Below are 57,671 nucleotides of genomic sequence, written 5' to 3'. Positions count from 1 at the left end.
TCCATCGTATTCCATTACGGTTTGATTTGTAGTTTGAATGCCTCCTTTTAATTCGAAATTCAGATTTTCAAAAGTTACATTTTGAATGTTATGTCCTTTTATACCTGTAATAATAGAAGGATATTGCTGAGTGAAATCTGTTCCGTTTATATTTTTGAAACTAATGTTTGAAATAGCACCGATGCGAGTTTTTCTATCAGGAACAGTTCTTCTTCTGTCCGCTAAAAGAATAAAAATAGCCTGACCGCAATTTGTAATTTGGCAATCGCGGAAATTCAAATTATCAATTACAGCTCCATCCATGGATTCAATACAGAAAGCGGAATTTTGATACGCATTTTTCAGGATTAACTCAGAAACATCAAAATTCATAAAACTGCCCAAGCCATCAGTGCCTAATTTGAAGCAATTACCGGCTTTTACATTTAGTTTGTCCAAAATACATCTTCTTACAATAATATCTTTACAGCCATATTCACTGCCACTTTTAAAGCAAATTCCATCGTCTTCCGATTCAATGTAACTATCTTCTATAAGTACATTATGACAATCCACAATATCAATACCGTCGCGATTAGGCGTAAGTTGTCCTGTGTTTACTTTTATTTTTTGGATATTAATATTTTCCGATTCAATATAAACTTGCGTCCAACAAGCAGGTTTAATAAGTGTCAGATTAGATACCGTAATGTTGTTACTGCCCACAAATGCCAGTATAGAAGGGCGGTCTTTCTCGGTACCTATTTCTTTTACATGCATCCAGGGTTCGTAATCGCCTTGTCCATTGATGATTCCGCCGCCGGTTATGGTTACATTTCTAACTTTATTTCCGTAAATTAATCTTCTTTGACAATCTTCCAGCATTCGATTAGGATATTTTGTGTCAATAAGATGATGTGGATAGTCTTTTTCATCATCAGATTTAATTCCTAAAAGAGTGGCAGAAGGCTCAATTTGTAAAGTTAGATTGTTTACCAAAACTATTTGTCCAGTTAAAAAAGTTCCTTTTTCGAGAACAACTGTCCCTCCTTTTTCTTTGCAGGCATCAATCGCCTTTTGAATGGCTGTCTGATCATTTGTTGTTCCATCTCCTTTTGCGCCAAAATCATAAACATTATAAACTGTTTTGTTGCTTTGTGCATGGATGCATAAAAAGGAAAATAATACTAAAAGTGTAAGGCTGGCTTTTTTCATGGTTTTAAGTGAAATAGATAGGTTGTAATTTTTGGAAATAAAATAAGATTTGAAGATGAAATTTAGATGCTGCTATTTAGGACCATCATAATTATAGTGGAAATAATTAAATGCAGCTTCTCCACCATCGGTTACTTCATTATAACTAAATAATGCTAGTCGAGTTCCTTTCCAATATCCGAATGCAGTGCTGAAATCTGGACCAATACCTTTGAAATTTTTATTGTCAAAACTATAGTAGAAATGATTTTTTTGATGGATGAGATCGAGTGTTAACTTAAAATAAATGATTTTTTTAGAAATTAAAATTTCTTCATAGGTTTTGTCTTTTCCTTCAAAATAAACATATAATTTTCCGTTATCATTTTTAACGCCAATCGAATTGTACATTTTAGACATACTACTTAATCCTGCTTTTTGCCCAGAAACCATATGAGTAGCATCCATTTGAACCATAACTTCTCCGGTATTTCCCATTACTTTTTGGGTTAGAGTATTGTAAGCTTCCATGATATTTGCTGCTTTTTTTGCTTTTAAAACAAACCATCCTTTCTTTTTACTTAAAGACCAATTAGCATTTATGGGGTTATGATTCCATTGCCATTGAAGCCCTAATTCGGCGGAATTAAATTCGTCATCTGATTGCGGGGCAACAATAGGGAAATTACCAGCTATATCAGGTTTTTTCCATACCGCTACAGGTTCTCCAATTCCGTTTCTGTCAATATCAATTCCAATAACTGGCCAGTCGTCATGCCAAAACATAGGTTGTAAGTGCAATACGCGACCCAAAGCATCCGCTGATTGGAAATGATAAAACCACCATTCTCCATTTGGCGTGTCAACAATTGCTAATTTCAGTACTTCCTTTTTCTAAAACTACTTTTTTTTCATAAGGACCATAAATGTTTTTGGAGCGTAAAACAGTTTGCCAGCCTTCAGAAACACCGCCTTCCGGAATGCTGATGTAATAATAATTATTTCGCTTGTAAATTTTTGTTCCTTCGGCTACAGGACCTGTATATACTGTCTTGCCCTCATCGAGCAGTTTTGTTCCGTCAGCACTCATTTTATGGATAATAATAGGACCTGCACCGTGAACGCTGTGTCCCAGATAAGCCTGTCCGTCATCATCCCAAAACGGACAGGGATCTTCCCATTTTTCTACCTCTTTTACCAGTAGGAGTGGAGACCACGGACCTTCTGGTGTACTGGAACTGGTCATAAACAAACCTTCATTAATCGTACAAAAGTAAACCCAAAATTTATTGTCATGAAAACGTATTGCCGGAGCCCAGCTGCCTCCGGCATATCTTTTAAAAGTATCATAGGCAGGAAAATCCAATCGATCGTAAATCCGGCTAACGATTTTCCAGTTTACCATATCATCTGATTCCTGAATGGTCATTCCCATGTAATGAAATTCAGAACAAATCATATAGTATTTTTTTCCAACTCTGATAACATCCGGATCGGAGTAATCTGCATTTAATAGGGGATTGATATACGTGCCATTTCCCTGATCTCCCCAGGAACCTTTTTTTTGACTATAGGCTAAAGATGAAATCAGTACGAGGAGACAGAGAACCAGTAGTTTTTCTTTCATGTTAAGAAACTTATTTTCCTCTTTTAGGCATTGGAGTTATATCAGTTAAATCTTTGATTTTAATTGGATTTCCTGTTTCAATACTGTTTCGGGCAGCAATACCAATTAATACTGACATAGCACCATCCCGGCTTCCGGCTGATCTTTCAAATGGATCAGCAGTATTTGGAGTTTTGAATATTTTATCGTGTAATCGTTGATCGCCTCCGCCGTGGCCGCCTTTTTCGGTAGGAACCGTTACTTTTTCAAAATCTTTCCAAAGTTTATGGACAATTATTGTTTCGTGTTTCGCTTCTTCTAATGCAGATTGTTCCATCTCTTTGGCATGCATTTCAGCCTGATCCACAGTCGTTTTTTTATCATATGGAATATCTAAAGAGGCTTCAATACGGCCTTCGGTACCATTAAAAGCTAATCTCCAGCCTTCAAAAGGAGAATAGGTAGTGAGAGAATAGTTGACAATAGCATTGTTGGCATATTTTATTTGAGCCGACATTTTATCATAAATATCAATCTCTTCTCTAAAAAGACAGTTGTCTCTAATGTAACCATCGTATTTTTCATTGGCCACATACAAGTTCATCGATTGCTGGTCTTTAGTGATGTCATAATAATAATCACAAGTTGTTTTATGGTCGCAGCTTCTGCAATTTTTACCTCTGAAAGGATTGTTTTTTCCATAATGTTCTAAATCTCCCAAAGCAAAAACGTCAGTTGGATCTGAATCCAGCCACCAATTGAGTAAATCAAAATGATGAGTGGCTTTGTGAACCCAGAGTGAACCTCCGCTTTCTTTTTGTCCGTGCCACCGTCTGAAATAGGAAGCCCCGTGATAGGTATTTAGATACCAATGAAAATCTACCGATGTGATTTTTCCAATCGTATTATTGGCTAAAAGTTCTTTAATTTTAGTGCTGTAAGGACTCCATCTGTAATTAAAACCAACGATTAAATTTTTGCCTGATTTTCTTTCGGCATTTAGGATTTGCTGACATTTATTTTCGTCTGTGGTTAATGGTTTTTCGGTAAGTACATCATAGCCGGAATTCAAACCTTTAATGATAAATTCATGATGGGTGGCGTCTTTTGTGGTAACGATGATTAAATCCGGTTTAGTCTTGTTTATCATTTCGTCAAAATTCACAAAACTAGGGCAGTTGACTCCGATAAATTTTTTAGCATATTCTAATCTGCCGGGATTTATATCAGATAGCCCCACAAATTCCAGAATATCCGAATATTCCTGAACTAGTCTTTTTCCCCAGAAACTGATGCCTCTGATTCCGGTACCCACGAGTACAATTCGGAGTTTTTTAGTAGTATTAAAATCAAAAGAACTAAGAGGGAATGCGGAATAAGCTGCAAGCATACTTACAGATGTCAAAAATTTTCTTCTTGTAACTTCCATAAAATTTGGTTTTAATTTTGGTTAATTAATAAATTTAATAAGTGGTTTTTTGGTTTTTTAAATGTAATTAATTTATTTATTTAGAATTTGTTATGGGGTATTTGAAGTTATTTGATAAAAAAATCCTCCGTCAAATAATGACAGAGGATTAAAATTTAACTTTATAAATAGTTATTATTCTGATGCGTGACCATATCCTTGGGTAATGTTACCGTTAGATTGAGAAAGCGTTTGGTAGGAGAAAGCTCTTATATAACGTGGTGGATAACCAGCTGTATAATAATTATCCTGGTAACCTTTAAAAATATCTGAGGTATATTGACTTTCATTGTTTACGATGTTAATTCCCCATTTGGTTTTTACATATCCTGCATTTTGAAGATCTGTTGCTTCCTGGCTATTTGGATCGATATATCTATACAATCCTTTGATGGCTATATTTCTGTTTCCAGAATCAGCTGTAAATCCGTTTCCTGAGTTATAAGTGGTTCCGGTCCATTTATCGCAGTTTCCTCTCCAACCTGGTGTTAAAACTGGATAATTTGGATTCGATTCGTCCACATTAGCATTTCCTGTTAACATAGTTGATATTCCAAAAGAAGTCATGTTTACTGCTTTTGTCCAAATATAATTAGAAATAGTTAAACCTGTTTCAGGGAAAGTATAATATCCGTTTGTTTTCAAACCATTAACCATTGCAATTTGTCTGTCACGAAGTTTTTTGATTCTTTCTGGCATTTTTCCAGATAAAATCATGTCCCAACGAGTATGTCCTTCTCCAGCTAATTCTAGTTTTCGTTCTTCTAAAATACCGTCAATTAAAGATTCACCAGATAATGCATTGACATAGTTTGTTACTTTTGTTGTCTGATCAGCAGAAGAAAAAGCGCGACTACGAACTTTTGTTAAATATAATTTTGCATTTGGTTCATCGTCTAAAAGAGCATAAGCATAGGATAAATTTAAGATTACATCTCCTAAACGCATTTGCACCCAGTTACAACCTGAAGATCGTTGAGCTGCAGTATAAGGGTCTTTCATGCGGCTTTCATCTAGTTTGTTATTGGCTAAACCGCCTTTTTCTCTACTTCCTGGAGAGAAATCAATTAGTTTTTCAGAGCAGGCTCCTGAATTAGCTGTAACTGCTACTGTTACATCTCTACGCATATCTTTTGGGTCAAATTCACCATAATAAAAAGAAGCATAAATACGGCTTTGTCCATAGGACTTACACGGAAAAGCATTAGAGCCACCACCTCCGGATGGACGACCAAAGGCATATGGAAATTCAGAAGTTCCCACAGCTCTTGTTGTTCCTGTTTCAAAAATGGATTCAGGGCTTACTGTTAAATCCATTACGTATTGGAAATGACGTTGAAAAGGATTGTTGAAATTTCCAGTCCTTTCGTCTGCGGTAATTAAATGTGCCGTTCCCGAATTGTCTACAAGTTTTTGAAGGTATTCTTTTGCAATAGCAATATAGGTTTTGTAATCAGTGCGTCTTACATATTTAGCGTTCCAAAATACGGTTCCTTTTTGTTCAAAAGTAACCGATCCGTAATCAAAATCGGTACGTCTGGTTTGCCATCCACCGGCAGCAAGAGCCATTTTTCCAATCAATCCCTGAGCAAAAGAGCGGGTAAAACGTTCGGCTGTTAAACCTCCTTCTCCGATACGATTCATAAGTGGTTCCACTTTTTTAAGAGCTTCAATTTCTTTATCGTAAATTTCATCTCTTGATGTTAATCCGGTTGTTTCTAATTGCTCTAAATTTCTTACTGGAACATCAAAATAAGGGACATCTCCAAAATATTTAATTAGGTATTGATACATATTGGCACGAAAAACAACTGCTTCTCCATATAATTGTGTCCATTCAGTTGTTTTGTTAGCTGCAACTGCATCTTGATATTCTTTTTTAGCGCCAATTGCTTCAATCATAATATTGGAACGACTAATTATTTTATAGGCATTAGCAAAAAAACTTTTTGGATTTGTTTCATTAATACTTAATTCGGTTGCAAAAAGTCCTTCAGGAATATGTCGGGTCTGAGCACTGTAAGCTTCAGGGTGGCACTCTGAGTCAGAACCTACTATTTCAGTATCGTAAAACATAGGGGAGTCAGCAAGTCTCCAGATATCATAGTTTCCTACCATAGCTTTGTAAGCTTCGCTTGGTGATGAGAATACGAAGTCTTCATCTACCTGAGAAGGAGATTGTACTTCTAAAAAATCTTTGTTACATGCTGTATTTAATAAAATAGAAATACAAAGTATAAAATATAATAGCTTTTTCATGATTCAATAAGTTTAAAATTAAAATGCAACATTAACTCCCAATGTAAAGGAACGTGGGCGTGGATAAGAACCATAATCAAGTCCCGGTGTTGGGTAGTCTCCGTTTCTTGATGAATCAGGATTAACTTCAGGGTCTAAACCATTATAACCTGTAATTGTAAATGCGTTATAGATGGTTCCATAAACTCTCAAATTGCTGAATCCCATTTTTGTTAAAACATTTTCAGGTAAAGAATAACCCAAAGTAAAAGTGTTAAGTCTCAAGAAAGAACCGTCTTCTATTGCATAAGTAGAGGTCATTGTTTTTTCAGCGAATGGAATGAAAGTAGTTGCGTTGGCATTTAAAGCGTCTAAATCAGCTGGTGCTACTACAGGAGTAATTTGTCCGTTGATAACATCATAGATTTTATAAGCTCCTGCTAATTCTTGTAGTCTGTTCCTAAATAAACCAGATTCTTTATTTCCCTGATAAGCATTCAAGTGATTGGCATTATAGATGTCATTCCCATAACTCCAGTTGAAATCAAATCCAAAATCAAAGTTTCTATAATTTCCACTAAGGTTGAAACCACCTGTATGTTTAGGATTCATATTTCCAATTACAGTTAAATCATTATCATTGATGATACCATCATTGTTGAGGTCTTTGTATTTTGGTACTCCCGGATACGCAGTTTGTGAACCTGGTTTGTGCTCTGTTGTTCCGTAAACAGTAGAAAGATACCCACTTGCAATATCAGGTACTCCTGATTTTAAGGTATAGGTTCCGGCTCCTGCAGCATTGTAGTCGAAATCGCTTGTAGTGTACCAGCCATCGTAAATCCAACCTCGAACTAAACCTACAGGTTTTCCAACTTCAAAAATATAGTCTCCTGAAGCTGGTGAGTTGTTGATTCCTCCCCAAGCAGAGCTGTAAGTAGGATTAACTCCTTCGCCTAATTTATCAACATTTCCTTTATTAACATTGATGTTAATGCTTCCGTGTAAATTAAAATCTTTTGTTTTTATTAAATCTCCGTTCAATGAGACTTCAATTCCTTTATTGCTGGTAGTTCCTAAATTATCATACATAGCTGAAAAACCACTTATTTCAGCAATTGGTCTCAGTAATAAAAGGTCTTTTACTGTGTTTTTATATACATCAATGGTACCTTTCAATTTGTTATTGAATAAGGCAAAATCAAGTCCAATATTTCTAGTGATGGTCGTTTCCCATTTTAAGTTAGGGTTATTAAGTGTTGAAGCTGGTACATAAGATAATTGCTGTACCTCATTTAAAGAATATCCCGTTAGTCCTCCTGATTCCCAGTTCATTTTCCATAATCCGGCATTAATACCGTCATTACCTACCGTTCCGTAGGACGCACGTAATTTAAGGCTACTTATCCAGTTCACGTTTTTCATGAAATTTTCATCAGAAATACGCCAAGCAGCTGCACCGGCAGGGAAGTAGGCCCAACGATTAGTAGGTGCAAATCGGGAAGAACCGTCTGCTCTAAAGGTGGCCGTAAATAAATATTTATCTAGAAAGGAATAGTTAAGACGGCTAAAATAGGAATTAGAGCGGTTAGGTGTCCCGATGTTTGAGCTGAAACCTCCGTATTTTGTATCAGAGTGGTCGTAAGAATCCATGTTAGCAAAAGCACGTTCATCGTCAAACGAAATCGGGTATCGTCTTCCAAAAACATAAGTGCTTTCAGAATGAGAGTCAGCAACCTCCATTCCTCCAAGTATAGTTAAAGAATGCTTATCACCTAATCCTTGTACTTCATAATTAAGGGTGTTGAACCAACGATAATTCCATCCTTCTGAAGCATTAATGGAAGCATCTCCTGCGAAAGTTTTATTACCTTGCGAATCTACATAGCGTTGATAAATAGCTCCCTGCCATATTTTTCTTCTGTCCCAGTTAGTCGTTAATCCTAAACTTGTTTTTGCAGTAAGTCCTTTTGTAATTTCCCAACTAAATGCCGTATTGGCTACTAACTTTCTTGAGATATTGGTGTCCGTGTAATCATTGATTCTTTTTACAGGACTGTAAACGTCATTTAATAGTGTCTCGTAATCTCCTAATTGCGTATTTATAGTAACATCTGATTCTCCTAAAATATCATTAGTGGCTATCGGACGAAACCAATAAGCGGAAGTTAAAAGAGAACCTCCTCCAGAACTTGTTCCTTCATTTCCGATTGTTTGTTCCTGACTGTATCTGGTGTTAAACGAAAATGTTATTTTTTCACCTAATTTTTGATCTAGTTTGAAGTTAACATTGGATCTTTTATAAGATGAGTTTATTTTCATTCCTTCCTGATCAATGTGATTTACAGAAAAGATATATTTTGTTTTATCATTTCCGCTGGTAATATTGAAATCATGGTTGTGTGTAAATGAGCTTTTGTAAACCTGTTTGCTAAAATCTGCGCTCTTTACAGTTTTGTAGTGGTCAATTCCCGCAGTATTACTTCCGTTAAACTCATTACCAATTAACCATAATTTTTCCCAAGCATTGGCATAACCGTCTCCAATGGCTTGAGCATAAGCCCAGTTGTATTTGATATAGTCATAACCATTCATTACAGGTAAGTAGCCAGTTGGAGTATTGAATTGTGTATAGCCATCATAGGTTACTTTTGTTTTACCTTCTTTTCCACTTTTAGTAGTTACTAAAATTACCCCGTTTGCTCCTTGAGCTCCATAAATAGCTGTAGCAGAAGCATCTTTCAGTACGTCGATACGTTCAATTTGACTTCCCGGTATACTACTGATGGAACCAACCTGAAAACCATCAACAATGTAAAGTGGTTCATTGCTTTGGGAAATAGAACCTCCACCACGTACACGTATTGATATACTGGCACCTGGTCTACCATCCTGAGCGACCACATTCACACCTGGAAGTTTACCTTGCAAGGCCTGAGCTACATTAGCTACTGGTGCTCTTGTGACATCTTCACTGGTAATAGAAGCAATGGATCCTGTTAAATCTTTTCTTTTAGCAGTTCCGTAACCTATTACAACAATTTCTTCTAGTTCATTGTTTTCTTCGTTCAGGCTGGTATTGATTGTGTTATTCCCATTTACAGGGATTTCCACTGTTTTATAGCCGATATAGCTAAATTGTAGAATTGATTTAGCATCAGTTTTAATGGTGTAATTACCATCAAAATCAGTTGAAGTACCCTTTGTAGTACTTTTGATAAGTACTGAAACACCCGGTAGAGGTATTCCTGTTTTGGTGTCTTTAATCACACCTTTTACAGTAATTTGTTGTCCAATTGCAGGCAGATAAAATAGAAAACCTAACAGAATTATATAGTATTTTTTATTAATGTTTGTATTCATATTTTTTTTGGTTTGTTGGTTGAAAATATTAGTTTGTTTATTGAATAAATTGGTATTAACTGCTGTCATGTAGATTCATACTTTTTAAGATGTTAGATTAATAAATAAATGTTAAAAAAAAATAGTTTAATAAATTGATAATTGCTGTTTTAGTAAAATTGTAATCGATTAACTTACTGTTTAATTTTTTACTAAGATAGTGAAAAAATATTGTAATCGATTACAATATGTAAATTTTGCAAAAAAATAAATAAATTAAAGTTGTATGTGTTTTTTTTGTGTTGTTTTTTTAAATATTCTGTTTTTACTTAATGTAATGTTAAATATGTGCTATTAGTAGTTGTGAAATAGGAAGTGAAAATGTAGGATAAATTTAGGAGAATGATATATTAGCTTTGTCGAATGGGGTGTTAATGCTCAGGAACATAAAAAAAAATCACCCAGGAATATTATAAATACCTAGGTGATTTTTTTTTTTTTAGGAGATCCTAAAGCCAGAATGGTTTTATTCTTTTTCTTCAACATTTTCTGCTTTTTTCCTCCAATAATTTGCCAATAAGGAACCGGAAACATTCATCCAAGGACTGAACACAGCCGATGCTAAACCTACTGTGGCTAGTTTTCCCATGGATCCTGCAAGACCAGATGCCATTCCACCGTTTTGTAAACCTACTTCGAAAGCGATAGTACGGCTGCTGTTTTTATCTAATCCACAGATGCGACTCAGGTAATAACCAAAGAAATAACCGGCTCCATTGTGAAGTATAGCGACTAAGAAAAGTAAAAATCCTATCTGGATTAAATTATCTCTTCCGGCTGCTGTGGTTACGAGTGTGAAGTAAATAATACCGAACATTGAAAAATAAGGCATCAGACTGTCAATTTTAGGGTAAGCTTTATAAGCTAAATGGTATAGTTTCCCAACAATAAAAGCTCCTGCAATAAAAGCACTTATTTCTACTAAATGTGCTATTGTACTATCATTTTCGTAAGTGAAAGAAGGACTAAAGAAAAGTAATATTCCCAGCCATACCGCAGATAAAATACTTAAAATATCAATTCGTTTTCGTGCGGTTGCACCGTAATTTTTTAATATATCATGAATCATAGCTGCCGCTAAGGGAACCAGCACAATCTTAATAATTTCCATCATCATATTAAAAAAATGAACTTCGACCATAGTTCCGGCAAAAAATTTCATCAGAAACGGGGTCATGATAGGTGCAGCCAAAGTAGAAATTGCAGTAACCGTAACCGATAAAACCAAATTCCCTTTGGCAATATAAGTCATTACATTCGATGCCAGACCACTGCTGCAGGAACCAATTAAGATGATTCCGGCTGCAATTTCCGGTTCGAAATTAAAAGTTTTTGCCAGAATAAAACCTGTTATGGGCATAATGGTAAAATGCCCCAATAGACCAATGAGAACTCCTTTTCCCGATTTGCGGATGCCTGTAAAATCTTCAATACTCATTTGAGTTCCCATCCCGAACATCACTAATTGGATGATGATTAAAATAAGCCATTTGTTACGCAAATCTATCGAACCAATATGTAAAAAAGTTTGCGGATAAATTAGTCCAGCACAAACGGCGGTGACAATCCAAAAAGTATATTGGTAACCACTCAAAAGTTTGCTATGCCCGATACCAATAGATAAACTTGAAAAAGCAGCTATCAGACTGATTTTCCAAATTGGTTCCATTTGTGAAAACCAACCAATGGCGGCAAGAATGAAGAGAATGGGACTTGCCCATAAGAAGATTTTACGCATAAGAATTTTGTTAGAAGTATACTTCGGCTAATTTTTTCATGGCAATGGCAGGGCTAGCTAAAATAGGAATTACTTTTTCTGTGTCGCTTAATCCGTCAACTACACGAGCCATAGAAGCCTGAGCCAAAACAATTACACCCACTTCCTTCATTAATTCTTTTAAAGCTTTAGCAACCATTTCGTCATGTTTAGCTGCATCGCCACTCATTAAAGCTTCAAAAGCACCTTCACAAAGTTTGGATACAATGGTAACTTCTTTACCCGCTGCTAAGGCTCTTCTTCGCACCAAATCAGAAGTGGGTTCTAAAGTAGTAGGCAAGGTTGCAATTACGCCAATTTTGTTGCTAATTTGTACGGCTTCGTCAGCCATCGCCTGATCTACTCTGATTACAGGAACGCTGGATAAAGTTGCTGCTGTTTCAATGGCTGCGCCAATGGATGAACAGGTTACTAAAATCACATCGGCTCCGGCTTCTTCGGCAGCTTTTATGTGGTTGACCACTCTGGCTGCTGTATTAGGCATTAGTTTACCTTTTTTGATAACATCTTTAATCAGACTGTCATCTACTATGTTAAAGGTTTCCACACCACTTAAATGCTCCGAACTTAATTGTTGAAATAAAGGAACCAACGTAGCTGAAGTGTGAACGAATCCTAATGTTTTTGCTTTCATATATAATTTTTTTTATGTGTCTAACTTAATTTTTCTCCTTGTAATACTTTGATAAAATAATCCGGAGTTCCTACCTGTCCTCCTTTGAAATTTAATTCCAATCCATTGACTAATTCCTCTTCTGATATAGCTTTGCAAAGCGGTGCTCCGGGTGCTAAGGGCGCCAACATTTCCAGAGCGAAAATGCCCAGTTCGGATGCCGCATAACTCGAAGTGTCTCCGCCGGCAAAAAGTATTCTTTGAATCGGTGCTGATTGTAACGCCGTTTTGATAATTTGTCCTAAAACGCGACCGTAAATTTTGCTGCTTTGTTTTTGGATTTCTTTTGGAGTAAGCCCGCTGTGTTTCAAATAATCCTCGGTTTCGGCAATCCGTGAATCATTGTTTCCGATACTGGTATGTAAAATCGTATTTTTTCCTGCTCTTATATTTTGGATAATAGCCTGAGCCACTTCGACAATGCTTTGTTCCTGATGGTCGTGATGCATGACTTTGCTTTCCAAAGCAATACCTTGAAAACCATTTGTTAAGGCATATTCAATTTGACCTGCTGTTACCGGTGAACAGCTCCCGGAAACGACCAATAGGGGGGCAGCTGGCCCCGGATGTTTAAATTCAAAAGTGTTTCGAATCATTTTTTCTTCGTTCCATGCCAGCCCTAAAGCCATTTCGATTCCCGAAGAGCCTACCGTAAAAAGTGTTTTTTCTTTTCCTTTTTGATGGAAAACAGTTCCTATTGTTTTTAAATGCTCCTGATTGATTCCGTCTAAGAAAACTATTTCAGCATTTTCTTTGTTTTTTATTTCTGCTGCTACCGCTTCAGCTCCTTGTTCGATAGTGGTGATATTGACTAAAGCGATGCTTTTTGTAGTTTGTTGTGCCAAATGCAATCTCAGGTCGGCTTCATGAGCCGGAGTAACCGGATGCGCACTCATTGACGGATGACGGTCAATACGGTAAATTTCACCATTGCCGCTGGTTCCCATTTTGGCAAATAAATTTCCAAAAACACAATACCTTCCCAGATGCGGGGCGGAAGCAGAAACAAAAGTAGTTTTTTGGTTAAAAACTTCGCTGCCAATTTCGATGGCTTTGCCAATGTTACCCACATGCGGCGCTGAGTCAAAGGTGGAACACACCTTATAATGGACTTGCCCTGCATTGAAATCTCTTAAGGTTTCGAAAGCAGGGAATAATTCCTCTTCCATTTCTTTGGGAGACATCGAACGGCTTTTTCCAGCCAGACCAATAGCCTGTACTCCGGGAAAAAAATCCAAATCTTTATGCAACGGCGGACGCAGAAAAAGAACGGTTTTTATACCGGCTAAGGTCAGGAATTCTAAGGCATCCGTGGAGCCTGTAAAATCATCTCCATAGTAGGCCAATAATAAAGGATGTTCTTTGTTCATAGCTGTGAAATTATTTTTTTGCCACGAATTACACGAATTGACACAAATTTGGATATCATACTATTCCACGAAGCTGTCAAAGGCAGATAAAAATTTGTGTAATAACTTTTAGAATAATTAGTATTTGTGCTAACTAGTGTAATTCGTGGCTTTTTTGATGATTTATTATTTTGAGAATTTTTTAACTGATGCTGCAAATTCCGGATATTGTAAAGCGGCTTCTTCAACAGATAAGCCATCAACTGCTGCTTTCCAGGCTTGTTGTAAGGCATTAACACCTGCTGTAGCTCCCATAGGGTGTGCTAAAATTCCGCCACCGGCCATGTATAATAAATCGGTGGTTTGGGTTCTGCGGTAGGTTTCCGGTGCCTGACCGCCCCATTGTCCCGAAGAAACTACCGGTAAAGGATTGTTTCCACATACAAATGGTTTCAGACAGGATTGTATCGATTTTACAACCGAATCATCCGATTCCCAGAATTTATTCTGGATTCCGTTAACGTGCATCTGATCTACACCGGCCAAACGCCAGATTTTTTGATAAGCCGGAAATTCAATTCCTAATAACGGATGACGGTTCAACATTCCCCAGCCATTTCTATGTCCGTGGATGACTAAATCACCCTGATCACATATTTTTTTTGTTCCACTCAATCCTACGCTGTTGATACTAATCATGGCGCAGGTTCCTTCGTTTTTTTGGATGTGTTCGTATTTGCGTTGCATCGCATCAATCTCATCGCTGATGTTGAAAGCATACATGACTTTCTTGCCAGTTTTGTGTGCGTGCTCATTAATTACTTTCATGATAACGTTTACACGGTCGTTAAAAAGAGAGTTGGCTGTCGATCCCATTAATTCATCATCCTTGATAAAATCAATTCCTGCATCGATTAAGGTTTTCACCAAAGCTGCTGTTTCCTCCGGGCTCATTCCAACACTTGGTTTGATAATAGTTCCAATCATCGGTCGGTCACCTACGCCGCAGGAAGCTTTGGAACCCTGAATACCAAATCGAGGTCCTTTGAAATGGTTTTTAAAAGAATCCGGAACATCAAAATCCATCAGTTTTAAACCGGTAAACTGACTGATTTCGTATAGATTCCCCTGTAAAGTACTAATAAGAACCGGAAGGTTGTAACCGAAATTCTCAATAGACCAACTCACCTGAACTTTGGCTCTTTGGTATTTTTTACCCGGAATAGCATTCCCCGGAATCGAAGGTTCATCCACCAAATCCAGTTTTTCAATGTGTTCCACACGGGCAGCAAAACGTTGTTTGAGTTCGGCGGTTTCTCCCGGAACCGATACAAAAGTCCCTGAGGATTGTTCGCCTGCCAAAACCGCTGCCGCCTGTTCTACCTCATAAGGGGTTTCGATGTAATATTCTGCAAATATTCTTTCCATTTCTTTAATACACTATACTGTTGTTATTGTTTTAGTCTTCTTGTAAAATTAAGACTTAAAATCACAAATACAAATGATTAGTGTTTTTTTCGAAAAAAATAAATAATATTCGAAAATAATAGAAAGTAATACAAATAAAAAAACAACTCAATAAGGAGCTTTATTTATTTCAATATTTTTGGTAGGATGGTTTTCCAATCAGTAATAGTGAATTTATCGATTATTCGTTTGTCTTTTCCTATAATATAGCAAATTCTTGAGCAATAATTGATTCTGTAATTTTTATAGAAATCGTGATTGAATTCGTTTTCCATATCAATATGCAATCCTTCCCGCTTTGTGTCGATTTTAGAATCTATATGAAGAACATCGATGTTTTTAAAATTATTTTTTATATCATAAAAAGCCTGCGTTGATTCGATGTTACCACCACAGCCACAAGTATTAGCGATAATAAAGAATTTTTTGTTGAATTTTGTGTTTTTAATTGTATCTCCTTTCGTAGTAATGATTTTAAAGAATGGGGCTTTCATTCCTATTTGAGTTCCAACTTTATTTTTAAAATTCGGGACTTTGACAAGTGTTAAAAATGCTCCATTATTTGAAATAGTTTCAAAACGATAAAAGTTTTTATTCAAATTTAAAAATTCTCCCACTCTCAATAAATCACGGTCATAGACAGAATCTTTTACATTTTTATTGTTTTCTAGTAATGCTATATTGGAATCAAAACCATATGTGAAACTAGTTGCATTTCGAAGTTCGGCAATTCCAACTTTATAGTTCTTATGACCGATACTGAATTCTCCAATTAAATGTTCACTTCTGCCGATTAAAAGAGTGCTGTTAGATGTTCCAATTTTTAACCAGGAAGAGTCTTTGGCAGTTTTTTGTCCATCAGAAATTAAATAGTTGCACTTTATTAGGTTTTGAGATGAAAACCATTGAATTTTTTCATAAGGTCTGATGGGGTCATCTGTAAGGTCTTTGTTGTTATTTTCATCAACTATAAAAACATTTTGTCCATTTTGGTTGCCTTTTATGATGTTGACATAGTAAGGAAGTTTTTCTTTAAAATCAGGGGTTAGTAAAATACGTTTTATTTCCTGAATATATTTTGGGTATTTAATTGAATAGGGAAATTTTTCTGTAGTATCTTTAAAAATTAAATTAGCCGCTCCCAATGAAAATAATCCGTTACCTCTTACTTTTTTTGTTTGAATTACCAAGGTGTCTTTTGAAGATGTAAAATGGTTTGTAACGCTTTGTTTGTTTTTGCATCCTACTGTGGCTAAAAAAATAAAGAGAAGAATGATTTTATAAATAGATTTCATTATTTTAAGAAGGATAATTACTGTTAACTTTGTTTTAAAACTCCATTTGTTATTATTTATTGTTGAATTATAATTCGGATTAATAATCTTAAAGTTAAAAACGCTATCTCCCTTGTACTCGATAGCATAGAATTCCTACTTCAAAATTTATTTACCTTTTCACTCCTTCGATAGAAAATCACTGATTTGATTACTGATTTGCTCCATACCTTTTATCGATGGATGCCCTTCCTTTTTATCAATATTTTTCAGTTCTATACAATTTATATTGTAATGTTTACAAATGGTTTTTACGGATTCATTAATGGTCTCTTTCAAATCTGAATTTAACAGAAAGTATATTTTAACATTCGGATAACGACCCAGCATATAATCAAGCATATAGGCCATGGCGGGACGAAAATCATATAATTCTTCTTTAGTCCAGTCATTATATTTGAATTGCCCGATAGGAGCGCCAGCCCAGGCGTCGTTAGTTGCTCCAAAAATAAATATCACATCGGGACTCCCAAGGTTATCCATACGGCGAATGAACGAACGAGTGCTGTAATCTTGTTTTTGATAACCCGTGTTACAAATAGTAGAACCCGAAAAAGAATTATTAAGCTCTAGTTTGTAATTGTTGTCTTTTATGAATTGGTACCACCAGGTTTGTTTTACCGAAGTAACATCTGTTTTTTGAGTGATGCGGGTATTGTACCATACAAAATTAGTATCAGGAACCATATACCCCTCAAAAGTGGAGTAGGAATCCCCTAAAATGGAAACAGATTTAAGACTCTGGGCATAACCCAAAAAGCTAAAAAAGAGTGATAAAATCAGTATTAATCTCAGTTTGTTTGTTATCATTTTTATTCGGTTTTTATTGTTGTTTAGTTTATTCGCTTTTTGTTTACTCCATGCAATCGGGGGTAAGTGGGTTACTTCTCTGGTGCTCGATTCCATCGAGTACCTACTTACTTGATAATCTTTAAATAAAGCGTTTGCAACGCGGCTAATTTAGTAACTTACCATAAAGGTTCTACATTTACATTACAAAAAACAGTATTATCTTCTTCATAATTCCTATAACTGCTATTAACATAATCTCTTTGATGAAACACAATTTCGGCTTCTACAGGATTGTAATGAATGTAATTTATTCTTTGTTCTGTTTTTTCTAAAGTGTCTAATATAACCGGATGAAAACCATCCTGCCATAATTTATAATCTTTTGCCCTTCCTGATTTTTGCGCTTCATAGCTGAATTTACGTAATAACCATTCTCGCCTGCTTTCAGGATATTCTTTGATAGCTTCTATTAGTTTTTTTGAAGTGAATTTTTTGAAATCCCGAATAACATTTTGCAACTCACCATCAAATGCTGTGGCAATTAAATGAATATGACTGCTCATATAAACATAAGCATGTATGCTCAATCCTTTTTCTTTGATACAATAATTTAAAGAATCATCTATGATATTGCAATAAACAGGTCTCACCAATAAATCTACCCAGTCTACAACCGTTATAGTAATAAAAGTGGGAACGGTACTATCAATAACTTTATATTTCTCAGACATTGATTTGTTTGTTTAAGAATTGTTTTTTTAGTGAACCGCGTTGCAAACGCTACAATTTATCTATTTATGTAAGTAGGCACTCGTTGCAAACGAGCGCCAGAGTGGGCTTATTTTTCGGATTTGCCAAAACTTTCCAAATACAAGACCATTTTTAAATTAAGCCAAATGCCCAAATTGCTTGTAGCGTGTGTTGTGTGCAGTTTTTTAGTCATTTATTTTTCCTAAAAGTCCAATTGTATCGGCTTTGTAAAGGTCAAAATCTACTTCAGTTCCAGTCTTAGCTAAAAAGTCAATTGCTTTTTTGTTCAAACCGAAATATGGTGTTGAAGATTCTGGATTTATATCAATATCAAATACAAATTGTATTCTGGTTGTTAAATCATATTTTTCTTTCAGCTCGTTTATGATTTTCGCTTTAGGTTCAAAAACATCAATTAGTTTTTCAAGGTAACTTTTCAAATCAATTTCGTTTCCAGCATCAATTTGGTATTTCCACGCAGTTGATTTCGGAACAGGTTCTTTTTTAATCATAACAGAAGTAGGCTCAATTTTTAATTCATCTGTTATTTTTTCTGTATCGAAATATTCAGCATCAAAAGAGAAATACACGTAATTATTGCACTTCGTTCCACTATATGTTAGTTTCTGCCACATTACTTTAGGTCAGTCATTTTTATGTTAGTCAAATTGTTTTCGGATGTTCTTAATAAATGGTCAATACGTTTTTCAATGTTTTCAAACTTTTCTTGTTCTGCGAGATTTCGATACCATTGAGGACGATTAATTGATTTTGCGTCATTATACCAAGCAATATTTATAAAATTCCATATTTGATTATTCACTCCATTAATCTCAAAATTTGGTTGAATAATAATTGCTCGATTAATATCATTAACAATCCAATCGATTCGCCTTTCTTCAAAAGTTCTTAATGCCTCAGGATAGCTTGGTCTATCTTTAGTCAAAGTAGCATTTAACCTATCAGAAAGTTTAATTAATTTATCATCTATTTTGCTAAATACGCTCATTTCTCAAATTGAACACAACTCGTGGATACTCGCTACAAAGTAGCGCCTATACACCTAAAAGAGGGTAGATTGGCGCTATTTTAATAGCCTATTACTTTTTTGCTAATATATAAAATTATCCTACAAATGTTTTATTTCTTAATCATTTCCTTTAAGGTTTCGAGCTGGATTTCCAGTTTCTGGATATAGTCGTTTTTGGCTGCCAGTTCTTTTTTTAGGGCTTTTTCCTGTAGGGTTTCAAAACGGTACGGCAGGTATTCGCCCAGCTGCGCTAGAAAATTATGTTTCAGCACCAGGCTTAGTTTCCACAAAACGGCAAATTGCAGCGAATCTTTCTTAAAATAATCCCTTAATCCTTTAGGACCTATACCCATAGCCTTGGCAATGCTGCTTTTGGTTTGGGCTTGCTGTATAATGTGGTAATGGATAAAATTCCCTATTGGAGGGTATTGTTCGGCTTGGGTAGGTTTCGTGTTATCAGACATAAGGTGTTGTTTTTTAGAAGGATAGTGTCGAATATAAGCAAAATTACTATAGTATTCTTGCTTAATAGTACCTAAAAACTCCTCATAGCGAACTTAAAAAATCCATTTTAGTACTTAAAAAGTACTTGTAGCCTACTTAAAAACTCCTTATAGCTACTAAAAAAGCAGCTATAGCAAACCTAAAAAATTCCTTTTAGTACTTAAAAACGCTCTAAAACGAACCTAAATGGTTCTTTTTAGGCATGAAAAAGCCCCATTTATTGAATGGGGCTGGAAATAATGGTTGTATTTATTACTGTAATGCGTGCAATGTCTTTAAGCAAAGCTAATTTTGTATCATTTCAATAAAGGAGAAATCACATAATATGAGCAGCTAGTGGGATTGCTTCATTCTTCGCAATGATTTTGTACAGGAAACGCCCAAAAAAGCAACCTCTTTTAAAACATAAAAGAGGTTGTTATAAGTAAGAATGCTAAAATATTATTTCACATCCAGTGCAATTTTTCCGGATTTTACTCCGCTGGCTTTGGCTTCAAAAGATAATTTTCCTGTTTTTTCACCTGCTTGTACAATGACTGTTAATTGACCGTTGAAAAGGTGCATTTTAGGCAAATGGAATAAATCCAGACAGGTAGGATCTCCATTGGCGGAAGCCTTATAATTTCCGGCACCGCCAGCGCTGAAATTCACTAAGCTCTGGTCGTTAGGACATAAGTTTCCGTCTTTATCTACCATTCTAACGTTGATATATACCAAATCAGTACCATCGGCCTGTATTTCAGTTCTGTCCGGAACTAATTCAAGATGATGGGGTTTTCCGGCGGTGCGAATGATTTTTTCGGCTTTTTTAGTTCCGTTGGCATCATAAGCAACTACTTTTACTTCGCCCGGTTCATATTTTACGTCCATCCACATCAGGCGGTAGCGGTTTTGAGGTGTTGTATTATTTTTAGTCTGCTTGCCGTAACTTTTTCCGTTTACAAACAATTCCGCCGTTGGATAATTGGTATAAGCAAAAACAGGTACAATTTGACCTTCTTTTCCTTCCCAGTTCCAGTGCGGCAAAATATGCAGGGTTTCGGCATTTTTATTCCAGACACTGCGGTACAGGTAATAACGGTCTTTAGGAATGCTGGCTAAATCGATAATTCCAAACATCGAACTGTGGTTCGGCCAGGCATTGATGCTATACGGACTTGGTTCGCCCAAATAATCAAATCCGGTCCAGACAAACTGTCCTAAAGTCCATTCTTTGTCATCGGCCATAGCAAAATCCAAATCGGGTAAATTAGACCAGCTGCAATATTCAAAATCATAAGAGGACGACTGGTGATCCGGATAAATCACATCTGCTTTTTTCTCTACCGGAAATTTATAAACACCACGCGAACTTACCGTTGAGGTAGTCTCAGAACCTAACACCATATTCTGGGATAATTTACTAAATGCTTCTTCATAGCGATTCACACGGTAGTTGAAACCGGGAATATCAATCATATTGGCAAAACCATTTTCAAGCACACAAGTCACCTGATCCATTCCGCAGGTTACTAATCGGGAAGGGTCTTCACGGTGGCAGATATCCTGTAAAAACTTAGCCACTTTATAGCCTTCAGGGCTGCATTGAGTAGGCACTTCGTTACCAATGCTCCATAAAATAACACTGGCATTATTACGGTAGTGGTGTAACATATTAATCATGTCCTTCTCCGCCCATTCTGCAAAGAAACGGTGGTAACCATTTTTACATTTGGCTTTGTCCCATTCGTCAAAAGGTTCTATCATCATCATAAAACCCATTTCATCACAAAGTGCTACTAATTCAGGTGCCGGCATATTGTGAGCGGTTCGGATAGCATCGCAACCCATATCTTTTAACATCGTTAACTGACGGCGTAAAGCTGCCACATTGATTGCCGCACCTAATGGTCCTAAATCGTGGTGGTTACAAACTCCCTGAAATTTACGCAGTTGTCCGTTGAGGAAAAATCCTTTGTCAGCAATAAATTTTATATCACGAATACCAAAAGGGGTTGTATACGTATCTACTAATTGGTCTTTTAAATAGACTTTAGAAACAGCTTTGTATAAAGTAGGTGTCTCAGGAGACCATAAAGCAGGATTGTTCACCGTGAAATTTTGAACAAAGGGTTCAGTGTGATTCATTTTTCGAATATCATTTTTAGTAGCAACCACTTTTCCGTTTTTATCCAGAATGTTGGTTTCAATCCTGATTTCCGTTTTATTCGGTACATTTTCTACTTTGGTTTCTAATCGAACCGAAGCATAATCCTTAGCCACATAAGGAGTGGTAATGTAAGTTCCCCAAACCGGTACGTGAACCGGATTAGTAATTACCAAATGCACATTGCGGTACAATCCGGCTCCGGGATACCAGCGCGAAGATTGTTCTTTATTTTCTAATCGAACAGACAACAGGTTATTTTGTCCGTCAGCATTCAATAAATCCGTTACATCTATATGGAATGAATTGTATCCGTAAGGCCAGAATATGGCTTCTTTACCGTTTACGGATACATGAGCCTCGCTCATAGCACCATCAAAAATCAGACTTACGCGTTGTCCTTTTTGGTAATTGGGTACACTAAACGTATTTCTGTACCAGCCTATTCCCATATAAGGTAAACCACCGGTTCTTCCCGTTTGTCGTTTGGCTTCTTTTTCTAAATTTTGTGTAATAGCTACTTTTTGGACATCATTATTTTCGTCAAAAGGGCCGTAGATTGCCCAGTCGTGCGGGATGCTTACTGTTTCCCATTTTTTATCATTAAAGCCAATCTGACTGGCATCTTTGAAATCGCCTTTAGAGAATTTCCAGTTTTTATTTAATAAAATTGATTTTCGAATGTCCTGAGCATGACTACAATGGATGTTTAGAACAATTAAGAAGAACAGTAGTTTTTTATAATTCATTTTTCTACAAGGTTGGTTTTTATAAAATGCGTTGCAAAATAGAAAAATAATCGAATTTGAGAATCCTGCTTTTGTATAAAAAAACGTTCTTTTTTTTCTAACTTAAATTGTATTAGTGATTAATCTGTAAAGAGATTACATTCTTTTATAAAAAATATAATCGGTATTGATGGGTTCTATTCCATTGGCTTTCAAATCAGTTGCAATTTGGGCTCTGTGGTAAGTCGCATGATTGATTGTGTGGAAAAGAATATCCTGCGTCGTATTAGAAAATACGGTTCCTTTGGAGTTGGCATAGTCTATTTTTTTATCCAATGCTATTGTGTCTAAAATGCTTAGACTTTGGTGGTAATTTTTTTGGTTGATTGTTTTTAGATTTCCTAAAGGTCTTATTTCCCAAACTCCAATAGTATTTGGCTCATTTAGAATACGCTCATTCCAAATTTGTTGTGCATTAATTAAGTGGTTTAATAACTGAATGGATTTGTCAGGAACTATTATTTGTTCGTTTTGAAAAAACTGAATGAGTTCCTGATTGAAATGATAAGTATATTCGAATGCGTCTTTGAAAAAATCGTGTGTTTCCATTGGACTTGTGGTTTTCTTTCAAATATAATTAAAAATGGACTTTCAAAAATAGGTTGGTTGGATAGAATACTAGGCAATTTCTAATTTAATTGGAATAAGGATTTAAAAAAAATTACCTTTGCACTTCTTAAAAAAAAGCTTAAAATCATTTGTCAATAACTGATAAACGAGCGCTTTAATTTTATAAATCCTTATACAAAAGAATGAAACAGTACTTTAACTTATTTGATTTTTCGCAAAAAGTAAATTATAAAACCGAAATTTTAGCTGGATTAACAGTAGCCATGACAATGATTCCAGAATCACTTTCATTTGCTATTTTGGCAGGATTTCCTCCATTAGTGGGTTTGTATGCTGCATTTATTATGGGATTGGTAACGGCTATTTTTGGAGGACGTCCAGGATTAGTTTCGGGTGGAGCAGGAGCAACGGTAATTGTATTGATTGCCCTGATGAAATCGCACGGATTGGATTATGTTTTTGCAGCGGTAGCCTTAGCAGGAGTGATTCAGGTTTTAATAGGTGTATTCAAATTGGGTAAATTTATTCGTTTGGTACCGCAACCGGTAATGTTCGGGTTTGTAAACGGTTTGGCGATTATAATTTTCATGTCACAATTAGAACAATTTAAAACGATTGTCAATGGTGAAAGTGTTTGGTTATCCGGAAATCCGTTGTATATCATGATTGGTTTGGTGGCTTTAACTATTGCAATCGTGATTGGTTTTCCAAAAATCACTAAAGCGGTTCCAGCATCTTTGGTAGCTATTATGGTCGTTTTTGCGTTGGTTTTTGGTTTTGGAATCCAAACAAAAACTGTGGCTGATATTGCATCAGTAAGCGGAGGATTTCCGCCTTTTCATATTCCGAACATTCCTTTCAACTTAGAAACCTTAGAATTAATTCTTCCTTACGGATTGATTATGGCTTGTGTAGGATTGACGGAAGGATTGTTAACCCTAAACTTAGTAGACGAAATTACAGGAACTAAAGGAAATGGAAATAGAGAATGTGTGGCACAAGGAAGTGCCAATATCCTGAACGGATTCTTCTTTGGAATGGGTGGATGCCCAATGATTGCTCAAACTTTAGTGAATTTATCTGCGGGTTCCAGAGCACGTTTGTCAGGTATTATTGCAGCCTTAACAATCCTTTGTATTGTGCTGTTTGGTGCGCCAGTAATTGAAAAATTACCTATGGCTGCTTTAGTAGGAGTGATGATTATGGTTTCCATAGGTACTTTTGAATGGATAAGTTTCCGCATCATAAACAAAATGCCTAAACAGGATATTTTTGTTGGAGTTTTGGTAGCGGTTATTACTATTTTGATGCATAATTTGGCTTTAGCCGTATTGATAGGAGTAATTATTTCAGCTTTAGTTTTTGCATGGGAAAGCGCAAAACGCATTCGTGCTAAAAAATATATTGACGAAAAAGGAGCGAAGCATTATGAGATTTATGGTCCATTGTTCTTTGCTTCTACAACTGCTTTTGCTGAGAAATTTGATGTGTTGAATGATCCTAATGAAGTAATAATTGATTTTAAAGAAAGTAAAATTGCCGACATGAGTGCAATTGATGCTGTAAACAAAATCACGGAGCGTTATGCTAAAGAAGGAAAAACGGTGCATTTGCGTCATTTAAGTGATGACTGTCGTCAATTGTTACAAAATGCTCAAGGCATTATTGAAGTAAATATTATGGAAGATCCTACTTATAAAGTAGTTCCGAATTAATACTAATGATACTAATAGTCAGAGCCATTACAAAATGTATTGGCTCTGTTTTTTTTAGGAAAAAAATAAAGCCACGAATTCACGAATTATAATCTCATAATTCGTGAATTTGTGGCTTTTTCAATTAAATCTATTACTAATTTATTTTTTATTTAATATAGTTTTGAAATATTTTATCAATCGGAATGCTGTTTGCATCTCCTTCATGAACGATTAATTGGTAACGTAAAACAGTTGGTTTTTTATTCGATAAAGGAACTGCTTTAGCTCCCGGAAACGGATACACCGCATTTTGCATACTTTTTTTAGCACGTAAAATCCAGGGATTAGGAAAACCAGGATTTTTTGGATTACACAAAATAGTCAATCCTGCTGAGGTGTTATTTTTTCCAATTGATCCCGAAATATCCATCCATTCACTAGCGGGAATAGGAAGGTTAGTAGGTGTGATTTTTCCTGTTGGATCTGTAAAAACAACATTATCGCTAAGTTTGATACGAGGCGAAAATCCACCATAGCCTTTTTCGTCTTCTGAGCCACCAATTCGCATATTAGGTTCCAGTGCTAATAAATTGATTTCAATATCAATTAAACGATAATGCAATTGTTTAGGATGTACTTTTATGGTTGTAGTTTCTTTTACAAATGCTTTTTCTACGCCATTTTTCTTAATCCATAATGGCGATTTCCAATAAACAGTGGTTTGAATGGCTTTGCTATCATCTTTTTGCTTTTTCTCCTTTACAGCAGCGACTTTCCAACTGAAATTTTCAATTTCCCAGCCGTCTCCAATTCGTTTGTCACCAATATACAATTGATGCCAAGCCCAGAAAATACCGCGATGATGTAGATGATCTATAGGGAAATCTTCCGTAAGTACTGTTCCGTCTAAGGAGTGCAATGGGTGAATATAATTGGAACGAATGTATTTGCCTTCTTTCGATTTTTCCGAAGCTTGATAAGTTAAAACAGAATCTTTGCCTTCGGTAAAATAGCTTTGGTTCTTTTCTATTTTTAATTGGACTTGGCTAAAACTAATTTGTCCAAGAAAAAAAAGAAAGCTTATGAATAATTGTTTGATTGACCGCATTATTTTGTTTTTTGTTCTAAATATTTGTCCAAATTGCCTAACGCCATAGTAAAACCTTCTTTAAATCCCATAGCGATTATTTGTTCTAAATCGGCTAGTTTTTCATATTGAGCAACGATGTTTACGGTAGTGGTATTTTTATTTTCTATAAAAGTATTGGTCCAAACCGTACGTGGAAAATCGGTATTGATAGTACCATTTTCGTCGCAAAAAGCATCTAATCCTGAAAAACTCTTTAAAGTTTCAATTTTTTTGTAATCGTTTCTACACCAGTGAGCTACTCCTTCAGGGCTAATCATAGCATAAAACCAAGAACCACCTTCTCTAAAATCCATTGATTTTGTTTTGGCCTGGTAAGGTTTTGGTGCCCACCATAAATCTAATATTTCAGGCTTAGTCCAAGCATCCCAAACTAAAGGGAGTTGAGCTGCAAATTCTCTTTTTACGTTAACGGTTTTGTTTTCTTTGTTGACAATAAAATCAAATTGTAGGTTCGTTTTCATCTGTTTTATTTTTAAGGTTTACTAATATATTATCTAATTCGTTAAATCGGTTTTCCCAAAGAGCTTTAAATTGTGCTAGCCAGTGGTCAATTTCTTTCATCTTGTCTAGTTCCAGTTGGTAATAAATTTCTCGTCCTTTTTGCTCTTGTTTTAGGAGTTCACATTCCGTTAAAATCCGTAAGTGTTTTGAAATAGCTTGTCGGCTGGTTTCAAAATGTTCCGCAATAGCATTAGGCGTCATAGCTTGAATGGCGATGAGTCCTATAATAGCTCGGCGAGTGGGATCAGCAATGGCTTGAAAAATATCTCTTCTCATTTGGATTAAAATTAGGAAACCAATTAGTTGCAAATTTAAATGCAATTAATTGGTTGCGCAAATATTTTTTAATATTTTTTTGTTTGGCTGTAAGTTTTTGAAATAAAAGACAACTAATACATTAAAAACAATAGATATGAAAACAGTTATTGTAATGCTACTTTTTATAGTAGGGAGTTGCGGAAAAGAATCTTCACCCGAAGGAAGATCAAAAATTAGAGATACTAATCTTCAGCTGCAGCTTGATAGTTTGAAACTGGAAAATGCACAAATAAAAAGTGACATTCAGTTGATTAAGAAAGAATTAAATTTAGAGAATAAATGAGCGTAGTATTTGATTTTGCTTACCTTAGTTTTATTCGAAAAGAAATGGATTAGAAATGAATGCAGTTGAAAAAGAGTTTTTAGCCATTATAGCGCAATACAATGCAATGCTGCATAAAATTGTTCGTTTGTATCGGGAGAGTGCTGAGGATCGTGAAGATTTATTTCAAGAAATAGTTTTCCAGCTTTGGAAATCCTATCCTAATTTTAAAGGAGACGCTAAAATAAGTACTTGGATGTATCGTATAGCTTTGAACACAGCGATAGCTTCTTTTCGAAAAAAAACTACTTCAATAAATTATCTCACACAATTACCTGATTTTGCAGAAGAGCAGCCTAATGATGAGGTAGAGCTGCGGCAGGAACGCTTGTTTGCTGTTCTAAAAGTGTTAGATGATAGTGAAAAAGCCTTAATAGCTTTGTATTTTGAAGATTTGTCTTATCAGCAAATTTCGGAGATTATAGGAATCAATGAAAATTATGTGGGCGTAAAACTCAATAGAATAAAGAATAAAATAAAAACTTTATTAAATAAATAACTCATGGAACTAGATGATTTAAAATCAGAATGGAATAGTATTCAGCCCATTGCTAAAAGTGAGGAAAGTTTATTGTTGATGTTGGAGGAAAACAAGCATCCCGTTCTGAAGTCTATAAGACGACAAATTATGATTGAAGTAACAGCTTGGTTACTTTTTCTGCTATGCTACTATTCTATGTTTGATGGTGAAACGAAACCTTTTTTGGTAAATTTATTTTTAATTATAGCTCTTTTATTGCTTATAGGTCATAGTTTGTATGGTTATCATTATAATAAGTATTTAACAAATGGAGCTAATATAAAAATAGCATTGGATGCATTATACATTCGACTAAAAACTTACGCATTCTATACTATTCTTGCCAGAATAGGTTTTGTTTGTGGATTATTGTTATTCTTTACTTATGGAATTTATTTTACCACAACTAAGTATTTGCTTTTAGTTTGTATTTGTATGTTGTTTTTAATTCAATTATTTTTTTTATATCGACTTTGGAAAAAGAGAATTCGATTGATTCAAGAGCTTATTGAGACGTTAAACAATGTTAAATAAGACAAATCTTAAAAATAGATTAAAAAAACGCAAAAAAATCACTAAAAGTGGGTATTGTTGCAAAAACACAATTAGTATACTTTTATTCCGAATTAATAAAGAGAGGAAATAGTAATATTAATTAGTGGCAATATGACAAACTTAGACAAAATTAAGAAAGTAAATGAATTGCTTATCGAAGTAATTAAAGATGAAGAACATCAAATAGAAAGTTCCTTAAGTGGAATGAAAGATATTGTTTTGAGTATTCTCGCTGATTATTGGCAAAACGAAAGAGAGCCAGCCATTTTTATGGAAAATGTATTATTAGAAATAGATTAAAACAAAATATAAAATAGAATTTGTCATTTTAGGGTTTGATAAATTTTTTATAGAAAGCCACTTTATTAGTTTAAAGTGGCTTTTCTTTATTTTGTAAAAATTTCACCAATTAAATAACACTTTGCATACCCACTAATACGTACTCTGTTTGCTAATAATTCGCATTCCAGATATCCTCTTCTTTCCGAAAGTTGAATGGCTGATAATTTAGATTTATTCAATTTTTTTGCCCAAAAAGGAATTAAGGTGGTGTGAGCCGAACCAGTTACTGGATCTTCGTCTATTCCAGATTGTGGACCAAAAAACCTCGATACAAAATCCGAATTTTTACCAGGAGCAGTTACAATGACTCCGCGAACATTTAATTGTGCTAACTTGGCAAAATTAGGTTTTAATTGCACTATTTCTTCTTCAGTGTTAAAGAGAAACATATAATCTGTTTTTCCTTTAAATGCTTTTTGGGGTTTTCCATCTAAAGCTTCTAGCATTTGATGGGTTAATTTAATAGGCTCCAATACATCGGCCGGAAAATTTAGCGAAAGCAAATCGCCTTCTTTGCTTACCAGTAAATCACCGCTTCTGGGAGAATAAAAGTTGATTAGTGTATCCTTATGATTTTCATAATTAAATAATACAAAAGCGGCTGCTAATGTAGCATGTCCACAAAGATCGATTTCAACGGTAGGTGTAAACCATCTAATTTCATATTTGATTCCATTTTTTACATAAAAAGCTGTTTCGGCAAGATTATTTTCGGCAGCAATTTTTTGCATGATTTTGTCTGTTAGCCATGAGTCTAATGGACAAACTGCTGCTGGATTTCCAGAGAATACATTTTTAGTAAAAGCATCAATTTGATATATTTTCATCTTATAATTGTTTTTTTATTAATTGGCCTAGTTTTTTTAGACTATTTTCAACTTTTTCATCCCATTTTAATCCAAAATTCAACCGCATACAATTGTTGTATTGATTGTGTTGGGTAAACATTCTTCCGGGTGCAAAACCTATTTTTTGTTGTATAGCAATATCAAATAAGAGAGCGGTATCAATTTTGGGATCTAATTCTAACCATAGAACAAATCCGCCCTGAGGTTTTGAAATCTTGGTATTTTCAGGAAAATGTTCTTCAATTGTGCGTTGAAATTGCAAATAATTGCTGTACAATGTGTTTCGTAATCCTCTTAGATGATGTTCATAACGACCGTGTTCCATAAAATCGGCAATTACTTCTTGATATAATGGAGGACTAGAAACCGTATGCAATAGTTTTTTTCTAATGAGTTTGTCTTTGAATTTTCCCGGAGCAACCCAGCCCACCCGATAACCGGGAGCTAAGGTTTTAGATACCGAACCACACCACATGACAATGCCTTCTTTGTCAAAAGCTTTGCAGGGCTTTGGTCGGCTTGCACCAAAAAATAAATCACCATACAAATCATCTTCAATCAAAGGGATGTTGTGTTGTGTAAGCAAGCTAACGATTTCTTTTTTGTTCTCTTCAGGCATACAACTACCCAGTGGATTATTAAAGTTTGTGACAAAACAACAAGCTTTGATTTTAGGTAAAACTTTTTTTAAATCTTCAATAGAAACGCCTGTTACCGGATGAGAGGGAAGTTCAATGATATGAAGTCCTAATGATTTTATCATTTGCAAAATTCCAAAATATAGCGGCGTTTCTATAGCTACAGTATCTCCTGGATTGGTTACGGTAATCAATGCATAAAATAAGGCATTTAGTGCCCCCGAAGTGGTTACAATATCTTTTTCTGTCAGGTTTCCATCCCAGGTAAAAGACCATTTAGCTATATTTCGTCTTAAATTTAGATTTCCTTGTGCAGGTTCGTAACCCGTTCCACTGTCTTCTAAGTTACGTAATACTTTGGTAATTCCTTTGTTGAGTTTAGCAATAGGCAACAAACTTTTGTCTGTAACTCCTAATGAAAATTGTGTAATATCTTTATCTGTCAAAGTATTAAAGACCTTGCTAATTAAATCTTCAGGCGTTTTTTCCTTATCGGATAATTGGAGTTTACCAATGGAAGGAAGTGCCAGTCTGGTATCAAAAGATTTACTAACATAATAACCAGATTTAGGTTTAGATTCTATTAGCGATTTACTTTCTAATTCTAAAAAAGCTTGTTTTACCGTATTGATACTAACAGCGTATATTTTTTGAACGGTGCGTATGGAAGGCAGCTTGTCGGCAGTTTTTAAGGTGCCAACAGCTATTTGTTCTTCAATAATTTTTGCAATTTTTAAGTATAATATTTCTCGTGCCATTTTATCAAGCTTTTTGTATCCTATAAAAGTACTAAAAACTTCAACTGTAACTGTTGTTGTTTTACTACTTTGAGTTGTTTAACCAGTTTACCAAATGAATTATAGAAACAGAAAGCTTTTTATAGTGTCCTTTTTGCCATTCTTTTTTAAAAAATTGTTCCGATTCTCGGATGAAGCTTTTGTCAATTGAATATTTTGAAAAAGTAGCATCAATAGTTGTATTTAGTGAATAATCGTTATCAGTTGTTGAAGTTGCATAAGAATAGCCAACAATTTTTGTATCTAATTCGGCTACATAAAAAGGAAGTCCAAATTGGTTGGTCAAAGCTGAATTTGCTGTTGTTTTTTGTTGTTGTTGATAAAGCTTTACAATGGTATTCATGTCAGAGATTGTAACTGCTCTGAAGCTTATTTTTTGTTGCTGTTCTAAAATTGTTTCCATACGTTGTTATTTAGAATAGTAAAATTATCTATTTCTAAATAACAAGCACAGATACAGAAATGGTGTTGTTTATAGATACAGATTTTTAATGGCAGAATAAAATATTAGCCCACAGATTATACCGATAAAAACGGATTTATATTCTATTTTTTTCAAACATATAAATCAGATAAGTTTTAATTTTTCTTATGTCTAGTTTTTCATGGTTTAAAAAGAGAAGTACATATAAGCTTTCGTTTCGGCTTAAAAAGCATATTGTTAATTCCATTTTTAATGCGTGATAATCTGCTGAAATTAGTTTAATCCGTATACCGAATTTTATTTTGGTATCAATCATTATAAAACAAAATCCTCTTTTTAAACGGATTTAAAAAGAGGATTTTGTTTTGTAAAGCTTAAAGGCTTTTATAAGTTGGCTTTAATTTTTTCAATTATAGCATCGTATTCAGCATCAGAAAGTGCTATTTTGTTTGGATTCATTTCAAAAACACTTCCAAAACCATAACCGTCTTTGTATTTAGGCACGATATGAAAATGCAAGTGCGATAATGTATCTGAAAATGCACCATAATTAATTTTATCGGGATTAAAAGTCTTAGCAATAGCATTGGCAGCTGCAGCTACATCCTCCATAAAAGCGTTGCGCTGTTCGTTACTTAGCTCATAAAATTCTACTCCGTGATCTTTGTAAACTACATTTAATCGACCTGTATAAGACTGCTCTTTAAATAAGAACAATTGCGATACTTTTAAGTCGGTAATTTTAATCATTAAGTTGTGTAATGTTTCATTTTCTTGGCAATACAAACATTCAGAAACTGGACTTGGCATAGTTTTTATTTTATAAATTGATAATAGCATTTGGATAGACGCTGGCAAAGCTATCCATACTATTTTACTTTTCCAAATTGTCTTTTTCTTTAAGTTTGGCTAGGAATTTTTCGGCAATTTCTTTTCCTAATTTTTGGCCAGCAGCCATAGATTCTTGCATTACTTGAGGCATGGTGCTAATCATTTTTTTTCCAATAGGAGAATTATAGAAAACAATTAATTGGTCAATATCACTTTCGGTGTAATATTTATCATATATAGGAAGTATCATATTTTCAAAATCTTCAGCTTTTACTCCTTTTTTAAACTCTTCCCAAAATTCATCATTGACTGAAGAATGAGAAGTTTTAAAGCTACTAATCATTTGGTCCATAATTTGGACACCCATTTTTCCTGAACCTGTTAATTCCATCAGTTGTTTTATTTTCTCTGTTTTTGAATTGCTTTGCGCATTTGCAGAAAAGGAAAGAATAAAGAAGCTTAAAATTAAAAATGATTTTTTCATGATTGATTGTAATAGTTGATTTATGATTAATTAAGATTTTAAATGTAAGGATTTAAAATTGAATAATAAAAAATATCTCACAAAAAAAGCGCTCTCTTTCGAGAACGCTTTCTGATATTTAAAAAAATATGATTTAGTTGTTTTCAATCCACTTTCTGGCATTTACAAAAGCTTCCTGCCAAGGGGTTACTTCGTCGTTTCTGTCATTTGGATAATTCGCCCAGTTCCATTGGAAAACAGAACGTTCAATGTGTGGCATGGTAACTAAGTGACGACCTGTTTTGTCACACAACATCGCAGTGTTAAAATCAGAACCATTAGGGTTTGCAGGATAGCTATCGTAACCGTATTTACCTACGATGTTGTAGTTTTCTTCACCCATTGGTAAGTTAAATTTACCTTCGCCATGAGAAACCCAAACTCCAAGGGTACTTCCTGCTAAACTAGATAACATAACAGAATTGTTTTCTTGTACAGTAACCGAAGTAAAGATACTTTCGTGTTTGTGGCTGTTGTTGTGTAACATTTTTCCGTGTACTTCATGCTCAGGATTGATTACTTCTAATTCCATGAACAATTGACATCCGTTACAAATTCCAACCGATAAAGTATCTTCTCTTTTGAAGAAGTTTTTCAAAGCAGTGTTGGCTTTTTCATTGTATTTAAAAGCTCCAGCCCAACCTTTAGCAGAACCTAAAACATCCGAATTAGAGAATCCACCAACAGCTCCAATGAACTGAATGTCTTCAAGATTTTCACGTCCCGAAATCAAATCGGTCATGTGGATGTCTTTTACATCAAAACCTGCTAAGTACATCGCATTAGCCATTTCGCGTTCTGAATTACTTCCTTTTTCACGAATAATAGCTGCTTTTGGTCTTGGTTTTGAAGCATCAATTTCAGGTTTTTTTCCTGTAAAATGAGAAGGGAAACTAAAGTTTAACGCTTGGTTTTTATAATTTTTGTAACGCTCTTGAGCTGTTCCTTTTTTAGATTGTTTTTGGTCTAATAAGAATGAAGTTTTAAACCAAACATCTCTGTATTTAGCAATATCTAATTGGCAAGGACCAAAGTTTAATGTAGCTTCATTAGTTACAGTTCCTAATTTGTAGAATGAAACTCCGTTAGTGTTCAATTTGCTTTCTAAGGCCGCATCTTCTTTTGCTTGGAATACAATTCCGATGTTTTCAGCAAATAAATATTTGATAATGTCTTTTTCTTCAAAAACTGAGAAATCAATTTTTGCTCCCAAATTCACATCAGCAAAACACATTTCTAATAAAGTAGTAATTAAACCACCACTTCCAATATCGTGACCTGCTACAATTTGATTATCCAAAATTAATTCCTGAATAGTGTTGAATGCTTTTTTAAAGAAAGCAGCGTCTTTAATAGTAGGTGTTTCCGTTCCAATAGTATTCAAGATTTGTGCAAACGAAGAACCTCCTAATTTGTACTCGTCTTGAGATAAATTGATATAATAAATAGAACCGGCATCTTTGCGTAAAACAGGTTCAACCACTTTTCTAATATCTGTACAGTTTCCACCTGCTGAAATTATAACCGTTCCCGGTGCAATTACTTCGTCATTAGGATATTTTTGTTTCATCGAAAGCGAATCTTTTCCTGTTGGAATGTTGATTCCTAATTCGATAGCAAAGTCCGAACAACCTTCTACAGCAGCATACAAACGAGCGTCTTCTCCTTCGTTTTTACAAGCCCACATCCAGTTGGCAGAAAGTGAAATTCCTTTCAATCCGTCTTTAATTGGTGCCCAAATAATATTCGATAAAGATTCGGCAATAGCGTTGCGGCTACCAGCAACCGGATCAATTAAAGCCGAGATAGGAGCATGTCCTATAGAAGTCGCAATTCCTTCTTTTCCATTAAAATCTAAAGCTACAACACCGCAGTTGTTCAATGGTAATTGTAATGGTCCAGCTGTTTGTTGTTTGGCCACTTTACCACCCACACAACGGTCTACTTTATTAGTCAACCAGTCTTTAGAAGCCACTGCTTCTAATTGCAATACTGCTTCTAGGTATGTAGCAATTTTATCTTTAGAATATTCTAATTCAGCATAGTTATAATCAACCGTTTTATCGGTCATAACTGTTTTTGGCGAACTTCCGAAGAAATCTTCCAAAGCATAATCCATTGGTTTTTCGCCAGTAGTTTTGGATTCAAAAGTAAAACGATGATCGCCGGTTACATCTCCTACTTGGTACATTGGCGAACGCTCTCTGTCGGCAATTCGTTGTAAAGTATCAATGTCTTTTTGACCAATAACCAATCCCATTCTTTCTTGCGACTCGTTTCCGATAATTTCTTTAGCCGAAAGAGTAGGGTCACCCACAGGTAATTTGTCTAAATCAATTAAACCTCCAGTTTCTTCTACCAATTCTGAAAGACAGTTTAAGTGTCCACCAGCTCCGTGATCGTGAATCGATACAATTGGATTATTATCGCTTTCTACTAATCCACGAATGGCGTTAGCAGCACGTTTTTGCATTTCTGGATTGGAACGTTGAATAGCGTTTAACTCAATTCCTGAACCAAAAGCTCCTGTATCTGCCGAAGAAACCGCAGCACCACCCATCCCAATTCTATAATTTTCTCCACCAAGGATAACAATTTTATCGCCTTCTTGCGGTTTGTGTTTGATAGCCTGGTCTAATTTTCCAAAACCAATTCCCCCCGCTTGCATGATTACTTTATCGTAACCTAACTTGCGCTCATTTTCCTGATGTTCGAAAGTTAAAAGGGAACCTGTAATTAAAGGTTGTCCAAATTTATTTCCAAAATCAGAAGCTCCATTAGACGCTTTGATTAAAATATCCATTGGCGTTTGGTACAACCATTTTCTTTCAGCAACTCCGTTTTCCCAATTTCTATCCTCAGCTAAACGAGAGTAAGAAGTCATATAAACAGCAGTTCCTGCTAATGGCAATGAACCTTGTCCTCCGGCTAAACGGTCTCGAATTTCTCCTCCTGAACCTGTTGCAGCACCGTTGAAAGGTTCTACAGTAGTAGGGAAGTTGTGTGTTTCGGCTTTTAATGAAATAACCGAATCAAATTCTTTTACTTCATAAAAATCAGCTTTGTCAGCTGTTTTTGGAGCAAATTGTTCTACTCTTGGCCCTTTTACAAAAGCTACATTGTCTTTGTAAGCCGAAACAATATCGTTAGGATTTTCCTGAGATGTTTTTTTGATTAATTTAAAAAGAGAAGTTTCTTTTTCTTCACCGTCAATTACAAAAGTTCCGTTGAAAATTTTATGACGACAGTGCTCAGAATTGGCTTGTGAGAAAGCAAAAATTTCAGAATCCGTTAGTTTTCTGCCTAATTTGCTAGCTAAATTATCCAAGTATTCGACTTCTTCAATGCTTAAAGCCAAACCTTCCTGTTTGTTGTAAGCGTCGATATCTTCAATATCCAAAATAGCTTCCGGTTGAATATGGATGGTAAAAATATCCTGATTCAATTCGGTATATTTTTGCGAAAGCATTGGGTCGAAATCAGTGAAGTCTTCGGATGCTTTGTAAAATTCTTCGATACGAATGATTCCTGAAATCCCCATGTTTTGAGTGATTTCAACGGCATTGGTACTCCAAGGCGTAATCATAGTGGCACGAGGCCCAACAAAAAAATCCGTCAATACGGATTTCTCTATCTTAGTTGCATTGGCAAAAAGCCAGTTCAGTTTAGAAATATCTTGAGCCGAAATTTCGCCTTGTGTTTGTACGGCAAAAATTGCGTTGCTTGGGTTTTCAAAGAAATGAATCATTGTTTTGTATTTGATAAATTACGGTGCAAATTTAGTTTAAAAAAACAGTACGGACAAGTGTAAAAAAGACTTTTTAAAACAGTTAAAATCAGTGTTCAATATTCAGTGTTTAGAAAGTAGATTTTAGAATTTAGAAGGCAGAAAAATAGATTTCAGAATGCAGTTTAAAAACTAATTACTAAGGGCTAAATAGTGCTTTTGGCGAAAGCTTTTTTCTCTTTGTAGTTATTTTTAGCCACAGATTTTCACAGATTATTACAGATTATAAGAAACTTAGTGTTCTTTGCGAAGACTTAGTGCCCTTTGTGGTTAAAAAAACAATATTCAATTTTCTTTAGGAAATGCCATATTCTGATAAGCACCTAAATCTGGAGGGGAAGTTCTGGTTTTTCCGTTAATGTCTAGCGGAATTAAGTAAGCCGAATTTCCTTTTGCGAAAGCGGCAGAAGTATTGTCAATGTTTAATTTGTTTTTGTCGATTGCAAAGAAACTTGGATTTTGATTGAGAATAATGTTGTTGTAATTAGTGTTATTATTGAAATTGTATAACGGATTCGAACTGTCTGCTTCCGCTTTTAATAGGCAATTGTTGAATTGGTAGTTGAAAGTAGTTGCATCATTTTTGTCTAAATTCAATTCGTTAGAATACGCACCATAAATAATACAATTGTTAAAAGTGGCTTGACTTAAGTTTTTGCTTACTGGATTGGCGCCTGTTTTGTAGTTGTTTATGGCTACAGCCATTTGATTTGGACTGTTCCAGTTGTTGTTAAATGTACAATGGGTAAATAGGTAATTTCCGCCATAAGTACAAGCCAGAGCTGCATTTCCAGCAGTGTTTATTACAATGTTTTCGCCTTCTATCTTTGCGTTTTGAGCTAGAATTCCATAGTTAGATGAATTGTAAATTTGGCTGTTTTTTATCGAAACTGTGGTGTTGTCTTGGTTGTCGATTCGTAATCCAATGGTTGCGTTTTTGATAGTAAGATGATTGATTTTGTGTGCTGTGCTGCCTTCACGAAGCCAAATGGCAGCCCATTGTCCGGGAACATTAGCGTAAACAGATTCCTGACGATCGCCTTCAAAAACAATTTCATTTTCTTGTTTAGTAGTGGTTGAAATACTTCCGTTGCATTCTAAAGTTGCCGATTGTGGAACAATTAATCCCGAATTAGCATGGAAATAAACCCGAGCACCCGCATCAAAAATTACTTTTTTACCTTCTGGAACACTGGCATAGCCGTAAATTACATAGGATTTTTGATTGGTAAAATGCAGTTCGTTGCCGTTTGTAGCGTCGTTTTCGTCTAAATAAAAACCACTTAATTCGGTATTGTCAAAAGTTACGGTTTCAGTTTTATCATCAGACAAACGTTTTGGGTAGAGAAAAATAGCATCTTTGACCAAAGTCAATAAGGCAACTTTTTGCAAATTACTTCCGCTGTCAAATTCGATGTTGTCGGTATATAAAAAATCATCTGAATTAGCATCAGCAATGGAAGGAGTAGTTTCGATAAAAACATAAAGACTGTCTTTGGCTAACAGTGTTACATTGTTAAAAATCCTATTGTTTTCGCCCTGCATACCGTCAACAGTCATGCGGTATTTAGAATTTAAACCTTTGCCAAATTTAATCGTTGGAATGCTAATATCTTTTTTACTATGATTGTACACTTTTAGCAAATAGGTACTCGAACTAATTGTAGAGAAAACAGTGTCTAAAAAAACAGTATCTCTCGAAAAAGCCAATTTTCCATCACTGGGTACAGTAGAAAAATCAGAACGGCAGGAACTGAGAGCGATTAAAATTGCAAGGATAGAAAGTAGCGAAAAGGAACGCATTGGTTTTGGTTTTTTTGTAAAAATAGAAAAAATCTTATTGGTGGAGCGTTAATTTTAAAATGCATTGCAGAATATGCTTCGGATTTCGAGTGGAGTCTCTTTTCTTTTCTTTATTTTTACAATCGATTAAAATAAAATTCATGACATTCGATAAAGAAAAGATATTGGAATACTGTAATCGTATTTCTAAAAATACCTTGATGGAAACCTTAAATATTGAATATGTGGATGCCGGAGTAGGTTTTTTGACCGCTACAATGCCAGTGAATCCAAGTGTACATCAGCCAATGGGTTTGTTACACGGAGGTGCTTCGGTTGCTTTGGCCGAAAGTGTTGGTAGTGCCGCTTCATTTATATTCATCAATCCCGAAGTTAGCGAAGTTCGTGGGATAGAAATTTCAGCCAATCATTTAAAAGCCAAGCGTGAAGGAATGGTTACTGCAACGGCCAGAATTATCCATCAGGGGGCAAGTATTCATTTGTGGGAAATTCGCATTGTGGACGAAAGAGATAATTTGATTTCGCTTTGCAAATTGACTAATATGGTTTTGCCAAAAAGGAAAAAAACAAACTAGATTTAGTAGGATAAACAAACCTTTAATACAATAATGTATGATTGATTTTTTTATAAAAGTAAAGCAACAAGAAGCTCAAAAATTACCTTTTGTTATCTACAGTAAACCGTATAAAGCTGAAGTGAGAGGTTTTTTTCAAAAAAATGATCATTTGTATTTTGCCGAAACATTGGACGAAACCGGTTTTGTTTTTGCTCCTTTTGATGGCAATCAGATGATTTTGATTCCAAAAAATCAATCGGTAATTTGGGAGTCAGAAATCGATACTTTTGAAGAAAATCAATCTCCTATTTCTAATGGAGCTGAAAATCCTGAGGATAAAAAGCGTTTTGAGACGTTAATTCAAAAAGCGATACAAGAGATTAAAGCAGGAGTTTTTAATAAGGTAGTTTTGTCTAGAAAAGAAATATTAGAGGTGCCTAATTTTGATTTAGTTACTGTTTTTACCCGATTAATTCAGCGTTTTCCAACGGTTTTCTGTTATTGTTGGTACCATCCAAAAATAGGTTTGTGGATGGGAGCTACGCCAGAGCGTTTGTTGAAAGCAAGCAGAAAAAAATTTTGTACGATGGCTTTGGCTGGAACACAAAATTTTGAAGGAAAAACCGATGTAATTTGGGAATTAAAAGAAATTGAAGAACAACAATTTGTTACTGATTTTATATTGGAAAACTTAAAAGGACTTACTTCCGAAGTTGCTATTTCTAGTCCGTACACAGTTCAAGCTGGAAATGTGTTGCATATTAAAACAGATATTGAAGGGATTATTAATAAGACTTCTAAATTAAATCAGGTAGTATCGGTTTTGCATCCTACACCAGCTGTTTGTGGTTTGCCAAAAGAAGTTTCTAAACAATTTATTTTGGAAAACGAAGGTTATGATAGAGAATATTACACTGGTTTTTTAGGTGAATTGAATAAAAAAGATTTTGCTGAGAAGAAACAAAAATCCGATTTGTATGTTAATTTACGCTGCATGCAAATAAAAGAAAAACAAGCCCATTTGTATATGGGTTGCGGAATTACCAAGGAAAGTATTCCTGAAAAAGAATGGAATGAAAGTGTGAATAAATCTATGACTATTAAAAGCGTTCTTTAAAAAAAAAAACAGTGAGCAGTGGTCAGTTTTCAGTGTTCAGTTGCGAAAATTAGAATAAAAAACAACATAAAAAAAAACTCCATACAGTCTAGTCCTTTTGGAAAGATGATTGGGGAGGAAAAATAAATAAGAATGAAATTAGATATATTAGCGTTTGGAGCGCATCCTGATGATGTTGAATTGGGTTGTTCGGGAACTATTTTAAAAGAGATTTCTTTAGGAAAAAAAGTAGGGATTATCGATTTAACCCGAGGGGAATTAGGAACCCGTGGTTCGGCAGAAATTAGAGACCAGGAAGCAAATGCTGCGGCTAGAATTTTAGGTGTTTCCGTTCGAGAGAATTTAGAAATGCGAGATGGTTTTTTTGTTAATGACGAAAAACACCAACTGGAAATCATCAAAATGATTCGCAAATACCAGCCCGAAATTGTTTTGTGCAATGCTATAGACGACCGTCATATCGATCATGGCAAAGGAAGCAAGTTAGTTTCCGATGCTTGTTTTTTATCCGGTTTGATGAAAATAGAAACAGAAATAGGAGGGGAGCAACAAAAGGCTTGGCGTCCTAAAGTAGTGTATCATTATATTCAGTGGAAAAATATAGAACCAGATTTTGTGGTAGACATAACTGGTTTTACCGAAAAGAAAATCGAGTCTATTTTAGCTTATCGTTCTCAATTTTATGATCCAAATTCTACAGAACCTGAGTCGCCAATTACTTCAAAAAACTTCTTTGAGAGCCTAAATTACCGCTCTAGAGACTTAGGACGATTAGTTGGAGTAGATTATGCTGAAGGTTTTACGGTAGAAAGACATTTGGCTGTCAATAGCTTAGGTGATTTGTTGTAAATTTCTTGATTTTTTTTGAAAAAATAGTTTGCAGAAGTGAATAAACGTTGTATATTTGCAACCGCAAAGCAAATGGTGGTTGTAGCTCAGCTGGTTAGAGCATCGGTTTGTGGTGCCGAGGGTCGCCGGTTCGAACCCGGTCATCCACCCAAAATGCAAAAGCCTCTTCGAAAGAAGAGGCTTTTTTTGTATGTGTAATTTTGATGGAAATTTAGTTCCACTCAGCATTTATTTCATGAATCATTGTTGGTGAACCTCCGTTATAAAGTATTCCGAATCCTCCGTAATTTGTTGGTTGAATCCTTGCTTTTAGTAAAGCTTCTGGATAAACTCCTTCTTGAGTAGCCTTTTTTGTTTTTGAATCAGTATTGGTCACTTTTGCTGTTAATTGATTTTGGTTTACCTCAATATTAACTACACATTGGCCATTAAACGCGGTTGTAGTAACAGCATCACTGATTTCAGTTGGAATTCCATTTTTATATTCTAATACAATACAATCTATAGCATCGTGATGTTTAGTAGTTCTAATTAATCGAAGTGCATATCCATTTTTAGTTTCAGGATCATATTTTATAAGTACGTCCATGTACATATGAGCAACACTAAATCCTTGTCCTGCGCTCTTAAAAGGAGTCAGACTAAGATTGAGTTTCATGTTGGAATAGTTGGCTTTAATTGGTGTATAAAGTAGTGTTGCACTACGTCCAGTTTGCAAAAGTCCTACTTGATTGGCAGCACCATCTACACCTTCTCCGTAATACCAAGCATCTTTTTCATTAAAAGTATTATTTGTATCTGGTCCGAATGGAGCAAATGTCCAAAACCCAGGAATAATTTTCGTTTGGTTTTTAGTTGCCGTATTTTTAAAATTGGTGGAAAGTGAATTTTTTGGAGCAGTAATGTCTTTGCTTGAAATCGGTTTTGGAGTAATCACCGTAAATGCTTTTCCTGCGTCACTGCGAATGTGTTTGGGTGCAACCGAAGCCATAATGTAATAATTGAGATCTCCCATTAAAAGAGGATAGTTAACAAGCGGAATGTTATTTCTAGATACTGAAATTGCTATCGGATTGTTTCCTTTACCATCAGTGCATCTAAACCAGCTTATTTGCGATTCATCTTTAAAAGAACTCTCAATTTGGTAATTTAATAGAATTTGCCCATTATTTATTTTTGAAAGTTGTGGTTTTTGAGAAAATTGAGGGCTTTCTAATTTTGGAGGAGCTACATAAATAACCGATGCAGCTTCTAAGCCAGAAGTTGTTTTAGCAGTGATAACTACTGTTTTTATTTCGTCATTGGAATTATTAGGGATTACTTCGCATTGGCTGCTGTCTTCGTTTGTATTTAAAGTTACAATGTCTTTGTTGTTAGAGTCTACTGACCAAATGATTTTCTCTCCTTTTAATTCATAATTACCAAAACGATTGACAGTGGTTCTTAAAATAGCTTTTTCTTTATTGGTTTCTATTGAAATTTGCGAAGGACTAATTGAAAGTTGTGTGGGTATTTGCGTATATTTTTTTTGATTTTCTTTTTCTGCAGCTAGTACAGTATTTTTTATTTGCATTGGATCCCAGTTGTCATCCCCTGATAAAAGATTGTAAGTGTTGTAAATGGTTTTTCCGTTGTAAATAAAACGATAGCCGTCAAGTACAGCTAAATTGCTCATGTCGACCGTAGAAGCTGGATTGTTTTTTTCAATTAAAACAGCTTGCTTGTTGAGGCTTACTTGGAATTGATAATTGCGTGTTTCCATTGGAATATTATCATTCCATCCTAAGTAAATATCGTTTTTTGCAGATAAACGTGTATCAATTACAGCAATTTGTCCATTGGCTTTGGTGAAAAATTGATTGCCAGAAGTAAAGGATTGGATGTCGCAATTTAAGAAAATTGCTCCAGTACCTCGGGTCCAATAAAATGGTTTTGAGCTATAAAAATCCAAACTACAGTTCAGATAAACTGCCGTTCCACACAATGCATCGTCGGTAGATTCAAAATGACAATTGTCAAAAAGAACTCTTTTGCCTCCCACAAATGGACAAAGGTTAAGCCGACTGATAAATCGGGTATTGCGAGCTATGATTTTATCTCCGTCACAATGAATTAGCTGTGCTTGAACAATTGCCGAAGCACGTTTGTTTCGGTTTAATTCAGGTTTTAAAGGAAAGTCTAAGTCTACATTGCAATAGTTACCAAAAGTAATATTCTCTGAACTTGTACCTTGTCCTGAGAATTTAAACATGGTAAAATTACCTATAGCACCAATTGTTTGTCCTCGATTTGATGCCAAAACTACATTTTTAGGATTTTCTGTAAGACCAAAGAATTTTAGCCATTCACATTTTATAACCAAGCCGTAAGGAACACTGCTGTTGCCTTTGGGTTTTAGAATTTCTGGGTCATCAGGATTGTCAATCCAATACACATTAGGAGCGATGTACAAGGTCATTGGTTCGCTTTCGGTTCCATCAGTAAGATGCTTTGCGGCTTCGTTTATCGAATTATACACAAAAGGATATTTGCTAAGCTGAGCATCGCTTATTTGACGGTCTATAAAAAAAGATTTTGGACCTAATGGAATCGTTTTTCCTTTGTATATAATCGTTTTTCCTTTAAATTCAATTGGGTTTTTAGAATCTAAGGATTGGTAGGACGTTTTTTCTTGAGCATGTAGTATTATAGAAAGGAATAGCGTCAGGTAGTAAAAATATTTTTTTTTCATAATCCGTATTTCTTTTTAGATGAAAAATAGAGAAGGAGAGCGTACTTATTTATTGGTTAGGCTAATAGTAAATATAATGGATTTTTTCTTTAGATGGTATGGATATTAATTCAGCTTAGATTTCGAAAAGTCTTTTAATAAAAAAAATCCCATTTTTGAAGCTAGTCTAAAATGGGATTTTTAAATTGGTATAATGTTCTTAGAAAAGTTTTTCCCAAGGGTTGTCACTTCTAAACGGAACTGCTGGAAGTCCTTCTTTATTGATGAAATTGGATTGAGCAGCTTCATTCCAATTGAAACGGACGTAATAAGGATGTTGTACTTCAGGAGTTGAAACAATTATTTTATCAGCTTGTTGAGCTGCTTTTGCAGCAACAAATTTTTTATCAGCCCCAGCAATAGTAAATCCAGTTAATGGTTTGCCATCGCTACTTGCTATACCACTTCCTGTGTTGGTAAAAGAGATTTCGATACTGTTGTTTAGTAGTTTCATTTTTTGGAATCGGGGTCCAGAATAAACCACATTTTGCATTCCATAAGCTTTGTTGGCAGCCATTAAACTCAATCTACGGCCTACTTCCCATTTATATCCTGGATGTAATTCGGTTATAGTGTCAGTTAAATCAGTAATGGTAGTTAATTCGGTATTTTTTAGCTTTAAATTTAAAGCCTGAGCTTCCCAAAACTCAGGAAGGCTTTCTGTAGTAAGAGGTTTGTCTTTAGAAGCCGAATAATTGTAAGGAGCTATTTGAACAAAATAAAAAGGTAGTTTTTTATCTTTCCAGTCGGTACGCCAGCTTTGTATTAAAGTTTTTAGTTTGTAGGCATAACGGATGTTTTCGCCTAGGAAACAATTAGATTCTCCCTGATACCACAAGATTCCTTTTATGCTGTAAGGAATGAGTGGTGCTATCATAGTGTCATAAAATTTTCCTGAACCACCATCATTATTGCTGAGTTTGTCTAGAATTTGACCATTTTTTAGTTTGGGTTCTATTTCCATTTTTGAAGCTTGAATCCAAGGTTCAATGCGACTTCCTGGTACTGCTGCCGAAATCATTCCTATTGGCACATGCAACTTGGCATATAAATCTTTTGCAAAATAATAACCAACAGCCGAAAAATCAACTAAAGAACGTCCCATGGCGTTATCCCATCCCAAATGTTCAGGACTTGGATCCATGTATTTTCTTCGGTCTAGAAAAATGCGAATGTTTGTATTGTTAGCGTTATTTAAATCGTCTTCTGGTGGGTGATAACCTTTGGTTTTAGTTTGATAGTCGCTGTATTTTCGCATGGCATATTCCATGTTTGATTGTCCGGAACAAAGCCAAACTTCACCCACTAATATGTTTTTAAGGATAATGGTATTTGCTCCTTTAATAGTCATTTCTCTTGGTTCAAATGAGGCTTTCATCGGATTTAGTTTTACCATCCAGTTTCCTGATTTATCTGCTACCGTATTTTTAGTTTGATTTGCAAAATTTACTGATATTTTCTCGCCTGCAGCAGCTGTTCCCCAAATAGGAACTTTCTTTTGCTGTTGTATGACCATATTGTTTCCTAAAATTTTAGGGAGAATAACTTGCCCAAAAATAGTAGAAGTAGTCATTAATAATAGGCAAATAGGTAGGAAGATACGTTTTGTTAAATACATTTTTTTGTTTTTAAAAAGTCAAGGGGCGACTAGAAAGTCTCCCCTTGAATAATGATTATATAAATTTTTGCTCTACTGTTTTTCTTTGTTGATATATTAAATGAGAGCTGAGGAAGTTCATCTTGAAGATTATTTATTCCAAATTTCCCAAGCTTTTTCGGCCTGAAAAATAAGCATGTCCAATCCGTTTTTTGTTTGAGCTCCACGTGCTGCAGCATTTTTCAAAAATTGCGTTTCTGCTGGATTATAAATCAAATCATAAGCAATATGTTGCTCTGTAAAGAATTCATAAGGAATCTCAGGACAAGCTTCAATATTTGGGCTTGTTCCAATAGGTGTTGAGTTGATTACAATCTGGTATTCCTGAAAAGTGGCAGAATCCAGTTGACTATAATCAATAGCTTTTTCAGATGCTTTTCTGGAAACAAAAGCATACTCAATTCCCAGTTCCTCTAATGCAAAGGCAACACCTTTAGATGCACCACCAGTACCTAAAATCAACGCTTTTTTGTGATGCGGTTGCAATAAGGGTTTTAAGGATTTTAAAAAACCAAAATAGTCCGTATTGTAGCCTTTGAGTTTTCCCTTTTTTGTTATTTTAATGGTGTTTACTGCTCCAATTTTAGTTGCTTTTTTAGATAACTTATCCAAAAACGGAATGACATCTTCTTTGTATGGGATAGTAACATTTAAGCCTTTTAAATGCTCGGTATTTTTAATGATTTCAGGAAATAAACTGATTTCCTGAATATCAAAATTTTCATAGGTATAACCTTGGTATTGTTCTTTTTCAAATTTAGTTGTAAAATGTCCTTTAGAGAAAGAATAACTGATATTGCGCCCCAGTAGCCCGAAGCGCTTTCTTGAATTTTGGGTCATTATTATTTTTTGTGTTTTTCGATATAATTTTGTACCATTTTTTTTGTCCAAACTACAGGGAATAAGTCTTCGATCAAGATGTAATTGTCAAAATTCAATCGGAGTGCATTGCTCAAATGGAATTTCGCTTTTCTATTGTCTTGAATCATAAAATAAAGACCTGCTAAACGGTATTCAATTTCGTTTTCTTCTGGGAAATAATCCGCAGCTTGTAATAAGGTGTGAATAGCACTTTCAAATTCGCCTAAAAATTGTAAAATATCCACCCAGAATAACCAAGTATCTAATTCGGTATCACCAAATTCTACGGCTTTTCTATAACCAAATTCAGCTTCTTCAAAAAAGTTCATTTGTTTGTTGATAGAAGCATATCTTTTCCAGTACAAACGATTTTGATTGTCTATAGCTAAAGCTTTGTTTACGTAAAATAAAGCTTTTTGAAAGTTTTTTTCACGCAAGTAGAAATCCGTTATAGCAATCCATCCTTTGTCTAAAAGAGGATCTTCATGAACGGTTTCATTGTAAAATTTCAGCGCAAGTACTTTATTGCCTAATTTTTCATGGCATTTTCCTATTCGAAGCAAAGCATACGAAGTAGCATCGTCTAATTCGATGGTTCTGTTATAGCTTTCAATGGCTTCATCATACTTTTCTAAACGCTCCAGGGCTTTAGCTTTTTCCATAAAAGCACCAAGAAATTCGTCATCAATAAGTGTGGCATAGTCAAAGGCACGAATGGCTTTTTCATAATCTTTAAGTCCGTAATGCAGTCTTCCTTTTTGGTGCCAAGCAATTTCGCTATAGGGATTTTTATCAATATAGTTGTCTAAATAGCTAATAGCTTCTTCATTTTGATCTAAAAATTCAAAGCAATAAACCACATTGTACAAGGCGGATTGATCTTCGATATCTTCTTCCAAGCATTTGATAAAACTCTCTTTAGCAGCTTCTAGATTGTCCATGAAAAGGTATTCCATCCCAATTAAATTATACACATCGGCATAATCATCGGTGTATTGTAAAGCAATTTTTAGTAATTCAACGGCTTTTTCATGTTGGTCTCTTTTAGAGTAGATGTTAGCCTTTTGAATATAAATTTCTTCATTGTTCGGTTCAATGGCATATAGCTCGTTGAGTAATTTCTCAGCTATATCCAATTTGTCATCATAAACTAGCATTTCAACTTGAACGAGTTTTAAGCCTGTAGACTTAGGGTGTTGGTCTAATGCTAATTTAAGCGCTTTTTTAGCTAAAGCGGCCTTACCTGTATCTAAATAATGAAGTATAATTTCTTCAAACTCTTCAGAGTCAAAAAAGAGTACTTTGTTGGTTTTTAACATGGACTCAAATTTGGATAGAGATAAGTTATAATCTTCTTCTTCGTTGCTTAGTTGCATACTTTCTGTTTTTAGAATTTGGCCTAGCTTAAAGTTAGGCATCCTTAGTGTTATTTTTGAAGAAAAAAATGAATTATTGTGAACAATTTAATTAACAAAAGTGACTTGGTCAATTGAAGTGTTGAGTTTATTTTTTAGTTGAAGCCATAACTTCGTCCATTACTTCTAGTATTATAGCGCATCCTTCACGTATTTCTTCTTTAGAAATGGTTAAAGGAGGTGTGATTCTGATGGCGCATCCTTCAAAGAGGAGCCAGAATAAAATAAGTCCTTTGTCTTGACATTTTAATATCACTTCATTCGTGATTTCAGCATCTGCGGTCATTGCAGCAAGCATTAATCCTTTTCCTCTAACTTCTTGTATCAAAGGGTGTACCAAAAGTGATCTGAAAAGCTTTTCTTTTTCTAAAGCTTCCTGCATGAGGTTAGTTTCGGTTAATTCTTTCAAAGTGGCTAAACAGGCTGCCGCTATGACAGGATGTCCGCCAAATGTGGTGATATGCCCTAATTTTGGATTTTCAGTCAATAAATCCATCATAGCCGATGATGCTGTGAAAGCACCTACAGGCATTCCGCCACCCATTCCTTTTCCCATGGCAACAATATCAGGGACAATATCATAATTTTGAAAACCAAAAAGTTTTCCTGTTCGACCAAAACCAGGCTGTATTTCGTCAAGTATCATCATGGCACCCACTTCTGTACATCGGGCACGAACTTTTTTCAGGAAATCGTTATGTGGTTCTATAAAACCAGCTCCTCCTTGTATGGTTTCGAGTAAAACACCAGCAGTTTTGGTTGTTATTTTTTCTAAATCGGCTTCGTTATTGAATGTGATAAAATCTACATCTGGAATTAATGGTCGAAAGGCTTGTTTGCGTTCCTCAAATCCCATAACACTCATGGAGCCCATGGTGTTTCCGTGGTAGGCATTAAGGCAAGAAATCCATTGGCTTCTGCCAGTAACTCTTCGCGCTAGTTTTAAAGATCCTTCAATTGCTTCGGTACCCGAATTGACTAAATAGGTCTTGTCTAAGGGAGCGGGTAGAAGGGAAGCCATCAGTTTACAATATTCTACGGCTGGGCTTTGCGAATATTCTCCATAGACCATTACGTGCGAATATTTGTCTAATTGGTCTTTTATGGCCTGATTGACTCTTGGGTGTTGGTGTCCTAAAGTACAGGCCGAAACTCCCGCAACAAAATCTAAATATTTTTTATTATTGGTGTCGTAGATATAAGAACCTATGGCATGTGAAACTTCCATTCCTAATGGATAGGGTGAGGTTTGTGCTTGGTATTTTATAAAATCGTTATTCACGTTTTTTTTTACCGCAAAGTTCGCAAAGATATTCGCAAAGTCACGGAGTTTTTTTAGTTATTAATACGTACTGAATACTGCCTACTATAAAAAGAACATTGATTACTTCTTTTTCTTCTTTTTGTCGTAATCTAAGGTTTCTTTTCTAATTTTCATTGGAACATTTTCCTTGGCATCTTCTTTTTTAGCTTCTTCAATCATCTTGTCATTGTATTCATTTTCTTCTTCGGTAAAGATGTCGTCTTTGGATTTTATTCTTTCATCACCACGCCATTTAAAGCCTCTGAATTTTCTATCGTGCTCATCGAGTTCGTCTTCGGGGAAAATATCGCCATCAACTTGTTGGAAAAAAGTAATGGTTTCTATAGTATTTTTATCAAAAAGAATATTGATTTTACTGCTTACATTTTTATTGATACCAATGAGTTCTTTGTCGTCATTGCGCATATAATAAATCACTTCAGTGTTTTTTACAATATCTACATCGTGTAATTTTCCTTCTTTGAATTTACCATATAGATTCATCCCTTTTATCTGGTTGTAGCCTGTTCCTAAGGTGTCTTTGGAAATAATAAAGGTATTGTTGAGTACCTTGAGAGAATCTAGTTTTTGTGTTTTGCTATCGCCAATAAGATGCATGAGGTCTCCTGTTATTTGACTTTCGCCATTCCAAAGAATAGGGTTTCCAATGAGTTTAGTGAGTGCAGTTTTAGTACTGGAATGGATGGAATCACATTTTCCGCTCATGTCAGTTTTATAAAATCGTACATTGTTGAAAGCACGAATAATTCGGTCACCTTCTTTTCCGGTAATCATCAGTTTTTTTCCATGAATGTATACCGAATCATTTTCTACAAGGTTGATGGCAACTGCCCTTTTAGTCACAAACATGGAATCTTTTTGCTGGAAAATTTCGGCATAATGTCCTTTTACAATGCCTTTGTTGATAGTGTCTGTAATTTTTACATTTCGCGTAGCCGAAGCAAATTCTTTGTTTCTGTCATAATACAAGCTATCACCTTCAATTAGACGGTCATCATATTTGATGTAGGATTTTCGAAGAAAATGTGCCAAATTTTTCTTGGTGTCATAAAATCCTTTTTCGGTATAGATGTAATTATTTTTACTAGTTATTGTTGAAGGACCAAACAAATAAGAATGCCCCGAATTGCTGTAATAATCCAAATGATTGGATTTGATAACATATTTTGGATTAGTGATAGTAACCGCACTTAGAAATTGGAATTTCTTTTGAGCCACATAATATTTACCGGAGTTGCTTTCTAAAGTATTTTCATTATTTGTAATTATTCCTTTAGTGTTATAAAATGCCTCTTGAGTATTTCGGTCAAAATTTATAGTATCGGTCTTTAAAGTAGATTCAGGAGAACTTAAAACTGCATCACCGGTTGCGAATGCTTTTTTTACATTACCATTATATTCGGCATACTTACTATTCAAATATAAGGTGTCTCCTTGAACCAATTGGACGTTACCAAAGGCCTTGATGTAGTTTTCTTTCTGAAAATAATAAGCTTTGTTGCAAGTTAGTACCACACCATCATGATTTACCACTACATTTCCGGTTAATAAAAAAGCATCTGGCATTTCGGCCTGATTTACATCGGCGAAATCAGAATGTTCAATAATTATTTTTTTAGGTGTTTGTGCGTTTACTTTTATTGAAAGAAGTAAAAACAAACCAAAACAGATGAAATATAGTGATTTATTCAAGGGTGTATATTTTTGTCAAATTTATAAAAAAGGAAACAAACCCAATAAATATTACTATTTATTTATGATTTTGAAAACTGAGATTTTCTTGATTTAGTATTTAATAAAAAAGCCGATGTATAACTAAAAAAAGATACATCGGCTTTTGAATGTTTTTCTGAAATAGAAAATTAGTATTTCTTTATAAAGGAATTGAGGTAATTCTCGTTTACTTTATCCCAATTAATTACATGGAAGAAAGATTCAATATAACCATTTCTATTGTTTTGGTGTCCTAGATAATAGGCGTGCTCCCATAAATCTAAGGCTAAAATAGGAGTACCTGGTATAGCTGCATTGCGCATCAATGGATTGTCTTGGTTTTGAGAAGAGGTAATTTTTAGTTTTCCAGCTTTATCGACAATTAACCAGACCCAAGAAGAGCCAAATTGTTTGATAGCTTCTCCTTTAAAAGCGGTTTTAAAATCGTCAAAAGAACCAAAATCTCTATTGATAACCGAAGCAATAGTGTCTTTTGGAGTTCCACCAGCATCTGGAGCCATGGATTTCCAATAAAGTGAGTGGTTGTAAAAACCGCCAGCATTGTTTCTTAACTCAGTATCGTTGACATCTAGTTTAGCTAAGATGTTTTCAATAGACATGTTTTCGTATTCTGTTCCGGCTAGTATTCTGTTTAGATTATTAGTATAAGCTAAATAAAGTTTAGAATAGTGTACCTGTAATGTTAATGGCGAAATAGTAGGAGCTAATGCATCATACGGATAAGGGAGTTTATCTAATAAAAAAGATCCTGGGTTTGCTTTGACATCGTCGGGAAATCCAATTGATACTTTTTCTTGTGCGGTAGGTAATGGAACTTCAACTACTTCGGTTAGTTTTTTATTATTACAAGAGATTAAAAAACTAAAAAATAGTAGGTTTGTAAGTATAAAAAAAAACTTTTTCATGATGATTGTACTATTTTTAGAGAGAATTGATGATTTCAATATAGTTTTCTTTTGCTTCATCGGCAGTTAGATGACTAATTTGCATCCAAGCATTGGTTTTAAAAGCATCTCTTAAGTGAAAATTAGAAGTTTGTCTAATTTCCATAGTGCCAATAGTTGCTTGCTTATAAAAAGCATAAAGACGTAGCTGAACATCTTGTGGTAAAGATGCCTGAGTCATTTTTGAGGCTTTTTCTACAGCTTCATTAAACCTAGTTTCTAAATCTTTTTCAGTCATTATTTTTTTGTTGCAATAATTGTTTTCCCTCCAATTGCTTTTTGGTTTAAAACAACATTTATTGGAGTACCTAAAGGTAAAAATAAATCTACTCTTGAGCCAAATTTAATAAAACCAGCATCGGTTCCTTGAACAACTTGCATTCCTTCTTCGGCATAATTTACAATTCTGCGTGCTAAGGCACCGGCAATTTGACGGTATAAAACTGCGCCAAAAGTTTTGTTTTCGACTACTACAGTCGTTCTTTCGTTTTCTTCACTTGCTTTTGGGTGCCAGGCCACTAAGAATTTACCAGGGTGGTATTTGCTGAATTTTACAATTCCGCTCATCGCATATCGGGTAACATGTACATTAATAGGTGACATAAAGATAGAAATCTGTAAACGTTTGTCTTTAAAATATTCTCCTTCATACACTTCTTCAATAACAACTACTTTTCCATCTACGGGAGCAAGAATTTGGTTTTCGTCAATTAGTACCGTTCTTTTTGGGTTTCTAAAGAATTGTAAAATGATAATTAAAATCAAAAAAGCAACTATTTGTAATCCTTTTTGAAGCCAGATTGTATCAATACAGTTGTCGGCAATTAGTAGTACTACAGCTGTAAAAATAATACCTAATAAAATGGTCTTGGTTCCTTCTTTATGAAACATAATTTAAAATTTGATAAAATAAAAATATAATTGGTGCTACAAATATAACACTATCTAGTCTATCTAGTACACCTCCGTGTCCCGGCATGATGTTTCCACTGTCTTTTACACCAGCAATGCGCTTAAATTTAGATTCTATTAAATCGCCTATAGTTCCAAAAACGCCAACAATAGCTGCAATTGAAGTCCATATTAAAATAGATTGTTGGCTAAATTGTGGATTAGGTTTAATATAAAATTTAGAGATTAGATAACCAGCAACAATGGCAAATAGAATTCCTCCTATAAAGCCTTCAATGGTTTTTTTTGGTGAAATACGTTCTAATAATTTGTGTTTTCCAATTGATTTACCAACTATGTAGGCAAAGGTATCATTGGTCCAAATTAAGAGGAATAACCCAATAATGATTTTAGGGTTGTAATCTTTGATACCAAATGATATTTTCGTAATAAATATAAATGGTAATATGATATAACCAAAAAGGTAAAGGTATTTAGATGAAGTACTTATTTTTTGAATGTTATCGTAAAAAAGGAAAAGGATACATTTTACAGATACGACTAAGGTTGTGGCTAGTAATATAATATTGAGCTGCTGAATGTTGACCGTAATTTCGATATTAGTACCTAAATACGTATTGATTGTTTCGGTAGTGATTTTGTTGTAATGACTTATTAAGGTGATGCTGCTATATAATAGAATACCAGCAATTAACGGAAGTGTTTTGTTTACTTGCGTTAGGTTGCAAAATTCGTAGATAGCAATAATTAAAAATATACCAAAGAGTATAAAAAAACTTTCGGTAGAAAATAATATAGAAGCTAGCAATAATAGAATGTAGATAGCGCCTGATATTGATCTTTTTAGAGTTTCATTCATTTTAAAGATCTTCTAAAAGCAATAAATAAAGATTTTTAGCAGAACTGCCATACTGAGTAAAGTCTTCTTCTTTTGCTTTTTCAAAATATTTTATAGCGGTAATATTGGTAGGATAATCTCTTTCGTATTTCTTTTTGATAGCACTTAACCCATCACTTTTCATTGCTAAAATTTGACTTGTGGTTGCTAAAACTACAATGTTGGTTGGTAGTTCATTTGGCTTGTGTTGCTTAATTTGTTTAGAAGAAAATAAAATAGAACCTTCTTCGGCAATTAAGTTTTCACAGCTTGATAATAAGAATTTAGGGCTTGATGGCCTGTTGTATAAAAGTTTATTTTCCTCTAGTAATCCAAATAGGTTGGTGTCATAACACAATACTTCACTTTCAAACCAATCGTTTTCTTCTAGGATGTTTTCAAATTGATCTTTTACTTCTTGTGCATTTTCACAGTATAAAAACTTACCTCCATTTTTTTTAAAATTGTAGATAAATCGTTCGTCAACAGAGATGTTGTTGTCAGGAAAAAAGTTGTTGCTTTGACTTTCTTTTTCCTCATCTGATGGTGAAATACTAGATCCAAAAAGTTTTCTAAAAAGACTCATATTTTGTAGGGTACTTTATATATTGTTTGTAACCGTCCAAAGATAAAAAAATCTTAATTCAAAACGCGGTTTTGAATTAAGATTTTAAATAATTTATATTAAAAGCCTTATTAAGAGACTGTTTCTTCTAAGTTTTTGTCAAAGCTTCTTTTTCCAAAAATTGCTTCTAAATCGTCTTTGAAAATCACTTCCTTTTCAATAAGAATATTGGCAAGCTGATTTAACTTGTCTTTGTTTTCTTCTAATATTTCAATAGCTCTTTGATATTGACTTTCTATAAGTGCCGATATTTCAGTGTCTATAATTTTTGCAGTGTCTTCTGAGTAAGGTTTAGAAAAACTATATTCATTTTGTCCTGATGAATCGTAATAAGTAACATTTCCAATTTTTTCATTCAATCCGTAGATGGTAACCATCGCACGAGCTTGTTTTGTTACTTTTTCTAAATCACTCAAAGCACCCGTTGAAATGCGGTTAAAAGTTACTTTTTCAGCAGCTCTTCCTCCCATTGTAGCGCACATTTCATCTAGCATTTGATCCGGACGGACAATTTGGCGTTCTTCTGGTAAATACCAGGCGGCACCCAAACTTTGACCACGAGGAACAATAGTTACTTTGATAAGTGGAGCAGCGTGTTCTAACATCCAGCTTACAGTAGCGTGACCTGCTTCGTGAATAGCGATGGCTCTTTTTTCGTCTGGTGTGATGATTTTGTTTTTCTTTTCTAATCCACCAATGATTCTATCAACTGCATCAAGGAAATCTTGTCTGTCAACCGCAGTTTTGTTGTTTCGGGCAGCAATTAAAGCCGCTTCGTTACAAACATTTGCGATGTCTGCACCAGAAAAACCAGGAGTTTGTTTGGCAAGGAAATCTAAATCCAAACCTTCAACTTTTTTAATAGGTGCTAAGTGAACTTTGAAAATTTCTGCTCTTTCGCGAATGTCCGGCAAGTCTACAAAAATTTGTCTGTCAAAACGTCCGGCACGCATTAGGGCTTTGTCTAAAACATCAGCTCTATTAGTTGCTGCCAATACAATTACATTAGAATCGGAACCAAAACCGTCCATTTCTGTCAGTAATTGATTTAGGGTGTTTTCTCTTTCGTCGTTTCCGCCCGAGATGTTGTTTTTTCCTCTAGCTCTACCTACTGCATCAATTTCATCAATAAAGATAATTGAAGGCGATTTTTCTTTGGCTTGTTTGAACAAGTCACGTACTCTTGAAGCACCAACACCAACAAACATTTCTACGAAATCAGAACCCGATAATGAGAAAAATGGAACTTGCGCTTCTCCAGCTACCGCTTTTGCTAGCAAGGTTTTTCCTGTTCCTGGAGATCCTACAAGGAGTGCTCCTTTAGGGATTTTTCCTCCTAGATTGGTGTATTTTTCAGGATTTTTTAAAAACTCTACAATTTCTTGTATCTCTTCTTTAGCACCTTCTAGTCCTGCAACATCTTTAAAGGTTGTTTTTACATCATTTTTTTCATCAAAAAGTTTTGCTTTTGATTTTCCAATGTTGAAAATTTGGCCACCACCACCAGCGCCACCACCAGACATTTTGCGCATAATAAAAATCCATACCGCTATGATGATGATAACAGGAAGTAGACTAATTACGATGTCTGACCAATTGCTTTTTGCAAGAAAATTAAAGTCTTTTAGCTTTCCTTCTTTAACGGCATTCTCCAGTTTAGTTTGGAAAATCTGATCGTTTCCAATTTCAAAAGTATATTGAGGTCCTTTGTTGGGACGGTCAAATATATCTTTAGCAACTCTTTGGTGTTCCTTTTCTTTTAATGCTTCAGGTTTTAAAAAAACTTCAGCTTCTGATTTGTTGTAAACAATTACTTTTTCAATTTGCCCTTTGTCTAAGTAAACATTAAATTTAGAAGAAGTTAATTGAGCAGGTTCTTGCAAGCTTGAACTACCTGTTACAAAGCTTATAAACAAGAAAATAAGCAAAATGGCAGTGTATACTAACCATGGACTTATTCTAAATTTATTAGGGTTTGGATTATTATCTTTTGCCATTATTTTTTATCTTTCTTTAATATTTGTTTGCAATTGTAGTAATTTTTGCATCACCCCACAAACTTTCGATATTATAATATTCTCTAATTTGTTTTTGGAAAACATGAACTACAATGTTTACATAGTCCATAAGTACCCATTCGGCATTGTCAGTTCCTTCAACATGCCAAGGTTTGTCTTTGATTTCTTTTGAAACAATTTTTTGAATGGAGTTAACAATTGCGTTAACTTGAGTATTTGAATTTCCGTTGCAGATAACAAAATAGTCGCAAACTGCGCTATCAATTTCTCTAAGATCGAGAATGTCTATGTCATTTCCTTTTACTTCTTCTATTCCTTTGATAATGTTTGCCAGTAATGCATCATTATTTACAGTCTTTTTTGCCATGAATTATTTTTATAATAAGTTTGTAAAGTTACCATTTTTTGTCATTATTTTCGAACCTTAACATAATATTAAAATTTGTTACAAAAATAATTGCTAATGAGATTAATCAAACTCGATGCCATAGATTCTACAAATGATTTTCTTAAAGGATTATCGACTTCGCAAGAACTGGAAAATTTTACAGTAGTTACTGCTGAGAATCAAACAAAAGGACGTGGGCAAATGGGAGCAGTATGGAGTTCAGAAAAGTCTAAGAATCTAATAATGAGTGTTTTTGTAAAAGATTTGTTAGTAGGTATAGATGGGATTTATCAGCTCAATATAGCAACAGCCTTGTCTGTTGTAGAAGTACTTGAAAAATTTAAGATTAAGAATTTAAGTATTAAATGGCCTAACGACATTATGTCAGCTAATTTTAAACTTGCTGGCATTTTAATTGAAAATAGTTTAAAAAGTGATGGTTCAATTGCTTCAATTATTGGGATAGGTTTAAATGTCAATCAGACCAATTTTGATAACCTGCCTAAGGCTTCTTCAATGGCAGTTGTTGCCAATTCTAGCTTTGATAAAGAAGAACTAGTAAATTTAATTGTAGAACAATTGAAATCTAATTTAAAATTATTACAATCAAATTCCTCGCTTTTATGGATAAATTATATGGACTTACTTTTTAAAAAAGACGTTCCTATGCCTTTTAGTTGTAATGAATCAAAGCCATTTATGGGAATAATTAAAGGTGTTTCTAAAACTGGAAAATTAATCCTTCTTTTAGAAAATGATGTTATTACAGAATATGGTCTTAAAGAAGTTCAAATGCTTTATTAACTTAATTTTTTTTGGGTTTAACCCCATCTTTTTGGTGTGTTTTAAGAAAGATTTAAAGGTTTAATGGATCCTTATGAAAAAAATAATTGTTTTTTAATGTTTCTAAAGTGTTGTTTTTTAGTTGTTTGTGTGTGTGCTTGGTTTTAAATGTTGAATTTACATTTAAAAAAATGATGTAAATAAGTATTTTTATTTTACTTTTGGATTTCGTTTTTCGTAAAAAATCTCCCAGAATAAAACAAATGTGTGATTTTATAGTGATATTTTTAGCGAAATTCGGAGGCTTTAAAATCTTTAATAACTGTTATTCTTAATTGGAAAATGAAAGATTATAGAATTAAATTTTAAAGTTAATTGAGAATATTTTTTTATCTAAATAAACTTTCATTAATCAACTAAAATCTATTAACTTATGAGTTCAAGTCTCGAATTTGCAGATTATGCAGTATTCATTGTCTACTTTTTAATAGTATCTATTTATGGGTACATTGTTTATCGCAAGCGCGAAAAAAACGAACACGATGCTAAGGCATATTTCTTAGCTGAAGGAACCTTAACATGGTGGGCTATTGGAGCTTCACTTATTGCTTCTAATATTTCAGCTGAGCAGTTTATTGGAATGAGTGGAGAAGGTTTCTTCTTAGGAATTGCTGTTGCCGCTTACGAGTGGATTGCTGCGATTGCTTTAATTATCAT

At 34.7% G+C, this 57,671-nt stretch carries 50 protein-coding genes, 1 tRNA gene and 1 pseudogene (1 of these 52 running past the window's edge); 11 read left to right on the top strand and 41 right to left on the bottom strand.

All coding sequences use genetic code 11. The features are described from left to right. The 18 genes and pseudogenes from AC4FRF_RS12815 to AC4FRF_RS12730 all read right to left on the bottom strand — a co-directional run. A protein-coding gene (locus tag AC4FRF_RS12815) for a glycoside hydrolase family 28 protein (protein ID WP_408081972.1) crosses the window boundary here: on the bottom strand, positions 1-1,194 show its 5' portion. Its footprint begins 162 nt before the window's first position; 1,194 of the gene's 1,356 nt are visible here — the first part of the coding sequence; its start codon is at positions 1,192-1,194; the stop codon falls past the left edge of the window. Positions 1,195-1,266: 72 nt separating this feature from the next. Continuing rightward, complete coding sequence (locus AC4FRF_RS12810) at positions 1,267-1,959, bottom strand: beta-xylosidase family glycoside hydrolase (RefSeq protein ID WP_491159950.1); 693 nt, start codon at positions 1,957-1,959, stop codon at positions 1,267-1,269. A gap of 76 nt (positions 1,960-2,035) precedes the next feature. Further along, positions 2,036-2,800 carry a glycoside hydrolase 43 family protein gene (locus AC4FRF_RS12805; protein ID WP_491159949.1) on the bottom strand — a complete coding sequence of 255 codons (765 nt, stop codon included), beginning with the start codon at positions 2,798-2,800 and terminating at the stop codon, positions 2,036-2,038. Positions 2,801-2,810: 10 nt separating this feature from the next. Next, complete coding sequence (locus AC4FRF_RS12800) at positions 2,811-4,208, bottom strand: Gfo/Idh/MocA family oxidoreductase (protein ID WP_491159948.1); 1,398 nt, start codon at positions 4,206-4,208, stop codon at positions 2,811-2,813. Between the two features lie 762 nt (positions 4,209-4,970). Beyond that, positions 4,971-6,506: pseudogene (locus AC4FRF_RS12795) on the bottom strand (RagB/SusD family nutrient uptake outer membrane protein); the annotation flags it as partial. An 18-nt stretch (positions 6,507-6,524) separates the two neighbouring features. Then, positions 6,525-9,848 (bottom strand): SusC/RagA family TonB-linked outer membrane protein, encoded by a 3,324-nt coding sequence (locus AC4FRF_RS12790; RefSeq protein ID WP_491159947.1) that lies wholly within the window; start codon positions 9,846-9,848, stop codon positions 6,525-6,527. 505 nt (positions 9,849-10,353) lie between these two features. Then, entirely contained in the window at positions 10,354-11,625 is a 1,272-nt protein-coding gene (locus AC4FRF_RS12785; protein WP_491159946.1) for a bile acid:sodium symporter family protein, read from the bottom strand. A gap of 10 nt (positions 11,626-11,635) precedes the next feature. Then, positions 11,636-12,298 (bottom strand): aspartate/glutamate racemase family protein, encoded by a 663-nt coding sequence (locus tag AC4FRF_RS12780; RefSeq protein WP_491159945.1) that lies wholly within the window; start codon positions 12,296-12,298, stop codon positions 11,636-11,638. A 20-nt stretch (positions 12,299-12,318) separates the two neighbouring features. Next, positions 12,319-13,707 (bottom strand): four-carbon acid sugar kinase family protein, encoded by a 1,389-nt coding sequence (locus AC4FRF_RS12775; protein WP_491159944.1) that lies wholly within the window; start codon positions 13,705-13,707, stop codon positions 12,319-12,321. 165 nt (positions 13,708-13,872) lie between these two features. After that, a complete protein-coding gene (locus AC4FRF_RS12770) occupies positions 13,873-15,114 on the bottom strand; it encodes a ribulose-bisphosphate carboxylase large subunit family protein (RefSeq protein ID WP_491159943.1) in 1,242 nt (413 codons plus the stop codon). Between the two features lie 164 nt (positions 15,115-15,278). Next, positions 15,279-16,448, bottom strand: coding sequence for a hypothetical protein (locus AC4FRF_RS12765; protein ID WP_491159942.1), 1,170 nt, complete (start codon positions 16,446-16,448; stop codon positions 15,279-15,281). A gap of 159 nt (positions 16,449-16,607) precedes the next feature. Next, complete coding sequence (locus AC4FRF_RS12760) at positions 16,608-17,297, bottom strand: SGNH/GDSL hydrolase family protein (RefSeq protein ID WP_491159941.1); 690 nt, start codon at positions 17,295-17,297, stop codon at positions 16,608-16,610. A 158-nt stretch (positions 17,298-17,455) separates the two neighbouring features. Next, entirely contained in the window at positions 17,456-18,010 is a 555-nt protein-coding gene (locus AC4FRF_RS12755; protein WP_439228871.1) for a transposase, read from the bottom strand. Positions 18,011-18,214: 204 nt separating this feature from the next. Next, positions 18,215-18,664: a DUF4279 domain-containing protein gene (locus AC4FRF_RS12750; RefSeq protein ID WP_491159940.1), complete on the bottom strand. Its 450-nt coding sequence runs from the start codon at positions 18,662-18,664 to the stop codon at positions 18,215-18,217. Then, the gene (locus AC4FRF_RS12745) at positions 18,664-19,038 is read right to left on the bottom strand and encodes a hypothetical protein (RefSeq protein ID WP_491159939.1); all 375 of its coding nucleotides are present in this window, start codon (positions 19,036-19,038) and stop codon (positions 18,664-18,666) included. The genes AC4FRF_RS12750 and AC4FRF_RS12745 overlap by 1 nt, the downstream gene beginning before the upstream one ends. A 131-nt stretch (positions 19,039-19,169) precedes the next feature. Next, positions 19,170-19,523 carry a transcriptional regulator gene (locus AC4FRF_RS12740; RefSeq protein WP_491159938.1) on the bottom strand — a complete coding sequence of 118 codons (354 nt, stop codon included), beginning with the start codon at positions 19,521-19,523 and terminating at the stop codon, positions 19,170-19,172. Positions 19,524-20,004: 481 nt separating this feature from the next. Then, entirely contained in the window at positions 20,005-22,458 is a 2,454-nt protein-coding gene (locus AC4FRF_RS12735; protein WP_491159937.1) for a DUF4982 domain-containing protein, read from the bottom strand. A 135-nt stretch (positions 22,459-22,593) separates the two neighbouring features. Further along, positions 22,594-23,046, bottom strand: a complete 453-nt coding sequence (locus AC4FRF_RS12730; RefSeq protein ID WP_491159936.1) for a DinB family protein — start codon at positions 23,044-23,046, stop codon at positions 22,594-22,596. Between the two features lie 203 nt (positions 23,047-23,249). Here AC4FRF_RS12730 and AC4FRF_RS12725 point away from each other — a divergent pair, with 203 nt between their 5' ends. Next, on the top strand, positions 23,250-24,782 hold the full coding sequence (locus AC4FRF_RS12725) for a SulP family inorganic anion transporter (protein ID WP_491159935.1): 1,533 nt from the start codon (positions 23,250-23,252) through the stop codon (positions 24,780-24,782). A gap of 148 nt (positions 24,783-24,930) precedes the next feature. On the opposite strand, the gene AC4FRF_RS12720 is transcribed toward AC4FRF_RS12725, so the two are convergent. From AC4FRF_RS12720 to AC4FRF_RS12710, 3 genes are read right to left on the bottom strand one after another with little or no spacing between them, the layout of a single operon-like run. Beyond that, on the bottom strand, positions 24,931-25,872 hold the full coding sequence (locus AC4FRF_RS12720) for a DUF6807 family protein (protein WP_491159934.1): 942 nt from the start codon (positions 25,870-25,872) through the stop codon (positions 24,931-24,933). Further along, entirely contained in the window at positions 25,872-26,375 is a 504-nt protein-coding gene (locus AC4FRF_RS12715) for an SRPBCC family protein (protein WP_491159933.1), read from the bottom strand. Before AC4FRF_RS12715 ends, AC4FRF_RS12720 begins: the two co-directional genes overlap by 1 nt. After that, positions 26,353-26,691, bottom strand: a complete 339-nt coding sequence (locus AC4FRF_RS12710) for an ArsR/SmtB family transcription factor (RefSeq protein ID WP_491159932.1) — start codon at positions 26,689-26,691, stop codon at positions 26,353-26,355. The genes AC4FRF_RS12715 and AC4FRF_RS12710 overlap by 23 nt, the downstream gene beginning before the upstream one ends. Positions 26,692-26,827: 136 nt before the next feature. Here AC4FRF_RS12710 and AC4FRF_RS12705 point away from each other — a divergent pair, with 136 nt between their 5' ends. From AC4FRF_RS12705 to AC4FRF_RS12690, 4 genes are all read left to right on the top strand, one after another. After that, positions 26,828-27,016, top strand: a complete 189-nt coding sequence (locus AC4FRF_RS12705; protein WP_491159931.1) for a hypothetical protein — start codon at positions 26,828-26,830, stop codon at positions 27,014-27,016. A 55-nt stretch (positions 27,017-27,071) separates the two neighbouring features. Then, the gene (locus AC4FRF_RS12700) at positions 27,072-27,554 is read left to right on the top strand and encodes an RNA polymerase sigma factor (RefSeq protein ID WP_491159930.1); all 483 of its coding nucleotides are present in this window, start codon (positions 27,072-27,074) and stop codon (positions 27,552-27,554) included. A gap of 3 nt (positions 27,555-27,557) precedes the next feature. Continuing rightward, complete coding sequence (locus AC4FRF_RS12695; RefSeq protein ID WP_491159929.1) at positions 27,558-28,109, top strand: hypothetical protein; 552 nt, start codon at positions 27,558-27,560, stop codon at positions 28,107-28,109. A gap of 132 nt (positions 28,110-28,241) precedes the next feature. After that, positions 28,242-28,430 (top strand): hypothetical protein, encoded by a 189-nt coding sequence (locus AC4FRF_RS12690; protein ID WP_491159928.1) that lies wholly within the window; start codon positions 28,242-28,244, stop codon positions 28,428-28,430. A gap of 86 nt (positions 28,431-28,516) precedes the next feature. Here AC4FRF_RS12690 and AC4FRF_RS12685 read toward each other — a convergent pair whose 3' ends face one another. From AC4FRF_RS12685 to AC4FRF_RS12655, 7 genes are all read right to left on the bottom strand, one after another. Then, positions 28,517-29,299 (bottom strand): PhzF family phenazine biosynthesis protein, encoded by a 783-nt coding sequence (locus AC4FRF_RS12685; protein WP_491159927.1) that lies wholly within the window; start codon positions 29,297-29,299, stop codon positions 28,517-28,519. Position 29,300: 1 nt separating this feature from the next. Then, positions 29,301-30,716: an aminotransferase-like domain-containing protein gene (locus AC4FRF_RS12680; protein WP_491159926.1), complete on the bottom strand. Its 1,416-nt coding sequence runs from the start codon at positions 30,714-30,716 to the stop codon at positions 29,301-29,303. Positions 30,717-30,780: 64 nt separating this feature from the next. After that, complete coding sequence (locus AC4FRF_RS12675) at positions 30,781-31,158, bottom strand: hypothetical protein (protein ID WP_491159925.1); 378 nt, start codon at positions 31,156-31,158, stop codon at positions 30,781-30,783. Positions 31,159-31,563: 405 nt separating this feature from the next. Next, on the bottom strand, positions 31,564-31,989 hold the full coding sequence (locus tag AC4FRF_RS12670) for an HIT family protein (RefSeq protein WP_491159924.1): 426 nt from the start codon (positions 31,987-31,989) through the stop codon (positions 31,564-31,566). 64 nt (positions 31,990-32,053) lie between these two features. Beyond that, positions 32,054-32,494, bottom strand: a complete 441-nt coding sequence (locus AC4FRF_RS12665; protein WP_491159923.1) for a DUF2059 domain-containing protein — start codon at positions 32,492-32,494, stop codon at positions 32,054-32,056. 133 nt (positions 32,495-32,627) lie between these two features. Then, positions 32,628-36,281, bottom strand: coding sequence for a phosphoribosylformylglycinamidine synthase (purL, locus tag AC4FRF_RS12660; RefSeq protein WP_491159922.1), 3,654 nt, complete (start codon positions 36,279-36,281; stop codon positions 32,628-32,630). Positions 36,282-36,605: 324 nt separating this feature from the next. Beyond that, entirely contained in the window at positions 36,606-38,123 is a 1,518-nt protein-coding gene (locus AC4FRF_RS12655; protein ID WP_491159921.1) for a hypothetical protein, read from the bottom strand. A 140-nt stretch (positions 38,124-38,263) separates the two neighbouring features. On the opposite strand from AC4FRF_RS12655, the gene AC4FRF_RS12650 reads away from it, so the two are divergent. From AC4FRF_RS12650 to AC4FRF_RS12635, 4 genes are all read left to right on the top strand, one after another. After that, positions 38,264-38,698, top strand: coding sequence for a PaaI family thioesterase (locus tag AC4FRF_RS12650; protein WP_491159920.1), 435 nt, complete (start codon positions 38,264-38,266; stop codon positions 38,696-38,698). Between the two features lie 37 nt (positions 38,699-38,735). Further along, a complete protein-coding gene (locus AC4FRF_RS12645) occupies positions 38,736-39,797 on the top strand; it encodes an isochorismate synthase (RefSeq protein WP_491159919.1) in 1,062 nt (353 codons plus the stop codon). 132 nt (positions 39,798-39,929) lie between these two features. Continuing rightward, positions 39,930-40,646, top strand: a complete 717-nt coding sequence (gene bshB1, locus AC4FRF_RS12640) for a bacillithiol biosynthesis deacetylase BshB1 (protein ID WP_491159918.1) — start codon at positions 39,930-39,932, stop codon at positions 40,644-40,646. A 75-nt stretch (positions 40,647-40,721) separates the two neighbouring features. Beyond that, positions 40,722-40,795 (top strand) — tRNA-His (locus AC4FRF_RS12635). 62 nt (positions 40,796-40,857) lie between these two features. On the opposite strand, the gene AC4FRF_RS12630 is transcribed toward AC4FRF_RS12635, so the two are convergent. The 13 genes from AC4FRF_RS12630 to rsfS all read right to left on the bottom strand — a co-directional run bounded on the left by AC4FRF_RS12630 (position 40,858) and on the right by rsfS (position 56,150). After that, positions 40,858-43,377 carry a hypothetical protein gene (locus tag AC4FRF_RS12630; protein WP_491159917.1) on the bottom strand — a complete coding sequence of 840 codons (2,520 nt, stop codon included), beginning with the start codon at positions 43,375-43,377 and terminating at the stop codon, positions 40,858-40,860. Positions 43,378-43,576: 199 nt separating this feature from the next. Then, entirely contained in the window at positions 43,577-45,034 is a 1,458-nt protein-coding gene (locus AC4FRF_RS12625) for a sialate O-acetylesterase (protein WP_491159916.1), read from the bottom strand. A 129-nt stretch (positions 45,035-45,163) separates the two neighbouring features. After that, on the bottom strand, positions 45,164-45,913 hold the full coding sequence (locus tag AC4FRF_RS12620; protein ID WP_491159915.1) for a shikimate dehydrogenase family protein: 750 nt from the start codon (positions 45,911-45,913) through the stop codon (positions 45,164-45,166). 2 nt (positions 45,914-45,915) lie between these two features. Then, on the bottom strand, positions 45,916-47,310 hold the full coding sequence (locus AC4FRF_RS12615) for a tetratricopeptide repeat protein (RefSeq protein ID WP_491159914.1): 1,395 nt from the start codon (positions 47,308-47,310) through the stop codon (positions 45,916-45,918). 127 nt (positions 47,311-47,437) lie between these two features. Next, positions 47,438-48,631, bottom strand: a complete 1,194-nt coding sequence (locus AC4FRF_RS12610) for an aspartate aminotransferase family protein (protein ID WP_491159913.1) — start codon at positions 48,629-48,631, stop codon at positions 47,438-47,440. Between the two features lie 102 nt (positions 48,632-48,733). After that, positions 48,734-50,365: an OstA-like protein gene (locus AC4FRF_RS12605; protein ID WP_491159912.1), complete on the bottom strand. Its 1,632-nt coding sequence runs from the start codon at positions 50,363-50,365 to the stop codon at positions 48,734-48,736. 170 nt (positions 50,366-50,535) lie between these two features. Beyond that, entirely contained in the window at positions 50,536-51,312 is a 777-nt protein-coding gene (locus AC4FRF_RS12600) for a superoxide dismutase (protein ID WP_491159911.1), read from the bottom strand. Positions 51,313-51,328: 16 nt separating this feature from the next. Next, on the bottom strand, positions 51,329-51,589 hold the full coding sequence (locus AC4FRF_RS12595; RefSeq protein ID WP_491159910.1) for an acyl-CoA-binding protein: 261 nt from the start codon (positions 51,587-51,589) through the stop codon (positions 51,329-51,331). Then, on the bottom strand, positions 51,589-52,242 hold the full coding sequence (locus AC4FRF_RS12590) for a phosphatidylserine decarboxylase family protein (protein ID WP_491159909.1): 654 nt from the start codon (positions 52,240-52,242) through the stop codon (positions 51,589-51,591). Before AC4FRF_RS12590 ends, AC4FRF_RS12595 begins: the two co-directional genes overlap by 1 nt. Continuing rightward, positions 52,232-53,122, bottom strand: coding sequence for a phosphatidate cytidylyltransferase (locus AC4FRF_RS12585; RefSeq protein WP_491159908.1), 891 nt, complete (start codon positions 53,120-53,122; stop codon positions 52,232-52,234). Before AC4FRF_RS12585 ends, AC4FRF_RS12590 begins: the two co-directional genes overlap by 11 nt. A 1-nt stretch (position 53,123) precedes the next feature. Beyond that, positions 53,124-53,726, bottom strand: a complete 603-nt coding sequence (locus AC4FRF_RS12580; RefSeq protein WP_491159907.1) for a lactate utilization protein B/C — start codon at positions 53,724-53,726, stop codon at positions 53,124-53,126. Positions 53,727-53,836: 110 nt separating this feature from the next. After that, on the bottom strand, positions 53,837-55,762 hold the full coding sequence (ftsH, locus tag AC4FRF_RS12575; RefSeq protein WP_491159906.1) for an ATP-dependent zinc metalloprotease FtsH: 1,926 nt from the start codon (positions 55,760-55,762) through the stop codon (positions 53,837-53,839). A 16-nt stretch (positions 55,763-55,778) separates the two neighbouring features. Beyond that, positions 55,779-56,150 (bottom strand): ribosome silencing factor, encoded by a 372-nt coding sequence (gene rsfS, locus AC4FRF_RS12570; protein WP_026715516.1) that lies wholly within the window; start codon positions 56,148-56,150, stop codon positions 55,779-55,781. Between the two features lie 96 nt (positions 56,151-56,246). On the opposite strand from rsfS, the gene AC4FRF_RS12565 reads away from it, so the two are divergent. Continuing rightward, the gene (locus AC4FRF_RS12565; protein WP_491159905.1) at positions 56,247-56,975 is read left to right on the top strand and encodes a biotin--[acetyl-CoA-carboxylase] ligase; all 729 of its coding nucleotides are present in this window, start codon (positions 56,247-56,249) and stop codon (positions 56,973-56,975) included. A gap of 412 nt (positions 56,976-57,387) precedes the next feature. Then, a partial coding sequence (locus AC4FRF_RS12560; protein ID WP_491159904.1) for a sodium:solute symporter family transporter occupies positions 57,388-57,671 on the top strand: 284 nt, incomplete at its 3' end.

This window comes from Flavobacterium sp. ST-158 (genome assembly GCF_058309975.1).
This window is presented reverse-complemented; position numbering and strand designations above follow the sequence as displayed.

What these genes read in the sequence shown, in the direction of transcription:
- AC4FRF_RS12745 (WP_491159939.1), bottom strand. Translation starts at nt 19,038, where the DNA reads ATGAGCGTATTTAGCAAAATAGATGATAAATTAATTAAACTTTCTGAT.
- AC4FRF_RS12770 (WP_491159943.1), bottom strand. Translation starts at nt 15,114, where the DNA reads ATGGAAAGAATATTTGCAGAATATTACATCGAAACCCCTTATGAGGTA.
- AC4FRF_RS12590 (WP_491159909.1), bottom strand. Translation starts at nt 52,242, where the DNA reads ATGTTTCATAAAGAAGGAACCAAGACCATTTTATTAGGTATTATTTTT.
- AC4FRF_RS12615 (WP_491159914.1), bottom strand. Translation starts at nt 47,310, where the DNA reads ATGCAACTAAGCAACGAAGAAGAAGATTATAACTTATCTCTATCCAAA.
- AC4FRF_RS12740 (WP_491159938.1), bottom strand. Translation starts at nt 19,523, where the DNA reads ATGTCTGATAACACGAAACCTACCCAAGCCGAACAATACCCTCCAATA.
- bshB1 (WP_491159918.1), top strand. Translation starts at nt 39,930, where the DNA reads ATGAAATTAGATATATTAGCGTTTGGAGCGCATCCTGATGATGTTGAA.
- AC4FRF_RS12585 (WP_491159908.1), bottom strand. Translation starts at nt 53,122, where the DNA reads ATGAATGAAACTCTAAAAAGATCAATATCAGGCGCTATCTACATTCTA.
- AC4FRF_RS12670 (WP_491159924.1), bottom strand. Translation starts at nt 31,989, where the DNA reads ATGCCAAGTCCAGTTTCTGAATGTTTGTATTGCCAAGAAAATGAAACA.
- AC4FRF_RS12690 (WP_491159928.1), top strand. Translation starts at nt 28,242, where the DNA reads ATGACAAACTTAGACAAAATTAAGAAAGTAAATGAATTGCTTATCGAA.
- AC4FRF_RS12685 (WP_491159927.1), bottom strand. Translation starts at nt 29,299, where the DNA reads ATGAAAATATATCAAATTGATGCTTTTACTAAAAATGTATTCTCTGGA.
- AC4FRF_RS12710 (WP_491159932.1), bottom strand. Translation starts at nt 26,691, where the DNA reads ATGAGAAGAGATATTTTTCAAGCCATTGCTGATCCCACTCGCCGAGCT.
- AC4FRF_RS12765 (WP_491159942.1), bottom strand. Translation starts at nt 16,448, where the DNA reads ATGAAATCTATTTATAAAATCATTCTTCTCTTTATTTTTTTAGCCACA.
- AC4FRF_RS12705 (WP_491159931.1), top strand. Translation starts at nt 26,828, where the DNA reads ATGAAAACAGTTATTGTAATGCTACTTTTTATAGTAGGGAGTTGCGGA.
- AC4FRF_RS12680 (WP_491159926.1), bottom strand. Translation starts at nt 30,716, where the DNA reads ATGGCACGAGAAATATTATACTTAAAAATTGCAAAAATTATTGAAGAA.
- AC4FRF_RS12810 (WP_491159950.1), bottom strand. Translation starts at nt 1,959, where the DNA reads ATGTTTTGGCATGACGACTGGCCAGTTATTGGAATTGATATTGACAGA.
- AC4FRF_RS12720 (WP_491159934.1), bottom strand. Translation starts at nt 25,872, where the DNA reads ATGCGGTCAATCAAACAATTATTCATAAGCTTTCTTTTTTTTCTTGGA.
- AC4FRF_RS12580 (WP_491159907.1), bottom strand. Translation starts at nt 53,726, where the DNA reads ATGAGTCTTTTTAGAAAACTTTTTGGATCTAGTATTTCACCATCAGAT.
- AC4FRF_RS12790 (WP_491159947.1), bottom strand. Translation starts at nt 9,848, where the DNA reads ATGAATACAAACATTAATAAAAAATACTATATAATTCTGTTAGGTTTT.
- AC4FRF_RS12695 (WP_491159929.1), top strand. Translation starts at nt 27,558, where the DNA reads ATGGAACTAGATGATTTAAAATCAGAATGGAATAGTATTCAGCCCATT.
- AC4FRF_RS12785 (WP_491159946.1), bottom strand. Translation starts at nt 11,625, where the DNA reads ATGCGTAAAATCTTCTTATGGGCAAGTCCCATTCTCTTCATTCTTGCC.
- AC4FRF_RS12655 (WP_491159921.1), bottom strand. Translation starts at nt 38,123, where the DNA reads ATGCGTTCCTTTTCGCTACTTTCTATCCTTGCAATTTTAATCGCTCTC.
- AC4FRF_RS12760 (WP_491159941.1), bottom strand. Translation starts at nt 17,297, where the DNA reads ATGATAACAAACAAACTGAGATTAATACTGATTTTATCACTCTTTTTT.
- AC4FRF_RS12730 (WP_491159936.1), bottom strand. Translation starts at nt 23,046, where the DNA reads ATGGAAACACACGATTTTTTCAAAGACGCATTCGAATATACTTATCAT.
- AC4FRF_RS12620 (WP_491159915.1), bottom strand. Translation starts at nt 45,913, where the DNA reads ATGACCCAAAATTCAAGAAAGCGCTTCGGGCTACTGGGGCGCAATATC.
- AC4FRF_RS12780 (WP_491159945.1), bottom strand. Translation starts at nt 12,298, where the DNA reads ATGAAAGCAAAAACATTAGGATTCGTTCACACTTCAGCTACGTTGGTT.
- AC4FRF_RS12805 (WP_491159949.1), bottom strand. Translation starts at nt 2,800, where the DNA reads ATGAAAGAAAAACTACTGGTTCTCTGTCTCCTCGTACTGATTTCATCT.
- AC4FRF_RS12735 (WP_491159937.1), bottom strand. Translation starts at nt 22,458, where the DNA reads ATGAATTATAAAAAACTACTGTTCTTCTTAATTGTTCTAAACATCCAT.
- rsfS (WP_026715516.1), bottom strand. Translation starts at nt 56,150, where the DNA reads ATGGCAAAAAAGACTGTAAATAATGATGCATTACTGGCAAACATTATC.
- AC4FRF_RS12755 (WP_439228871.1), bottom strand. Translation starts at nt 18,010, where the DNA reads ATGTCTGAGAAATATAAAGTTATTGATAGTACCGTTCCCACTTTTATT.
- AC4FRF_RS12725 (WP_491159935.1), top strand. Translation starts at nt 23,250, where the DNA reads ATGAAACAGTACTTTAACTTATTTGATTTTTCGCAAAAAGTAAATTAT.
- ftsH (WP_491159906.1), bottom strand. Translation starts at nt 55,762, where the DNA reads ATGGCAAAAGATAATAATCCAAACCCTAATAAATTTAGAATAAGTCCA.
- AC4FRF_RS12650 (WP_491159920.1), top strand. Translation starts at nt 38,264, where the DNA reads ATGACATTCGATAAAGAAAAGATATTGGAATACTGTAATCGTATTTCT.
- AC4FRF_RS12645 (WP_491159919.1), top strand. Translation starts at nt 38,736, where the DNA reads ATGATTGATTTTTTTATAAAAGTAAAGCAACAAGAAGCTCAAAAATTA.
- AC4FRF_RS12600 (WP_491159911.1), bottom strand. Translation starts at nt 51,312, where the DNA reads ATGAAAAAGTTTTTTTTTATACTTACAAACCTACTATTTTTTAGTTTT.
- AC4FRF_RS12630 (WP_491159917.1), bottom strand. Translation starts at nt 43,377, where the DNA reads ATGAAAAAAAAATATTTTTACTACCTGACGCTATTCCTTTCTATAATA.
- AC4FRF_RS12665 (WP_491159923.1), bottom strand. Translation starts at nt 32,494, where the DNA reads ATGAAAAAATCATTTTTAATTTTAAGCTTCTTTATTCTTTCCTTTTCT.
- AC4FRF_RS12595 (WP_491159910.1), bottom strand. Translation starts at nt 51,589, where the DNA reads ATGACTGAAAAAGATTTAGAAACTAGGTTTAATGAAGCTGTAGAAAAA.
- AC4FRF_RS12750 (WP_491159940.1), bottom strand. Translation starts at nt 18,664, where the DNA reads ATGTGGCAGAAACTAACATATAGTGGAACGAAGTGCAATAATTACGTG.
- AC4FRF_RS12775 (WP_491159944.1), bottom strand. Translation starts at nt 13,707, where the DNA reads ATGAACAAAGAACATCCTTTATTATTGGCCTACTATGGAGATGATTTT.
- AC4FRF_RS12625 (WP_491159916.1), bottom strand. Translation starts at nt 45,034, where the DNA reads ATGTATTTAACAAAACGTATCTTCCTACCTATTTGCCTATTATTAATG.
- AC4FRF_RS12675 (WP_491159925.1), bottom strand. Translation starts at nt 31,158, where the DNA reads ATGGAAACAATTTTAGAACAGCAACAAAAAATAAGCTTCAGAGCAGTT.
- AC4FRF_RS12700 (WP_491159930.1), top strand. Translation starts at nt 27,072, where the DNA reads ATGAATGCAGTTGAAAAAGAGTTTTTAGCCATTATAGCGCAATACAAT.
- AC4FRF_RS12800 (WP_491159948.1), bottom strand. Translation starts at nt 4,208, where the DNA reads ATGGAAGTTACAAGAAGAAAATTTTTGACATCTGTAAGTATGCTTGCA.
- AC4FRF_RS12715 (WP_491159933.1), bottom strand. Translation starts at nt 26,375, where the DNA reads ATGAAAACGAACCTACAATTTGATTTTATTGTCAACAAAGAAAACAAA.
- AC4FRF_RS12565 (WP_491159905.1), top strand. Translation starts at nt 56,247, where the DNA reads ATGAGATTAATCAAACTCGATGCCATAGATTCTACAAATGATTTTCTT.
- purL (WP_491159922.1), bottom strand. Translation starts at nt 36,281, where the DNA reads ATGATTCATTTCTTTGAAAACCCAAGCAACGCAATTTTTGCCGTACAA.